Annotated in this window: 44 protein-coding genes and 1 pseudogene (2 of these 45 running past the window's edge); 13 read left to right on the forward strand and 32 right to left on the reverse strand. The window is 64.7% G+C overall.

Going from position 1 to position 57671, the window contains the following annotated elements; genetic code table 11:
* The 6 genes from ACLI1P_RS12000 to ACLI1P_RS12025 form a co-directional block, all read right to left on the reverse strand.
* Positions 1-684, reverse strand: the 5' portion of a protein-coding gene (locus tag ACLI1P_RS12000; RefSeq protein ID WP_250409129.1) for a surface anchored protein. It extends 201 nt beyond the left edge of the window; the window shows 684 of its 885 coding nt (coding positions 1-684); it begins with the start codon at positions 682-684; the stop codon falls past the left edge of the window.
* Positions 647-1552: a class C sortase gene (locus tag ACLI1P_RS12005; protein ID WP_250409128.1), complete on the reverse strand. Its 906-nt coding sequence runs from the start codon at positions 1550-1552 to the stop codon at positions 647-649. Before ACLI1P_RS12005 ends, ACLI1P_RS12000 begins: the two co-directional genes overlap by 38 nt.
* A gap of 195 nt (positions 1553-1747) precedes the next feature.
* The gene (locus tag ACLI1P_RS12010) at positions 1748-3223 is read right to left on the reverse strand and encodes a SpaH/EbpB family LPXTG-anchored major pilin (protein WP_411708983.1); all 1476 of its coding nucleotides are present in this window, start codon (positions 3221-3223) and stop codon (positions 1748-1750) included.
* Positions 3224-3862: 639 nt separating this feature from the next.
* Positions 3863-5644 carry an ABC transporter ATP-binding protein gene (locus ACLI1P_RS12015; RefSeq protein ID WP_411708984.1) on the reverse strand — a complete coding sequence of 594 codons (1782 nt, stop codon included), beginning with the start codon at positions 5642-5644 and terminating at the stop codon, positions 3863-3865.
* 3 nt (positions 5645-5647) lie between these two features.
* A complete protein-coding gene (locus ACLI1P_RS12020; RefSeq protein ID WP_411708985.1) occupies positions 5648-7351 on the reverse strand; it encodes a VanW family protein in 1704 nt (567 codons plus the stop codon).
* A 34-nt stretch (positions 7352-7385) separates the two neighbouring features.
* Entirely contained in the window at positions 7386-8516 is a 1131-nt protein-coding gene (locus ACLI1P_RS12025) for a glycoside hydrolase family 3 N-terminal domain-containing protein (protein WP_411708986.1), read from the reverse strand.
* Positions 8517-8574: 58 nt separating this feature from the next.
* On the opposite strand from ACLI1P_RS12025, the gene ACLI1P_RS12030 reads away from it, so the two are divergent.
* The 3 genes from ACLI1P_RS12030 to ACLI1P_RS12040 are packed head-to-tail and all read left to right on the forward strand — an operon-like array spanning position 8575 to position 12430.
* A complete protein-coding gene (locus ACLI1P_RS12030; RefSeq protein WP_411708987.1) occupies positions 8575-9063 on the forward strand; it encodes a universal stress protein in 489 nt (162 codons plus the stop codon).
* Between the two features lie 36 nt (positions 9064-9099).
* The gene (locus ACLI1P_RS12035; RefSeq protein WP_408929697.1) at positions 9100-9297 is read left to right on the forward strand and encodes a DUF2613 domain-containing protein; all 198 of its coding nucleotides are present in this window, start codon (positions 9100-9102) and stop codon (positions 9295-9297) included.
* A 1-nt stretch (position 9298) separates the two neighbouring features.
* Positions 9299-12430 (forward strand): alpha-(1->3)-arabinofuranosyltransferase family protein, encoded by a 3132-nt coding sequence (locus ACLI1P_RS12040; RefSeq protein WP_411708988.1) that lies wholly within the window; start codon positions 9299-9301, stop codon positions 12428-12430.
* A 117-nt stretch (positions 12431-12547) separates the two neighbouring features.
* Here the strand turns inward: ACLI1P_RS12040 and ACLI1P_RS12045 are convergent, their stop codons facing one another.
* On the reverse strand, positions 12548-13624 hold the full coding sequence (locus tag ACLI1P_RS12045; RefSeq protein WP_411708989.1) for an acyltransferase family protein: 1077 nt from the start codon (positions 13622-13624) through the stop codon (positions 12548-12550).
* A 57-nt stretch (positions 13625-13681) separates the two neighbouring features.
* Here ACLI1P_RS12045 and ACLI1P_RS12050 point away from each other — a divergent pair, with 57 nt between their 5' ends.
* Positions 13682-14656 (forward strand): porin PorA family protein, encoded by a 975-nt coding sequence (locus tag ACLI1P_RS12050; RefSeq protein ID WP_411708990.1) that lies wholly within the window; start codon positions 13682-13684, stop codon positions 14654-14656.
* 13 nt (positions 14657-14669) lie between these two features.
* Complete coding sequence (locus ACLI1P_RS12055; protein ID WP_411708991.1) at positions 14670-16151, forward strand: hypothetical protein; 1482 nt, start codon at positions 14670-14672, stop codon at positions 16149-16151.
* Here ACLI1P_RS12055 and ACLI1P_RS12060 read toward each other — a convergent pair.
* Positions 16075-17166: a glycosyltransferase family 4 protein gene (locus ACLI1P_RS12060; protein WP_411708992.1), complete on the reverse strand. Its 1092-nt coding sequence runs from the start codon at positions 17164-17166 to the stop codon at positions 16075-16077. The genes ACLI1P_RS12055 and ACLI1P_RS12060 overlap by 77 nt on opposite strands.
* Before the next feature lie 24 nt (positions 17167-17190).
* Here ACLI1P_RS12060 and ACLI1P_RS12065 point away from each other — a divergent pair, with 24 nt between their 5' ends.
* On the forward strand, positions 17191-17949 hold the full coding sequence (locus ACLI1P_RS12065) for a class I SAM-dependent methyltransferase (protein ID WP_411708993.1): 759 nt from the start codon (positions 17191-17193) through the stop codon (positions 17947-17949).
* A 55-nt stretch (positions 17950-18004) separates the two neighbouring features.
* On the opposite strand, the gene ACLI1P_RS12070 is transcribed toward ACLI1P_RS12065, so the two are convergent.
* Entirely contained in the window at positions 18005-19825 is a 1821-nt protein-coding gene (locus ACLI1P_RS12070) for a phosphoenolpyruvate carboxykinase (GTP) (RefSeq protein ID WP_411708994.1), read from the reverse strand.
* A 387-nt stretch (positions 19826-20212) separates the two neighbouring features.
* Here ACLI1P_RS12070 and trmB point away from each other — a divergent pair, with 387 nt between their 5' ends.
* The 5 genes from trmB to ACLI1P_RS12095 are packed head-to-tail and all read left to right on the forward strand — an operon-like array spanning position 20213 to position 25194.
* Positions 20213-20989, forward strand: a complete 777-nt coding sequence (trmB, locus tag ACLI1P_RS12075) for a tRNA (guanosine(46)-N7)-methyltransferase TrmB (protein WP_411708995.1) — start codon at positions 20213-20215, stop codon at positions 20987-20989.
* Positions 20989-21615, forward strand: a complete 627-nt coding sequence (locus ACLI1P_RS12080; protein ID WP_411708996.1) for an NYN domain-containing protein — start codon at positions 20989-20991, stop codon at positions 21613-21615. The genes trmB and ACLI1P_RS12080 overlap by 1 nt, the downstream gene beginning before the upstream one ends.
* A gap of 7 nt (positions 21616-21622) precedes the next feature.
* A complete protein-coding gene (locus ACLI1P_RS12085; RefSeq protein WP_411708997.1) occupies positions 21623-23842 on the forward strand; it encodes an MMPL family transporter in 2220 nt (739 codons plus the stop codon).
* Positions 23839-24849, forward strand: coding sequence for a lysylphosphatidylglycerol synthase transmembrane domain-containing protein (locus tag ACLI1P_RS12090; protein ID WP_411708998.1), 1011 nt, complete (start codon positions 23839-23841; stop codon positions 24847-24849). The genes ACLI1P_RS12085 and ACLI1P_RS12090 overlap by 4 nt, the downstream gene beginning before the upstream one ends.
* Entirely contained in the window at positions 24850-25194 is a 345-nt protein-coding gene (locus tag ACLI1P_RS12095) for a DUF3054 domain-containing protein (protein ID WP_408929708.1), read from the forward strand.
* Here the strand turns inward: ACLI1P_RS12095 and ACLI1P_RS12100 are convergent.
* From ACLI1P_RS12100 to ACLI1P_RS12185, 18 genes and pseudogenes are all read right to left on the reverse strand, one after another.
* The gene (locus ACLI1P_RS12100; RefSeq protein ID WP_411709723.1) at positions 25191-26276 is read right to left on the reverse strand and encodes an ATP-grasp domain-containing protein; all 1086 of its coding nucleotides are present in this window, start codon (positions 26274-26276) and stop codon (positions 25191-25193) included. The two genes, ACLI1P_RS12095 and ACLI1P_RS12100, sit on opposite strands and share 4 nt — an antisense overlap.
* A 34-nt stretch (positions 26277-26310) precedes the next feature.
* Complete coding sequence (locus ACLI1P_RS12105) at positions 26311-27138, reverse strand: ATP-grasp domain-containing protein (RefSeq protein WP_411708999.1); 828 nt, start codon at positions 27136-27138, stop codon at positions 26311-26313.
* A gap of 46 nt (positions 27139-27184) precedes the next feature.
* Positions 27185-28401, reverse strand: a protein-coding gene (locus ACLI1P_RS12110; protein ID WP_411709000.1) for an IS3 family transposase whose coding sequence is annotated in 2 segments (ribosomal slippage) — positions 27185-28140 and positions 28140-28401 — 1218 coding nt in all. Because the reading frame shifts where the segments join, the coding sequence is not laid out codon by codon here.
* On the reverse strand, positions 28349-29992 hold the full coding sequence (locus ACLI1P_RS12115; RefSeq protein ID WP_411709001.1) for an ATP-grasp domain-containing protein: 1644 nt from the start codon (positions 29990-29992) through the stop codon (positions 28349-28351). The genes ACLI1P_RS12110 and ACLI1P_RS12115 overlap by 53 nt, the downstream gene beginning before the upstream one ends.
* A 64-nt stretch (positions 29993-30056) precedes the next feature.
* Positions 30057-31247 (reverse strand): MFS transporter, encoded by a 1191-nt coding sequence (locus ACLI1P_RS12120; RefSeq protein ID WP_411709002.1) that lies wholly within the window; start codon positions 31245-31247, stop codon positions 30057-30059.
* Between the two features lie 613 nt (positions 31248-31860).
* Positions 31861-33408 carry an acyl-CoA carboxylase subunit beta gene (locus ACLI1P_RS12125; RefSeq protein ID WP_042532625.1) on the reverse strand — a complete coding sequence of 516 codons (1548 nt, stop codon included), beginning with the start codon at positions 33406-33408 and terminating at the stop codon, positions 31861-31863.
* A complete protein-coding gene (locus ACLI1P_RS12130) occupies positions 33405-38216 on the reverse strand; it encodes a beta-ketoacyl synthase N-terminal-like domain-containing protein (RefSeq protein WP_411709003.1) in 4812 nt (1603 codons plus the stop codon). The genes ACLI1P_RS12125 and ACLI1P_RS12130 overlap by 4 nt, the downstream gene beginning before the upstream one ends.
* Before the next feature lie 215 nt (positions 38217-38431).
* Positions 38432-40291: a FadD32-like long-chain-fatty-acid--AMP ligase gene (locus ACLI1P_RS12135; protein WP_411709004.1), complete on the reverse strand. Its 1860-nt coding sequence runs from the start codon at positions 40289-40291 to the stop codon at positions 38432-38434.
* Positions 40292-40413: 122 nt separating this feature from the next.
* Positions 40414-41367: a cutinase family protein gene (locus ACLI1P_RS12140; RefSeq protein ID WP_408932390.1), complete on the reverse strand. Its 954-nt coding sequence runs from the start codon at positions 41365-41367 to the stop codon at positions 40414-40416.
* A gap of 54 nt (positions 41368-41421) precedes the next feature.
* Positions 41422-41922 (reverse strand): hypothetical protein, encoded by a 501-nt coding sequence (locus tag ACLI1P_RS12145; RefSeq protein WP_411709005.1) that lies wholly within the window; start codon positions 41920-41922, stop codon positions 41422-41424.
* Positions 41923-41925: 3 nt separating this feature from the next.
* Complete coding sequence (locus ACLI1P_RS12150) at positions 41926-43908, reverse strand: alpha/beta hydrolase-fold protein (protein ID WP_411709006.1); 1983 nt, start codon at positions 43906-43908, stop codon at positions 41926-41928.
* Between the two features lie 264 nt (positions 43909-44172).
* Complete coding sequence (locus tag ACLI1P_RS12155; protein WP_296134397.1) at positions 44173-45231, reverse strand: alpha/beta hydrolase; 1059 nt, start codon at positions 45229-45231, stop codon at positions 44173-44175.
* A gap of 133 nt (positions 45232-45364) precedes the next feature.
* Positions 45365-47143, reverse strand: a complete 1779-nt coding sequence (locus tag ACLI1P_RS12160) for a hypothetical protein (protein ID WP_411709007.1) — start codon at positions 47141-47143, stop codon at positions 45365-45367.
* Between the two features lie 36 nt (positions 47144-47179).
* On the reverse strand, positions 47180-48181 hold the full coding sequence (locus tag ACLI1P_RS12165; RefSeq protein ID WP_411709008.1) for a decaprenyl-phosphate phosphoribosyltransferase: 1002 nt from the start codon (positions 48179-48181) through the stop codon (positions 47180-47182).
* Positions 48178-48705, reverse strand: a complete 528-nt coding sequence (locus tag ACLI1P_RS12170) for a phosphatase PAP2 family protein (RefSeq protein ID WP_408932385.1) — start codon at positions 48703-48705, stop codon at positions 48178-48180. The genes ACLI1P_RS12165 and ACLI1P_RS12170 overlap by 4 nt, the downstream gene beginning before the upstream one ends.
* Positions 48695-50656, reverse strand: a complete 1962-nt coding sequence (locus ACLI1P_RS12175; protein WP_411709009.1) for a glycosyltransferase — start codon at positions 50654-50656, stop codon at positions 48695-48697. The genes ACLI1P_RS12170 and ACLI1P_RS12175 overlap by 11 nt, the downstream gene beginning before the upstream one ends.
* A gap of 94 nt (positions 50657-50750) precedes the next feature.
* A pseudogene (locus ACLI1P_RS12180) lies at positions 50751-50907 on the reverse strand (protein tyrosine phosphatase); the annotation flags it as partial.
* A 474-nt stretch (positions 50908-51381) separates the two neighbouring features.
* Positions 51382-51735 carry a hypothetical protein gene (locus tag ACLI1P_RS12185; RefSeq protein ID WP_408932383.1) on the reverse strand — a complete coding sequence of 118 codons (354 nt, stop codon included), beginning with the start codon at positions 51733-51735 and terminating at the stop codon, positions 51382-51384.
* A gap of 291 nt (positions 51736-52026) precedes the next feature.
* Between ACLI1P_RS12185 and ACLI1P_RS12190 the strand changes: the two genes are divergently transcribed.
* On the forward strand, positions 52027-52236 hold the full coding sequence (locus tag ACLI1P_RS12190; protein ID WP_408932382.1) for a hypothetical protein: 210 nt from the start codon (positions 52027-52029) through the stop codon (positions 52234-52236).
* Between the two features lie 9 nt (positions 52237-52245).
* A complete protein-coding gene (locus ACLI1P_RS12195; RefSeq protein ID WP_408932381.1) occupies positions 52246-52413 on the forward strand; it encodes a hypothetical protein in 168 nt (55 codons plus the stop codon).
* A 17-nt stretch (positions 52414-52430) separates the two neighbouring features.
* Here the strand turns inward: ACLI1P_RS12195 and ACLI1P_RS12200 are convergent, their stop codons facing one another.
* The 5 genes from ACLI1P_RS12200 to ACLI1P_RS12220 all read right to left on the reverse strand — a co-directional run.
* Positions 52431-54164, reverse strand: coding sequence for an ABC transporter ATP-binding protein (locus ACLI1P_RS12200; RefSeq protein ID WP_411709010.1), 1734 nt, complete (start codon positions 54162-54164; stop codon positions 52431-52433).
* On the reverse strand, positions 54161-55939 hold the full coding sequence (locus ACLI1P_RS12205) for an ABC transporter ATP-binding protein (protein WP_239180850.1): 1779 nt from the start codon (positions 55937-55939) through the stop codon (positions 54161-54163). The genes ACLI1P_RS12200 and ACLI1P_RS12205 overlap by 4 nt, the downstream gene beginning before the upstream one ends.
* Positions 55936-56619, reverse strand: coding sequence for a class I SAM-dependent methyltransferase (locus ACLI1P_RS12210; RefSeq protein WP_411709011.1), 684 nt, complete (start codon positions 56617-56619; stop codon positions 55936-55938). Before ACLI1P_RS12210 ends, ACLI1P_RS12205 begins: the two co-directional genes overlap by 4 nt.
* 73 nt (positions 56620-56692) lie before the next feature.
* Positions 56693-57430, reverse strand: a complete 738-nt coding sequence (locus tag ACLI1P_RS12215; RefSeq protein ID WP_095534860.1) for an ABC transporter permease — start codon at positions 57428-57430, stop codon at positions 56693-56695.
* Positions 57427-57671, reverse strand: the final stretch of a protein-coding gene (locus ACLI1P_RS12220; protein WP_095279056.1) for an ABC transporter permease. Its footprint extends 508 nt past the window's final position; the window shows 245 of its 753 coding nt (coding positions 509-753); its start codon lies beyond the right edge, outside the window; its stop codon occupies positions 57427-57429. The genes ACLI1P_RS12215 and ACLI1P_RS12220 overlap by 4 nt, the downstream gene beginning before the upstream one ends.

The raw sequence follows: 57671 nt of genomic DNA on the forward strand, positions 1-57671 counted from the left end.
GTGTGGCGGATTCCCAGGCTTAGTCGGTGGATAGTTTGGAGTTGTTTGCGGCGTATTCGGATGCGACGGCGGAGTAGTCGGCGTCGTGGGCGGCGTTGGTGTTTCACCCGGTTTGTGAGTCTTGGCCACAATTACTCCTGGCACTGGTTTCGGATTGTCCGCCACAGTGTGGAATGGAACCGCTACCACAAATGGGTTGATCTCCCGGTAGGAGTTATCTGGCGCCGACGACGTCACTACGTAGAAGCCATCCGCTAGACCGTCAAAGGTCACTTCTCCATTGGCATCGGTGACCTGGTCCACGTGCACGTCGGTACGCCATTCACGAACCTCGGCCAGACCCGCGTCTTGCACGCGTGCTACATCGTCAGCGTTGTTTGGATCTAGGCCGGCGAGCCGGGCCAGATGTATCGTGACTCCCTGAATCTTTCCCGAAGGTGCCTGCCCATCGTCGTCGGGATTGCCCTGCGTAAGCCGAACAGTCACCGTATCCGTATCTACGGTGCGTTCCGCACCAGTAGTCTGTTGCCCGGCAACCTGCACCGCTTCCGCAGCAACCATGCCCGGCCCCGCGAACGCGATTGCACACGCTACTCCGACGGCAACCATTCGGGCCGACCATGTATTTGTCAACCTCTTCATCGCCTTACTCCCGCACGCTACTTTTCTCATTAATAACTTCATGTGCTCCGGCCGCCTTCTGCCGTCGCAGCCACCACACCAGCCAGCAACCAATGACAATCACCGCAGCCAACAGTGCGTACATCCACCATTGCCAACCCGGGCCGTGGGAGCCTTCAAATACCGACTCCTCCCCCGGCTCCATAGGAACCTGATGGCCACGTACCAACAAGCGATGTGTGTTGATCCCGTACGGGGTGCAGGTAATCAGCGTGACGTAATCCTGATCGGCGACTGGCCGTAGACCATCAACTTCACTCGGCAGAACCACTTGAATGCTGTCGACGACGTACTTCAATTTGTGGCCAGCAACCTGGATGTAGAACACGTCTCCCTCGGTGGCAGAGTCGAGGTGATCAAACATCGTCGAATTTGCCAGACCCGTATGCCCCGTAATGACGGAGTGGGTTCCTGATCCGCCTACCGGCAAATCAGAACCATATAAATGTCCCAGTCCACGCTGCAGTGTCTTATCCGCGGTGCCGTGAAACACCGGTAAATCAACGTCCACCGCTGGGAACACGAGTCGAGCCATCGCTTCGTTCTCGCCCAACTGCTTCAGATAAGCCTCATAGTCGGGATTGTCTACCCCGATACGGTTCAGCCACGGATCCAGAATCGGACCCGACGTATGCTCCTCGTTGTATGCATGCGCAGCATCCCAAACCGAATCCTGAACCTGCGCCGGTGTCGCTTTATCCAGTCGCGCATATTCCTGCGCCACCCTCGAGGCGTTCCAATTGTTCCATGCGGTCGAGACCACTGGGTACAGCATCACCAACAACCCGACGACAACGACTACCGCCGGAAGGACTAGGCCTCCACGGCGCCTGTGCCGTCGGCCTGCATTTTGGCCTACCACCGTAGTCAACGACCCGCACCACCCAAAAGAATGTCCCACGCGCTAGCGCAGCGCGACCGGGATTACAACGAAAGAAAAAGAATGGGGACCGGAATCTATACCTAGCCCAGTCCCCTCATTGGGCCGGACAGCCATTTTGGCTACCCGGCTCGCAGCGCAGACCATCAGCTGGACGGTCTGCGCCACCGGAACTACGCCCGGCTATTAATTACGCGCGGTACGGCGGGCGAACCAAGCACCAGCAGCAACAATCGCTGCACCAATAGCAGCCAGGATGCCAACACCGGCGCCACCGGTCATCGGCAGGTTCGGAGTGTCCTGCTTAATGTTGTCGATCTCGGAGACGAGGGTGACCTTATCGTCACCGTTCAGTTCACCAGTCTTCGCGATGTTGTCGCGGGTGAAGTCAATCGCAGTAACATTTTTCTCCGGCAGCGCGTAACCAGCAGGAGCCTTGGTCTCCTTCAGACAGAACTTCTTGCTTGCCGGAACAACCTCCTTGCCATCCTCGAAGTCGGTGACGTGCAGGCCATCGATGGTGAAGGTACCGTCGGCGCCGGTGGTCCACTTTTTCGCGCCGTTTACCGTCAGCGGGTTCTCGAGCTTATCCTGCGCGGAGGCACATCGGTAGAGCTCGAACTCAGCGCCTTCCAGGACCTTGCCGGCCTCCTTGCCGTCCTTCTTAACAACCTTGAGCTTGCCGTGGTAGGTCACGACCTCGTTGGTCTGGTTCTTGACTTCCTTGCCGGTGTTCGGGTTATTGAAGATGACATCAGCCTGGTTCTTCAGCTCAGTGGTGTCGCCAACCGCCTTGCGCTTAACCTCGAAGGTCAGGGACATCTTGGCACCGGACTTGACCTTGGCAAGGCCCTGCTCGGTAAGGGTTACGACAAGCTTGTTGCCGTTGGCCTTCGGGTCATTGACCGTGTAGTCACCCGCAGTGAGAACCGTATCGCCAGCCTTTACTTCAGTGACCTTCTGGAAGTCCAGGCGCTGATCCAGCCGATCCTCGAAGCGGAAAGCAGTCAGGTTCTTGCCTGCTCCCCAAGTCGGAGCATCCGCATTGATGGTGTAGGAGTACGCGTCCTGGATGTTCTTATCTGCATCCTTGACAGTCTTCTCGGTCTTGGTCTCCGTGTTCTTTGGGTATGCAATGACGTCGTAGTTCCAGGCATCGGAAGCCTCGTTGACCATCGGGACCGACACGATGAACGGAGCACCAGCAACGATGCCGGCCGGAGCGTTAGTTTCCTCTACCAAGTAGATACCCAATGGCAGATCAGTGAAAGCTGCCTTGCCATCAGTGCCGGTGGTTGCTTCCTTGGTTTCCGCAGTCTTCTTGTCGTCCTTGACGTCAGCAGCGGTCTTCGGGAACGTTGCCCAATCACCGTTCTGCAGATCGTAATCGAGCTTGGTGATCTTGTAGGTCACGCCAGACAGAGCCTCACCCGGGACGCCCGTCATTTCCTTACCAGTGGCCGGATTAGTGGTCTCGGCACCCTTCTTCTTGAAGAGGGTGATGGAGCCCTTCTTAGTGAAATCGATGTTTGCTTTGTTCACGGCCCCTTGCTCAGCGCCAGGATTCTCCTGGGCCAGTGCACCCGGAGCGGAAACACCCAAAGCGAGTCCGGCGATAGCAGCGAAGGCAACTGAACGAGCGGTACGAGAGATCTTGTTCACGGAAACTGGTCCTTTACACGAGTTCTGAAATGAGACACCGCGCCTCATTGGCTGTGTGCAATCCATTCCCCACGGTTCACGCACCATGATCTGACTCGTTGCTAAGAATCTTTCGCCTGCCGAGAGTAGTTTTCAGGCGGAAACGTCTACGCAGGCCCCAACCTTAACTAACGATAGCCTGTGGATTACATAACTAGATTCTACCCCCAGCGTGTTGGGCAAAGTCCCCGACTAAAGCTCCTCCCCCGCAAATCCGGCTAAACCTCTCAAGAATCCGCACGGTCCACCCAAACGTGAAGACTCCTTCTGCAGTTCAACTAATGTTTTCGAGACGTCATCTAGTTTCGTGTGAAATTGAACACATTGCCCATTTAAGGGGTAGGCCTGTTCGATTTTACACCCGTTACATAGAATGCAAGCTTCACGCAGGAGAATAGCTTCCCAGAGAGCACCTTCCAACGACGGCGAAACGAACCATATATGCTGCCAATACCACCAGGTAGAACATCCCCTTTGATGACCCATAAAAGGAAGCGTCACCAAGGGCGCTCAAGGTACCCTGAACTCATTTAGATTCTCAGCCTTCAACAGCCCACGTACCAAAGAGTTAATAGCGTTAAGATTCCTGACAAGAGCTCTCTACGTACTCTGAGCCTCGTCGGCGGCACGAAGGAGCGCGGCGTAGGCGCCGTTGCGCGCGAGGAGTTCGGCGTGGGTGCCGCGTTCGGCGATGCGGCCGTGGTCGAGGACGACGATCTGGTCGGCGTCGTAAATCGTGGACAGGCGGTGCGCAATGACCAGGCGGGTGGCGTGTGCGCCGAAGACGGCCTGCTGGATGGCGCGCTCGGTTTCGTTGTCCAGGGCGGAGGTGGCCTCATCGAGGATGAGCACCTGCGGGCGGCGCAGCAGTGTGCGCGCCAGGGAGAGGCGCTGCTGCTCACCGCCGGAGAAGCGGTAGCCGCGCGAGCCCACGAGGGTCTCGAGGCCGTCGGGAAGGTCGCGAACAACGTCGGCCACGTTGGCGGCGGTGAGGGCGGACCACATCTGATCCTCGGTGGCGTCCGGCTGGGCAAAGAGGAGGTTCTCGCGCACCGTGCCGTGGATGAGGTAGGTCTCCTGAGAGACCACGCCGATAACACCTGAGCGCTGCTCGGCGGGCACCTCGCGCAGGTCCACCCCGCCTAGGAGCACGGAGCCTTCGGTGGGATCGGCTAGGCGCGCCATGAGCGCGGCGATGGTGGATTTGCCGGAGCCGGTATGGCCCACCAGGGCGGTGGTGGTGTGGGCGGGGATGGACAGGGAGACCTCGGAAAGCGCGTCGGTGTCGGTGCCGGGGTAGCGGTAGGAAACGTGCTGGAGGGTGAGGGAGGCGTCGGCAAGCTGCGCGGGCTCGGTGACCTCATGAAGCTCGGGTTTTAAGTCCAGGTACTCAAAGATGCGGCTAAACAGCGCCATCGACGCCACCCACTGCGCGCCCACATTGAGCAGGCCGGTAATCGGGCGGAAGATTTGGGTCTGCAGCGTGGAAAAGGCAATCAGCGTGCCAATCGTAATCCCCGGGCGCAGGCCAGCCACCAGGTAAATCAGCGCCGGCATCACGCCGAAAATGATCTGGGTCAGCGCCATGCGCCAACGCCCGGCCAGCTGTGATTCCAGCTCCAAGCGGATGAGTGAACGTGAGGTTGTCTCAAACGTGTCATACACGCGCCCCTGCGCGCCCAATGTGGCCGCCAGGCGCATGCCGGAAACAGAGAGATTCTCCGAAATGGTCTGCTGCAATGTTGCCTGCGCGCGAGAGTTTTTCTCCATGAGGCTGCGGCGCAGGATGGCCGCGCGGCGCGTCAGCCACACCGCGGGCGGCAGGACAATCAGGGAAAGCAGGGACAGCGTGGGCGATAGAGCCACCATGGCCACCAGGGTGGCCACGGTCATGGTGAGGTTGCTCGCCACGGAGGTTGCGGTGGTGGTGACCATGCCTCGCATGGCCGCGATGTCGTTAGTGAGGCGGGACTGGATCTCCCCGCCCCGGTTGTTGGTGAAGAACTGCAGGGACTGGCGCTGCAGGTTAGCAAAGACCTGCGTGCGCAGCTCGTGCATGATGGTGTGCCCCACGCGCGCGGAGAGAAAGGACTGGACCACGCCGATGGCCTGGGAGACCACGGTAACGGCGAGCATGCCGCCGACCAGCCACAACAGCAGAGTGGTGTCGTGGTTGGGGATGGCGTCATCGACAGTGCGGCGCACCAGGAAGGGCTGCACCACGGTCAGCCCCGAGGTGGCCACGATGAGCGCGGTCACCAGCAACAGGGTGCCGCGGTGGGCCGAGAACAGCCGGGCCACGCGGCGGAACTTCACCGGATGCTGGGCTAGCTGATCGACGTCCGCGGGGTCCTTCACCGCGGTGTGCATCGGCCGCGTCATGGCTTAACCGCAGGTGACAATCGGCTGCGGGTCATAGACCGTGGTGGTGGTCTCCCGGGAGAGCTCCTTGCCGGAGAGGTCCTTAATCACGCGCGTGTCCGAGGTGGTAAAGCCCGGCGCGCCGCCCGACGGCGAGCAGTCCTCCTTCACCGTCATGCGCTGCGGATCCGTCTTGGCCCAGCGGCCGTTGTTGATGGATTGCACGTCCACGGTCTTCACGCCCTTGAAGCGCACGGTGATGTCCTTGCCATAGCTGGTCTCAATGCGCACCGGGTGATCCGAGGTGTTGGTGAACTGCAGGTCAATCGCGCCCTCGTAGACGGTGGCCTCGCGGCCGGCCGGGTAGCGCGAGATGTAGTAGGAGTGCGGCGTGTGGGCGGTGTCCTCCATGCCCGCGAAGTAGGCGGCGTTGTACAGCGTGGTGGCGAACTGGGAAATGCCGCCGCCCACCGCGGTGCCTGCGTGGCCGTCGATGATGATGCCGGATTCCACGTAGCCCTGCGCGGTGCCGCGGGGGCCGGTGTAGCCGTTGAGGGAGAAGGTCTCCCCCGGGTTAACCACAGCGCCGTTGACCTCTTGGGCCACCAGGCGGATGTTGGTGCCGGAAGCACCGGAGAAGCCGCCGGTGGAGAACTCCGAGATGGTGTCGTCGAAGGTGGCCTTCTCCGCCATCTCGGTGGTGAACTTGGCCGGGTCCGGCTTGTAGTCGGCGTCCCACTCGCGGTCATCGTCGGAGGAAACGCGCTCCTCAAACTTCTCCAAGGTCTTGTCCCAGTCGATGATGGAGCCGTCGACAGAAGGAGTGACCTGCTTCTTGGTGCCGCTAAAGGAGATCTTGGCGTTGGTGCCGGGGACCTCGGAGCCCTGCATGCGCTCCGCAAAAAGCTCCTGGGCGCGGTCCTTGTCCACCTTGAGGCGCAGCTGACCGTCCTCAGCGGCGATGGTGACGAACTGGGAAATCTCCGGCTTGCGCAGGGTGCCGGTGGTGTTGTTCTCACCCTTCAGGGTCAGCGGGTTATCCAGGGCGCGGGCGGCGTCGCCCGTGCGCATGGCCTCGATGGCCTCATCATTAATGCGCGGCTCCACCACCATGGGCGTCACGTCCACGCCTTCCGGATCCAGCCAGTGGTCCACCACCGCGTTGTGCAAGGTGCCCTGGTCAACGGCCTGGCCCAGCTCCGGGGCGGTTTCCTTGAGCGAGCCGTTGATGAGCTCCAGGTTGCCGTCCTTGGGCTCGATGCTCAAGTCCTTGCCCACGCGCTCGAGCTCGCCGCCTAGGGCCTGCTCGTCCACGTCCACTGCCACCGGGATTTCCTCGGTGGGCTTGATAAAGCTGTAGAGGCGTGCGAAGGGGTTGAGGGAGGCATCCGGGATGCCGTCCACGGCCTTCTGGTAGTTCAGCGCGAGGCCGGAGTCCTGCGGGATGAGCTGGGTGCTCTTCTCGCCGGAGCGCACCTCCACCGGCTGGAAGGCAACATCCCCCAGCTCGTCTTCGAGCTTGCGCACGGCAGCGGTGCGCTCCATGCGGGATATGTCGACGCCGCCTACCGACGTCGCCCGCGGCACCTTGTGCTGGTTAGCCAGAACGTCCCAGGCGTAGGCGATGCCCGCGATGAGCACGAGGCCCACGAGCACGCCGAGGGTGACCTGCAGCCCCCTGCGGCTGCGCTCGCGGCGGTGCTGGCTGTGTCCGATTGACTTTTTCACGAATATGACACTATCGCCCAAGCGCGGGTTTTTACTAGTCGGAGCCCATCTGACGCACGGCGTCATCGAAGCGCGCGCGGTCGATGGAACCGTCCTCCACGGCCTGCACGACGGCGTCGATCACCGCCTCGACGTCATCATCCGTAGACCACAGCGGCATGTCCGCGCCGGCGGCGATGGCGGCAGCGACGGCGTCGGGCACGCCCAGGGTGTCGGAGATGGACGCCATTCCTCCCAGGTCATCGGTGTAGATGAGTCCCTTAAATCCCAGCTCCTCCCGCGCTAACTGGTAGGCCTGCGGGTTGATGGAGGTGGGCTGGTCCCCCAGCCCCGGCACCACGAGGTGGCCCATCATGAGCGCGGCGTTCGGCGCGGCCGGAATGGCCTGCTGGAAGGGGAGAAACTCGTGGCCGGCCAGCTCCTCCAACGGCGGGGTGACGGCCTGGCCTAAGTGCGTGTCCCCGGAGGCGCGGCCGTGGCCCGGGAAGTGCTTGAACACGGCCTTCACCCCGGCGGAGTCGAGCCCGCGGGCAAACGCCGCGCCGTACACGCCGGCCTGGGCTGGATCGGTGGAAAAGGCGCGGTCCCCCACCACCTCGAGGTCGCCGCCGTCCACGTCCAGGACCGGGGCGAAGTCCACCGTCAGGCCGTGGGCTCGCAGGCTCTGGCCAATCTCGCGGGCCAGGGCCTCGACCTCCTCCGGGCTCTTCTCCGCGGCCATGGCCTGCGGGGAGGGATAATCCCCCAGCACCTCGGAGAAGCGCTGCACCCGGCCGCCCTCGAAGTCGATGGAGGCCTCGAAATCGCGACCTATCTCCTCCCGCAGGGCGTTGAGGCCGCGGGGGCCGTCGCCCAGCAGCTCCGGGTCGGCCCAGCTGGGGATGAACAGCCCGCCGACGCCCGCCTCGAGTTTCGCCTTCGCATCGTCGTAGTTGAGCGCCGGCGGCATGAGCAGGGAGGCGGCCTGGGCGCGCACGTCCTGCTGCTCGGGCGCGGGGCTGGCCGGGGCCGCGCTGCTCGGTGTGCTTGGTGTCTCTGCGGACGCCGCGCTTTCCGACGTCACCGGGGCCGCCGACGAGCCTCCTTCACGCGCCGGTACCTGGCCCTCGCATGCGGTAAGCGCGCAGGCCGCGGCGAGGACTGGGACGAAGCTGGCTTTAGTCATACCCACCAGTGTGCCTGAAGCGCCCGCGGCGGCGACACCCGGTTGTTAGGATGGTCACATGAGTAACGGAGAGACCATGCTGATCGCATACGACGGCTCCGCCCGCGCCGACCGTGCCTTGGACTACGCCGCACACCTGCTGCGCCCCACCCACGTGGAGATCCTCACCGCGTGGGAACCCGCCGCCCGCCAGGCCGCCCGCGCGGTCAGCCGCAGCGGACTCAACCAGGCGCCGAACCCCGAAAACGTGGAGGATGACCCCGCCTACGCGGAGGCCCTCGAGGTCTGCCGCCGCGGCATCGCCAAGGCGGAGTCTCTGGGATTGAGCGGCCACGCCCAGCTGGTGGAATCCGTCTCCACCATCCAAAGCGCCATCGTGGACGCCGCCCAGGAGCTCGATGTGGACGTTATCGTCACCGGCACCCGCGCGCTCACCGGCTTCCGCTCGCTGTGGAACAACTCCACCGCCGAATACATCGTCCGCAACGCGGGCCTTCCGGTCTTCATCGTGCCCCCGGAAATTACGGACGACGCCGACGAGGCCTAACTACTTTCGGCCACCTGCCTGCTATGATCTGCGGTCATGGCCTTCGATTCCGATTCCCTGAACAAGCGCACCCTCGGCCCCGCCCTGGGCAGCGCCGTCGTCGGCGTAGCGCTGGGAGTCGTCACCATCCTGGGCATCGCCCAGTTCTCACAGGCAGACGCCGTGCCGGGCGATAGCTCCGTCTCCGCCTCCGACGCCGTGATGGGCGGACCCGAGTACGGCTCCCGCGACTAAGGTGCGCGCCCGCCACGCGCACGCCGGGGGCTTAATCCTTGTCGCCCTCGTGGTGCTGGCGCAGCCCTGGGGGCTGACCGCCGCCGACACCAAACACGATCTGGCGGCCAACCCGGCTGGCTTCTTGGCCGGCGCCCTGCATGCCTATACCGATACTTTTACCCTGGGCCAGCTGCAGAATCAGGCCTACGGCTACCTCTTCCCGCAGGGCCTGTTCTTTCTCATCACGGACCCGCTGCCGGACTGGATAGCGCAGCGCCTCTGGTGGTTCCTCGTGCTGGCGGTGGGGTTCGGGGGATTCTTCCGGCTGGTCCGCGCGGTGCTGCCCGCCGCCCCCGCGCGCGCCGCCATGGCGGGCGGGCTGCTCTTCGCGCTCTCCCCGCGCACGCTGACGACGCTGGGCGCGATTTCCTCGGAGACCTGGCCGGTCATGCTCGCGCCCTGGGTGCTCCTGCCCTTCCTGCGGCCGGGCCGGCTGACGTGGCGGGACGCCGCGCCCGCCGTGGTGGCGGTGGCGTGCATGGGCGCGGTCAACGCCACGGCCACGCTAGCGGCCTGCCTACCCGCGGGCTTAATCCTGCTGTGGCGCCGGGCGGGGCGGACCGGCCTGGCCTGGCTGGCCGGGTGCGCCGCGGTGTCCGCGTGGTGGATTGTTCCGCTGCTCATCTTGGGCCGCTTCGCCCCGCCGTTTACTGAGTTCATCGAGTCCGCCCGGGTGACCACGCGGTGGCTCAACCTGCCGGAAATCCTGCGCGGTACGACCAGCTGGGCACCGTTCGTGGACACCGAGCGCGTGGCCGGCAACGCCCTTGCCACTGAGCCGGTCTTTGTGCTCTTCACGGTCGGGGTCGCCGCCCTGGGCCTGGTGGGCCTGGCGCGCCTGCCGCGCGTGTGGGCATTCATGCTGCTCGTCGGCGTGGCCCTGCTGGGCACGCACGCCGCCTGGTACCTCGACGCGCTGGACGGGCCGCTGGCCGCCCTGCGCAACATGCACAAGTTGGACCCGGTGGTGCGCATCCCGCTGCTGCTCGGCGTGGCGTGCGTGGTGGCGCGGGTGGGGCTGCCGCGCAGCCTGCATCCCACCCGGCGCCAAGCCGCGGGCCTGCTGGTGTGCCTGGTTGCCGCCGGCGCCACTGCCCCGGCATGGACGGGCCGGCTGCTGCCCAAGGGCGCGTACGAGGAGGTTCCGGCTTATTGGCAGGAGGCGGCCGACTTCATGAATACGCTAGATACCCGCGTGCTCCTCTACCCGCCGGCCTCCTTTGCCCGCCAGGACTGGGGCTGGACGCGCGACGAGCCCGCGCAGCCACTACTCACCGTTCCCTGGGCGGTCCGGGACGCCGTGCCGCTCGTCCCATCCGAATCCATCCGCGGGCTCGACGGCGCGATGGCGCAGATTGCGCGCGACCCAGACTCCGCGCCGGCGGTCCTGCAGCGCCTGGGCATCGGCGCGGTGGCGGTGCGCCACGACCTCCTCTCCGCGCCCTCCGCCCACATCCCGGGCGAGGTCCACCGCTTCGGGGAGGTCGACGTCGTGGTCTTCGATCCAGAGCTGTCCATGAACCTGGCACCGGCCGACCCGCCGCGGGTGGCCGGCGGCGGGGAGTCGCTCGCGCTGCTTCATGGCCCGCACGAGCTCGTCTCCGCCGACGCCGACATCGTCACCGACACGCCCGCCGTGCGCGACCGCAACTACGGCACGCTCTCCGGCCCGGCGTCCGCACCGCTGGCCCCCTCCGATCCTTCCACGGTGCGCAATCGCCTGCGTGACTACCCTTCTGTCGGCCCGCTGACCCAGGTGGTAGAGCACGATGGCCGCGTGACGGCGTCCTCGTCTGCTGCGGATGCTTCTTCCTTCGGCGGGGCGGACCCGGCGCGCTCTGTCACCGCGGCGGTGGACGGCGAGAACTCCACCGCGTGGTGGCCAGCCCCCGGTGATTCCGGCTGGTTGGAGCTGCATGCAGAGTCCACCTGGTCCTCGCCCACGCTGCGGTTGATGACCACCGGCACGACCGAGGTCACCATCTACAACGGCGAGTCCAAGGTCACCGTCACCCTGGAGGCCTACCGCGCGCGCACCATCCGCGTGCCCGGCGCGCACGCCTCCACCATCCGCATCGTGCCGCAGCGCCGCACGGGGATTGCGGAGGCCGCCATCGTGGGCCAGCCCTCCCCGCGCCGCCTGGTCACCGTCCCCGATACTTCCCCGAACGCGCAGCAGTTCCTGTTCCAGCAGGACCATGAAGGCGTTCTGATCCGCTCGTTTACCGCGCCGCGCGCGATGACGGTGCGCGTGTCCGGTGAGAAGCCTGTGCTTATCGACGATCACCGCCACGCCCCCGGCGCCACCCTCACCCTTCCGGCCGGCCCGCACATCGTTCGCACCACCGGCGACTGGGCCGCGTTGACCGATACGTCCTCCTGTCTGCCGGATCCCCTGCCCGCGTCCGAGACCTCCGCCGCCGAATCCCGCGGCTATACCCGGCTGGCCGCCGGCCAGTCCATCGAGCCCGCCGACCACGACCGGCTCCTTATCACCGGCCGCGCCTTCAACGCTGGCCTGCGCGGCGAGCTTGCCTCCCCCGGGGCCGATCCGCTCTCCCTCGAGGCACGATCCATCGACGCCGACACGCAGGCCTTCCTCATCCCCGCCGGTGCCGGCGGCAACTTCCGCATGTCCTTTGCCGCGGACCGCGCCTACCGCGCGGGCCTGGGCTTTGGCGGCGCGCTCGCTGCGCTCACCACCGCTTTCTGCCTGCTAGTCATCTCACGCCGGCCGCGCCGCCAGCCGGCACCGCACGATGCCGCATTGCCCGCCGCGGCCCGCATCCTCCTCGCTGTTGTCACCGCCGCGACCGCGACCCTGGTGGCGGGCCTTCCCGGCCTGGCCACCGCCGCGGCGGCGTGGGCCATCGCGCGCTGGACCACGCTGCGCGCCGACTACCTGGCCGGCGCGCTCACCCTGGCCGCCGGCGCGATGCTCGCCCGCGCGCCCTGGCCCGCCGACGGCTACGCCGGCGACTCGCTCCTTGTCCAACTTCTCTGCGTCGCGGCCATCACCTGCGCCTGCCTCCCGCCCCGCCGCACAACAATCCCTAGCTCGCCATACATGGTTGCCCTCACAAGGCACTAGCCAAAAGGCGTCTTTGGGGGCAAAGAAACCCTATACCGCGGCATAAAAGGTTTGTTTGGGGGCAAGGAAACCTTTTGACTAATGCCTTTTAGAAAATGCCATGTGCGAGCCCGCCGTTTACGAGCCCGCCGAGCCCGCCGGACCGCGAGTAGCGGCCAGGGAGCGGATGAGGTCGCGCCCGGGGGCCTCGACAAGCACGTAGGTCGCGGCCGACAGCGCGCAGCTGACCACTACGGTAAAGGCGGCCACCACCGCGAAGTCCCCGGCTGAGCCGGAAAACGGGTCCACGCCCAGCAGCGGGAACGCGATGGCCAGCACCGCCACGTGCCACATGAAAACGCCGTAGGACCAGCGGCCCAGCGCGCGCATGAGGGGCGCGGACAGCCAGCTTTCACGGGGAGAAAGCGCCACCGGCACCACCACGCAGGCCCCGCACACCGCGCCTACGGCAATACGCCGCGCGAACTCGTCCGGAGCGGGGTGCACCAGGCCCTGCGGGCCGAACCACTCGCGGCTAGCCAGCCACACGCAGCCCGCGGCCACCGCCCAGCACACCGGGCGCACCACACCCCCAGCACGCAGCCTTACCTGCGCGGCCTCCGCCTCCGCGGCCAGCATGCCCACCGCGAACCACGCGAAGTACGCCGGCGGCCAGATCTGCGTGTTGACCTGGCCAGACTCAAACCCCGCCACAAAAGGAAGGAAACCCCAGCCCAGGCTCAGCACACCCGCGCCGGCGATGAGCAGCACCCGCCCCCGCGCGGAACACCGATCCAAGGCCCACGCCAGCAGCGGCAGCACCGCGTAGAAGGCGAACTCCACGCACAAGGACCACAGCTGGGTCAGTCCGGGTACTAGCCCGTCGGCGATGTAGAGCTGCGTGCCGGTGAGGTTGGTGAGAAGTTGGGGGAGGGTGAGCGGGGAGGCGTCGGGAAGCAGGGCGAGTACTGCCACCACGCACACCACGTAGAGCGGGGCCAGGCGGGCCACGCGGGAGAGCGCGTACTGGCCCACGGTGTGCGCGTGCCGCCGGCGCCACAGCAGGAAGCCGCTGAGCACGAAGAAGACCGCCACGCCGTAGTCCAGGCGCTCGGCCCAGGCCCAGCCGGTGGCCGTCTGGAAGGACACGTGCGTGACCACAACCGCCAGTGCAGCCAGCGCACGCACACCTTCGAGCTCGGGGAGAAAGCGCATGACCTACTACGATACTATTTCTGCAGTAAATCCCCCTCTCGACCGATCGGAGCTGACGTGTTCCTTCGCTCCCGCATAGCGCAGGTGACGATTGCCGCCGCGGTCTTCCTTATCCTCGGGTCCACCCTGCCGCCGCTCTACAACAACCAGGCGCGGCCGCTAGCCACGGACCTGAATCTCGAAGTCCGCGCGGTGCAGGACGGCACCACCTACACCCGCCACACCACCACCTCCCCGGCGGAGAAGGATTCGGTGGCGCGCGCGACATCCACCGTGGAGCTGGCCCAGGACGGGAAAACCATCGTGCGTATTAGCGAAGATTCCCTGCTCAACCGCGAGTCCACGTACCCGGTGGCCGGGACCAACACCACGCAGAGCATTACCATCCCGGAGCTGGGCGTGGACACCGCGGACCAGGAGAGCGAGCGCAATGGCATGAGCTACTTCTTCCCCTCCGGCGCGGAGCAGCGCTCCTACCCCTTCTTCGATCCGCTCACGCAAGATTCGGCGCCGATTGACTTCCTGCGGGATGAGAAACTGGACGGCATCCCCACCTATGTCTTCCACCAGGAGCTTCAGCCGGCCGCGCTGGCGGATGTCTTGGGCACCGACCAGCACCGTTCCGGCCCGGCGAGTGACTTCTACTCGCCGGAGTCTCTGCAGCGCTTCGATCTCAAGGCGAACTCGCACGTCATCCTGGAGCCCTTCTATGCGGTAAGCCGCACGGTGTGGGTGGAGCCCACCACCGGCACGATTGTCAACGAGGAGGAGCACCCGCGCATCTTCTGGGCTACCGACGCCGCGCAGGCCGAGGCCATGGTCGCCGCCGATGACACGCAGGAGCGCGCGCTTGTCGACGCCCCCCTGGCCTGGTCCACCGAGACCCGCACCGAGCGCCTCGACGCCGTGCGCCAGGTCATCACCACGGTGAAGATGCTGAGCATCGTGGGCTGGCTGGGCAAGACCGTGGGCGTGGTGCTACTGGCGGTAGCGGCCGCGATGTACATGCGCCGTCGCTCCCAGGACGCTTAAGGGACCGGTGTCCGTGTCCTCCCGCGCAGTGCGCTGGGCTTTAAGGCTCTGGGGTGTCGTACTCGTCGCCGCGGTGTGCTGGCCCTTCCTGCTGCCGGGCGAATTCCTCTGGCGCGACATGGTGCTGCTGAACCACCCGGCGTTGAGCGCCTCCGCCTTCGGCGCCGGCGACGTACCGGCGCGCAATGCGCCGCAAGATGGCGTGCTCGCGCTCGTGGGCGGGGCGTGGCTCGCCAGGGTTTTTATCCTCGGCGCGGCGAGCGCGTCCGCGTGGGCGGCCTGCTGCTGGTCGCGCAGCAGGGCCCAGTCGAGCCCGTGGGCGGCAGCCGCCGCGATGGCGTGTGCTGTGGCCAATCCCTTCGTCGTCGAGCGCCTCCTGCAGGGCCAGTGGTCGCTGGCGGTGGCAGCGTGGCTGGCACCGGTGATCGCGTGGGGGTGTTTGAGCGGACGTCCGCGCCGGGCGTGGCTGGCGCTGTGGGCGGCGTCCTTGACGCCCACCGGTGGGCTCTTCGGTGGACTCATTGCGGTGGCCTGTGAGCGCGACGGGCGCCGGCGGTGGCTCTTCGCCGGCGGCGCGGTGCTGCTGTGGCTGCCGTGGCTGGTTCCTAGCCTCCTCGGCGGTTCCCCCAGCGCCCCCGGGGATCCCGCCGCCCAGGCCGCGGCCTTCGCCCCGCGCGCGGAGGCCTACGTAGGAACGGTCGGCTCGCTGCTCGGCTTCGGGGGCATCTGGAACGCCGAGGCGGTGCCGGCCTCCCGCGAGCACGGCTTCGCGCTGGCCGGGCTGGCCGTCGCGGCCCTGGCTATCATCGGCGCGGCCCGGCTTCCCCGCCGGGAGCTGCGCCCGCTCGCCGTCCTGGCGGCACTAGGCATGGGCCTGGCCCTCCTCGGCGGGCTTGTTCCCGGGGCCACCGCTGTCGCACTGGAGCACATTCCCGGCGCGGGCCTTCTTCGTGATTCCTCCAAGCTCACCCTGCTGGCCCTGCCGCTGGCAGTGGCGGGCATCGGCGCGCTGCGCCAGCTTCCGGCGACGGTGGCCCTCTGCGCGTGCCTGCTCCAGGCCCCGGATGCGCCGCGGGAGCTCGCCGTGTTGCAGCCGCGCGACACGGGCATCGACCGCCAACTGGTGGCAGACCTCGACGGGCGCCTGACCTTCTTCGCCGACCGCCCCGCCATGGTGGAAGTCGACGGCGGCATTGCCCTCGACCCCTACTCCAAGGCGGCGAACAAGCTGGATTCGGGCGCGCTCACCGTGGACGGCAGGGTGGTGGATGAGCCATCTCCGCGCTACGTGGCGACGGCAGGAGCCTGGGATGAGCGCGACGTCGAGAAGCTAGAGGAGTTCGGCGTCGGCGCGGTGGTCGAGGACGGCCGCATCGTTGCCACCACCGCCGCCGCACCCGAGCCCGCGCCGTGGGGGCTTAGCGCCGCCTGGTGCGCGCTTCCGCTTGGAGCAGCTCTTCGAAGCGGGCGCCGGTGGCCTCCCAGGAAAAGGTAGCGGCCAGCGCGCGGGCGGCGTCGCCAAGCTGGGCGCGCAGGGCGGGGTCCTCAACCAGCGCCCGCACCGCCTGCGTGAACTCCGCCTCGCGCTGGACCAGCAGGCCGGTCTCGCCATCAATCACGCTGTCTTGCAGGCCAAACACGTATCCCACTGTGGGCACCCCATGTTGGGCCGCCTCCATGACTGCCAGCCCCCAGCCTTCCTTGCGGGAGGGCATGAGGTGGACGTCGGCGCGCGCGAGCAGGGCATGCTTGTAGTCCTCGGTCACCTGGCCCCGGAAGCGCACGCGGTCCTCCACGCCGTGGGCGCGGGCGTACTCGCGCAGGTGCGACTCCCACCAGCCGGAACCGATGACGTCGAGAAGCGCGCCCGGAATCCTCGCCACGGTGTCCATGGCGTGCTCAATCTGCTTGTGCGGCACCAGGCGCGACAGTGTCACCAGGTGGATATCGGCCTCCCGCTCCAGGGTGGGCACGTGCTCCGGTAGGGGATCCACGCCGTTTTCAATGATGTGCGCTCCGTGAATCCCCAGCTTCTCCAGGTCGCGCTTCGAGGCTTCCGAGACCGTCACCCACGTGTTCTCGCGGTAGAGCGCCGGCACCACGCGGGATTCCAGGAACCAGCCCAGCCGCGCCAGCACGGGCCCGGCCACCGGCCACTGCTCGCGGTGGCAGTGATGCGTGAGCACCACGACGGGCGCGCGGGTAGCCAGGCGGGCGAAGAAGGGGATGCCGTTGTGGGTATCCACCACGACGTCGACGCCGCGCATATCGCGCCCGCCGAGCAGCAGCGCCAGCAGCGCGCGCGGATAGACGCTGAACTTGGCACCGGCGCGCGAATAGAGCACGCCGTTGCGGCGCTCGCGCTTGGCGGCATTCATGTGGCGTGCGGTGCGAAAGACCACCTCGTGGCCGTGGGCGGCGAGGTACTTGCCCACGCGCTCCAGGTAGCGCTCGGAGCCACCGCCTTGCGGGTGGGTGGAATCGCGCCAGCACAAAAGAAGGATTTTCATGTCGAGGAACTAGCCTAGTGGGTTATGAAACACACCCGGGCTTTCGCCACCCTGCGCCGCTCCTGGCGGCTGTTGCGCTCCTTCCGCTTCGAGCAGACCCAGCCCGCGGTGTTCTATGGCGGTCTGGCGGAGGATACCGCCGCGCTTGTCGACGCCCTCGCGAAAGACCACTCCCTCTCCCTCACCGGCGCGCGCGTGCTCGACGTCGGCGGCGGGCCCGGCTATTTCGCCTCCGCCTTTGCCCGGCGCGGGGCTAGCTATGTCGGGCTGGAGCCGGACGTGGGCGAGATGGCCGCCGCCGGTATCTCAGTGGCCCAGGCTGTGCGCGGCGACGGCACCCGCCTGCCCTTTGCGGATGGCACCTTTGACATCACGTACTCCTCCAACGTGGCCGAGCACATCCCCAACCCCTGGGCCATGGGTGAGGAGATGCTGCGCGTGACCAAGCCCGGCGGGCTGGTCATCCTCAGCTACACGGTGTGGCTGGGACCTTTCGGTGGGCACGAGACCGGCCTGTGGGAGCACTACGTGGGCGGCGAATTCGCCCGCGACCGCTATACCCGCCGCCACGGCCACCCGCCGAAAAACGTCTTCGGCACCTCGCTCTTTGCGCTCTCCGCGCGCGAGGGCCTGGACTGGGCGCACAGCGCCACCGAGCGCGGTCCACACACGCTACTGGCTACCTTCCCGCGCTACCACCCAGCCTGGGCCTGGTGGGTAACGAAGGTGCCGGTGCTGCGCGAGTTCCTCGCCTCCAACCTGGTCCTCGTCCTGCGCGCCTAAAACGGCGAAAGCTCCCCGCCGTTGAAGCGGGGAGCTTATAGCTGCGTGAGGCTAATTAGCTCGCAGACTCAACGCGCTCCTTAAGCGCCTTGAACTGATCCCACACCTCGGACGGGACGCGGGAGCCCAGGAAGTGCAGGTACTCGCTGTTGTCCTCCATGTCGCCGGCCCAGTCGGCCGGGTTGACGGCCAGGGCCTCGCGGACGTCCTCGATGTCGAAGTCCAGGCCGGTGAGGTCGATGTCCTCCGGGCGGGCGGTGTGGCCCACGACGGTCTCCACGGCCTCGACCTTGCCCTCGATGCGGTCCACAATCCACTTGAGCACGCGGGAGTTCTCGCCGAAGCCCGGCCACAGGAAGCGGCCGTCCTCGCCGCGGCGGAACCAGTTGACCAGGAAGATCTCCGGCATGCGCTCGCCGCCCTTAACACCCATGTCCACCCAGTGCTGCAGGTAGTCACCGGCGTTGTAGCCCATGAAGGGCAGCATGGCCATCGGGTCGTGGCGCAGGGCGCCCACCTTGCCCTCGGCGGCCGCGGTCTGGCCGGAGGAGAGCAGGGCGCCGATCATGGTGCCGTGGTTCCAGTCAAAGGCCTGGGTGACCAGCGGGACGGTGTCCGCGCGGCGGCCGCCGAAGAGGATGGCGTCGATCTTGACGCCCTTCCAGTCGTCGTACTCCGGGGCGGCCGTCGGGCACTGGGAAATCGGCACGCAGTAGCGGGAGTTCGGGTGCGCAGCCTTGGTGGTCGAAGCCGGGGTCCAGTCGTTGCCGTGCCAGTCGATGAGATGCTCCGGGGCCTCGCCCATTTCCTCCCACCAGACGTCGCCGTCATCAGTCAGCGCCACGTTGGTGAACAGGGTGTTGCCCGGCTCCATGGTCTTCATGGCAATCGGGTTGGAGTCGTAGTTGGTGCCCGGCGCCACGCCGAAGAAGCCGTTCTCCGGGTTGACGGCGTAGAGGCCGTCCTCGCGCAGGTGCATCCACGCGATATCGTCGCCAACAACCTCGGCGGACCAGCCCGGAATCGTCGGGGTAATCATGGCCAGGTTGGTCTTACCGCAGGCGGACGGGAAGGCGGCCGCCACGTGGTACTTCTTGCCCTCCGGGTTGGTGAGCTTGAGGATGAGCATGTGCTCTGCCATCCAGCCCTCTTCCTTCGCCATGACGGAGGCGATGCGCAGCGCGTAGCACTTCTTGGCCAGGATGGCGTTGCCGCCGTAGCCGGAACCGTAGGACCAGATCTCCTTGGTCTCCGGGAACTGGGTGATGTACTTGGTGTCGTTGCACGGCCAGGCCACGTCCTCCTGGCCCGGCTCCAGCGGAGCACCGACGGAGTGCAGGGCGTGGACAAAGTCGCCGTTGTCCCCGATCTTGTCCAGGGCCTGCTTGCCCATGCGGGTCATGATGCGCATGGACAGGACCACGTAGGCGGAGTCCGTCAGCTGCACGCCCAGCTTCGGGTCTGGGTCGTTGATGGGGCCCATGCAGAACGGCACCACGTACATGGTGCGGCCCTTCATGGAACCACTGAAGGCCTCCGTCATCTCTTCCTTCATCGCCGCCGGCGGGGCCCAGTTGTTGGTGGGGCCTGCACCCTCAGCGGTCTCGGTACAGATGAAAGTGCGGGACTCCACGCGGGCGACGTCCGAGGGGTTGGAGCGGGCCAGGTAGGAGTTCGGGCGCTTTTCCTCGTTGAGCTTGATCAGCGTGCCCTTCTCTACGAGCTCACCAGCGAGGCGGTCTGCTTCTTCCTGGGAGCCGTCAACGAATACAACCTCTTCCGGCTGGAAGAGCTCGACACTCTCACTGATCCACGAAATGAGCTTCTCATTCTTCGTGGGCAGTTCACCTACAAGGCCTTTGATTGTTGCGGTCATCTCTCATTCTCCTGAGGTCGGTGTGGCCGGGTGCTCACTCGCGCCAACAAGGTGGTCTCCCTCATCGGCGTGTCACCATCCAGAGTATCGCCACTGGTCCTATCAGATGGTGTAATACGGGCCACGGTGGTTATATCCACCCTGGTCGCACCGCCTTCACCAAGCGCACGGGCCTGTGAGATATGGCACGAGGCGGATTTTATCACCCCTCAACGGGGGCATAAATCGATCATTTCTCCACGCCCGGTTTGTCGCGTTCTCACCCCTACATCCTTCATTCGGGCACCGTTCCCACCCCGCCGGCCGCACCCGCTGCGTACTCGCCCGCCCGGGCACCCGGCGCGGCACGTTGCTCCCCACCCCTGCTTAGGGGAACAATGTATCCCGATGAATAGCGCAGACTCTTCCCCCACCCCGCCGGCCGCCGAGATGCCGCACGGCCGCGGCCTCCAGACCGACTTCAACGCGGAGTTCAACAACGACTTGGACTACCCGCGCCTGGGCAATGTCACCTTCCGCCGCGGCACCCTCACCGATAACCAGAACGCACTCTTTGAGGAGCACTGGCCCGAGCTGGGGCGCATGCTTGCCGACGAACCCCTGGACATCCCCGCCTGGTTCGGCCGCGACGGTGCGAAGACCATCGTGGAGATCGGATCCGGCACCGGCACCTCCACCGCCGCCATGGCGCCGCTGGAGCAGGACACCAACATCATCGCCGTGGAGCTCTACAAGCCGGGCCTGGCCAAGCTGCTCGGCTCCATCGTGCGCAATGACATTGACAACATCCGCATGGTGCGCGGCGATGGCATCGAGGTGCTCATGCGCATGTTCGCGCCGGAATCCCTCGACGGCCTCCGCATCTTCTTCCCGGATCCCTGGCCCAAGGCCCGCCACCACAAGCGCCGCATCATCCAGTCCGGCACGCTCAACCTGTTCGCCTCCCGCCTGAAACCCGGCGGCGTGCTCCACGTGGCCACCGACCACGCCGGCTATGCCGAGTGGATCGACGAACTCGTGGAGGTCGAGCCCTCCCTGGACTACAAGGGCTGGCCGTGGCCGGAGTGCCCCATCCTCACCGACCGCCAGGTCATCACCAAGTTCGAGGGCAAGGGCCTGGACAAGGAACACGTCATCACTGAGTACCTGTGGGAGAAGAAGTAATGGCCGGAACTTATCTCCTGGTGTGGGACGCGCCAAACATGGACATGGGGCTCGGCGCCATCCTGGGCGGGCGGCCTACCGCCGCCTACCGCCCGCGCTTTGACGCCATCGGCCGCTGGCTGGTGGAGCTGGCCATGGACAACGACGCCACCCCGGAGGCCGCCGTCTTCACCAACGTCAGCCCGGGCGGCGCGGACGTCATCCGCCCGTGGGTCGAAGCCATCCGCAACGTCGGCTTCGCCGTCTTTGCCAAGCCCAAGCTGCACGAGGACGACGACGTCGACCCCGACATGATCGAGCACATCAAGGCCCACCGTGAGGACCTCTCCGGGGTCATCGTGGCTTCTGCCGACGGTCAGAACTTCCAGCACCTGCTGGAGCAACTCACTGCCTCCGGCCTGCCCACCTGCGTGCTGGGCTTCCACGAGCACGCCTCCTGGGCGGTGACCCACCCGGACATCGAGTTCGTCGATCTCGAGGACATCGAGGGTGTCTTCCGCGAGCCGCTACCGCGTGTCAACCTGGACAACCTGCCCCCGGGCGGCGCGTGGCTGCAGCCCTTCCGCCCGCTGTCCGCGCTCGTGTCCTCGGCCTCCCAGCGCCACCACGCCCCCGAGAACCGTTAGGAGAAGCATGTTTTACTCGTGGGGCCGTTTTTCCTATGCCCACCGCAAGGCCATCCCGCTGGTCATCGTCGGCATCATCCTGCTGCTCTTCCTCGGGTTCGGCAACCGCCTGGGAGACCGGATGAGCCAGGAGGGGTGGGAGGACCCGGGTGCGGCGTCGACAAGCGCGGCGCAGATCGAGCTCGACACGTTCGGCCGGGACAACTCCGGCGACGTCATCCTGCTCTTCGACGACCCCGACGCCCACGCCGCCGAAGCAAAGGCCTTCCTGGACCAGCTCAAGGCCGAGCACCCGGAGCAGATTGACTCCGTCACCAGCTACTTCGACAAACGCAACCCCAACCTCATCACGCGGGATCACTCCACGGCCTTTGCCGCCATCGGGCTGAAGGGCGACGGCGAGCAGACCCTCAAGGACTTCCGCGCCATCGAGGACTCGCTACACACGGCGGACGTACCCGTGCAGGTCGCCGGCGCCACCGCCGTGGCCGATGCGCTGGATGAGGGCATGTCCAAGGATATTTCGCGCGCCGAAAAGGCCGCACTGCCGCTCGTGGGTCTGCTGCTGCTCGTTGTCTTCGGCTCCGTCGTCGCGGCGTTCATGCCGCTGTTGGTGGGCGGGCTATCCATCCTGGGCTCCCTCGGAATCCTTTCCATCCTGGCGGGATTCTTGCAGGTCAACGTGTTCGCCCAAGCCGTCGTCACGCTGCTGGGCCTGGGCCTGGCCATCGACTACGGCCTGTTTATGGTCTCGCGCTTCCGCGAGGAACTGGACAAGGGCCGCAGCACCGAAGAGGCTGTGGCCATCACCACCGCCACCGCGGGCCAGACGGTGGTCTTCTCCGCCGCCATGGTGGCCGTATCCCTCTCCGGGCTTTTCCTCTTCCCGCAGGCCTTCCTCAAGTCCGTGGCCTACGGCTCCATCTCCGCCGTCGGTCTCGCCGCCTTGCTCTCCGTGATGGTGCTGCCGTCGCTGTTCGGCATGCTGGGCCACAACATCGACAAGTGGACCGTGCGCAAGACCTCCCGGCGCGGGCGCCGCATCGAGGACTCCTGGTGGTACAAGCTGCCAAGTTGGGCCATGCGCCGCGCAGGGCTGATGACGGCCGCCATCTGCGCCCTACTCATCGCGCTCACCCTGCCGGTGCTGGGCGTGAAGTTCGGCGGCATCAACGAGTCCTACCTGCCGCCGGACCAGGAGGTCCGCGTGGCCCAGGACCAGTTCAACGATAAGTTCCCGGCCTTCCGCACCGAGCCGGTCAAGCTCGTGGTGAAAAACGCGACGAACCAGCAGCTTGTCGACGTCCTCATGCAGGCCCGCTCCATCCAGGGCTTCACCGAGCCGATGGGCCCGAAGTCCAAGACCGTGGACGGCACCACCGTCCTGGGCGCGGGCATCCAGGACCGCGAGGATTACGGGCGCATCGTCCACGAGCTGGAGAACATCGAGGCACCCGAGGGCGTGGAGCTCTACGTCGGTGGTACGCCGGCCATGGAGGTCGAGTCCCTCGACGCGCTCTTTGACACCCTGCCGTGGATGGCCCTCTACGTCGTGCTGGCCACATTCATCCTCATGGCGCTGGTCTTCGGCTCATTTATCTTGCCGCTCAAGGCCATCTTCATGACGCTGCTCTCCCTGGGCGCCACACTAGGCATCCTGACGCTCATGTTCGTCGACGGCCTGGGCTCCGGGGCACTCAACTACACCGCCGGCCCACTCATGAGCCCGATTCTGGTGCTCATCATCGCCATCGTCTTTGGTCTCTCCACGGACTACGAGGTCTTCTTGGTCTCGCGCATGGTAGAAGCCCGTCGCCGGGGCGCTTCCACAGACGAGGCCATCGCTGCGGGCACCGCGCACACCGGCGGCATCATCACGGCGGCCGCGCTCATCATGATTGTGGTGGCGGGGGCCTTCGGCTTCTCCGACATCGTGATGATGAAGTACATCGCCTTCGGCATGATTTTTGCACTGCTGATCGACGCCACCATCGTCCGCATGCTCCTCGTCCCGGCCGTCATGCACCTGCTGCGCGAGGACAACTGGTGGGCACCGCGCTTCCTGACGCGGATGGCGTCGGGGCTGGGCGGGGAGGCGTCGTCAAGCGCGGCACCCGCAACCGACACCGACGCCCCCGCCCGGGGCGCGCGCAGCGTCGACACCGACGACGAGCTCATCCCCTTCACCGAGCTTGCCCGCCGCCTCAACTCCGCGGATAAACGATGAACAAGAAATGGCTCACCTGGGGAATCTCGCTGGTCATCCTGGCCGCGCTGGCGTGGTTCTTCCGCGACCAGCTGGACTTCATCACCGAGGGCCTGCGCCGCCTGCGCCACGCCGAGCCACTGCCGGTAGTGCTGGTCGTGCTCTTCGCGCTCGGCTCCATCGCCGGGATGGCGGAGGTGATGAAAAGGCTCATCGGCGCCGGCGGCGTCAGGGTCCCGCTGCGTGAGACCTACGCCATCACGCTGGCCTCCAACGCGTGGTCCACCACCCTGCCGGCTGGACCGGCCTTCTCCGCGGTGCTCACCTTCCAGGTGCAGCGCCGCTGGGGCGCGTCGGTGGCGCTGTGCAGCTACTTTCTGTTCCTGTCCTCCATCGTCAGCTCGCTTTTCCTCGCCCTCATCGGACTGGGCGGGGTGTTCTTCCTCAACGCGGATATGGCTCTAGGCTCGCTGATTACCACGGTTGTGCTCATGCTCGCCGCACTCGGTGGCATCTTCTGGCTGACCTCCCACCCAGTGACCCTGGAGCGCTGGCTGCGCACGCTGCGGCCCGGGCCTAAGCGGGATCGCGCGATCCAAGAGGTGCGCAACCTCGGCGAGGTCCACCTTTCGCGCGGCTCCTTTGCCGTGGTTGCCGGGGCGTCGCTGGTGCACCGCCTGGCCGATATGGCCGCCTTGTGGGCCTCGGTGTGGGCGGTGACCGGGGAGATTCCGTGGCTGCGTGCTGGTGCGGACGACACCACAATTGCCGGTGTGGCCCTGGCTTTCCTCGCCGCGAAGCTGGCTGGGTCCGCGCAGGTCACCCCCGGTGGGCTGGGCACGGTGGAGGCCGCGCTCATCGCCCCGCTGGTGGCCACCGGCCTCACGGTCGTGCACGCCACCTCCGCGGCCATCATCTACCGGCTTATCTCCTTTGCGCTCATCACTATCATTGGGTGGGTCATCTACTTCGCCCACTACGCCCGCGATGGCTTTTCCTACGCGGCGTTGAACCGGAAGGAATCCTAAATGCGCGTTGCCCCGCTTATCGACGTCCTCGCTCTCGCCCTCTTCGCCATCCTCGCCCGCCTGGCGCACGGTGGTCTGAGCTTTAGCTCGTGGGTGGATGCCTTCTGGCCGTGGACCGTGGGCGCGCTCGTGGGCTGGGTCATCATCATGGCCACGAAGCTGAGCGGCCTGTGGAAAGAAGGTGTCGTCGTGTGGCTCAGCGCCATCGTTGGCGGTATGGCTTTGTGGATGCTGGTCAACGGCCGCCTGCCGCACTGGTCCTTCCTCATCGTGGCCACCGTGATGTCCGCGCTGTTCTTCTTTGGCTGGCGCGCCATTGCAGCCTTTGCGTCCCAGCGTTCCTAATCGCTCACGGTAATCCGCATCTTACCCATTGCGCGATCCAGAAGATCTTCCGGGTCTTCTCCGCTACAGGCATGCGCTACGAGGCAACCAAGTCGCTCTGTTGAAGAGCTCGCACTCCCCACCCTTACACCAGGTTCTGCTGCGCAATAGCCGGCGAGGATTCCTGGCTCCGATAGCGCTTCTTCGACCCCACTAACGGCTGTGATGGTGCCGGAAGGGACTTGGATATAGCGGACAGCGCTACTGTGGCCATCGCGCCGTTGAGGAAAGACAAATCCATCGTTAAGAGCGTTTTTTCTACCGTGCTGGCGCAAAGCATCTGCAATGAGAGGATCAAAAATGTTTGCACCGTGCACAGAACTGACAAGTAGGTGAATGAAGTCGCCGCCTGGGCGCACATGCCCTTCACCTAAGACCACCCCCTGGCCGTCCACCCACCAGCCCTCGACATGAAAGAGCCCCGCACTTAATCCCCATGCATTAAGGGCAGAAGTGACGGATGCGGCTATCTCTTCTTCATGATCCGCAAGAAGGACGCTAGGGTAACGGTGTCCGATTTCCACCACGCCCTCAAGCCGCTTATCAGTGATACCGACTACGACAGGTTCGGAGGCGTAGAAGTATCCCTCCGCTGAAAACTCAGTTCCTTGGACGAATGTTTCGACGAAGCCGTCCGACAGTGTTCGGAGCGCCTCCCTCGCACTCTCAGGTTCGGTGTGAACACTCACTCCAGCACTACCTGATCCGCTGCGGGGCTTCACGACCCAAGGACCTGGTATGTCTCTCGGATCCTCTGCCGTCGCTGGTTGTTCGAAGCCAGCATCGCGCAAGCATTGACGAGCCTCATCCTTCCGCTTCAATCTAGCTACGCACTCTGGAGCGTTACCAGAATCGTCGAGAAGAGCGGTCTGATATGTGTAGTCTTCGCGGAAGCATACGTAGCCTTCACAGTCACTGTATCCAGTTGATTCCTTCCGAGCGAGCGCTTCGTCGAGGTTCTTCCCGTCTAATTCAATGAGCTCTACGCCTTGGCGAGCAGCGGCATCTCGAAGCATGCCTAGCTGATGATGACCGTGCGACATCCGAGGAAATGCCCCAACCAAGCCGATTCGCTGCTTATTCAACGACTACCTCCACGTCCCGAAGTCTCGATTCAAAAGCTTCTATCTCTCTTCGGGACGACGCCACCACTACAACTTCCGCAAGGATTGAACTCAATGTGTCGGCAGGGGGTTGCGTAATCACATCGCCGACGTGCACGTGTTGTTGGGATTCTACGACGATAGGAGCTGTAGGAAGCTGACCCATAGATTTAAGTATTCCCTCTTTTTCAGTATGTAGCTTGAGTGTTGCCGCCACATAGCCATCGCGAGGCACCGCAAATGAAGGTCTTTGCCCCGTTGCAATGCGTACCAAATCGCGAGCGAAGGATACACCAGTTACCTGCGGTACCAAGTGGGAGGCAATGTAGTCTCCACCTGGTCGAGCAGCAATCTCGACCAACTTAACTGTTGATGTTCTAGCGTCAAAGAAGAATTCCATGTGGAACGCACAATTATTGATTCCGAGGGCTTTGATTGTCGCTTGCAGAAGCGGCTTCACCGCATCCTGAATTCCCTCTACGGCCGATGGAAAAACCTGTCCAATCTCCAATCGAAACTTAGCTGTAGTCGTTTTATCTGTCACGCCTATGAGATGAACGTCCCCTTCGTACACATATCCCTCAGCGCTGTGTTCACTTCCGGTCAGTAACTCCTCCACTACCATCGGGCCGCCCCATCGGGACACCGCAGCCGTGACTTCCTCCGCCGTATGACACAATGAAAACCCTCGAGACCCAGACGCATCCACTGGCTTGACCACACACGGGACCGTGATTCCTGCACTCTCCATAACCGTTAGTGCATTATCGCCCGGCTCAATCAACGAAAACGAAGGAACCATTGGGGTTGCCCGCAAATCGTGGACACGTAGTGGAGCTACCTAGTGGTTAGGCAGCTATTTCTTTTCTACTGGTGGTTAGACCAATGTGGTTTTCGAAGTCGACGGGGCTGACCATCCCGAGTGCAGAGTGCCGGCGTCGGCGGTTGTAGACGACTTCAATCCAGTAGGCAACGGCCTTGCGTGCAGCATCACGGGTCGCCCAGCGCTGCCGGTCATAGAATTCAGTCTTTAGCGTCGACCAGAACGACTCAGCCATCGCGTTATCGAAGCACACACCAGTACGCCCCACAGACTGGGCAATGCCCAGGTTGCGGCAGACCTCCCAGAGCTTCTCACTGGTAAATTGCGTTCCGCGGTCAGCGTGAAACACCAGCCCATCAGGAACATCACCGCGTAGCGTATGCGCCATCCGCAGGGCCCGTTCAACCAGGTGTGTGTCTTGAACGCTATCCATAGCCCAGCCCAGTACCCTGCGGGAATGACCATCGCGGACCGCGCACAAGTACAACCAGCCCTCACCGGTGCGCAGGTAGGTAATATCTGACATCCACACTCGGTTGAGCTGACCAGTATCAAACATGCGCTTGACCAGGTCAGGAAGAGTTGACTTACGCTTGGCTTGAATCGTTGTCACCGGGACAAAGGCACGCGGTGAAATCCCTTCAATGCCCATCATGCGCATCCGTTTAGCCACAGTCTTGCGATTCAAGGTGATCTGGTAGCGCTCGGCAAGCTCTGCGGTGATCCGCGGAGCACCATAAACCTCATCGGAGTCTTTCCAAATCTGATGAATCTTTCGGTCAACATCATCGTAAAATGCTGCCCGATCATCTTCGCCGGATAGTCGTTTCTGCTGCGCATGGGCCCATTTGTAGTATCCAGACCGAGATACTTTTAATAGTCGTGCCATGCGCTTGATGCTGTAGTTCGCCTTCTCCTGCTGCATTAGTTCGAACTTTTCTGCTCGCGTTGCTTCGCGGCGAAGAAGGCTGTCGCTTTTGACAAAAACTCGTTATCCATCTTGGCTTCTGCCAGCTCCCGGCGCAGACGAGCATTCTCAGCTCGGAGGTCAGCCTCGCTCATCCCATCGGAGGATCCTCGGCGTTCACGTTCGAGTTTGACCCACCGGCCCAAAAGCCCGGCGGAAACACCGATTTCCTTAGCCACATGAGCGATCGGTCGCTCTGACTCGATTACCAGGTTCGCGGCTTCACGCCGGTACTCCGACGTGTACTTCTTGCGCTGTTGACTCACAATGAACATCCTCTCTTACGGACACAAGATCCGTACAAATAGGGTGTCCACTAAACGAGGGTAACCTCACCATCTGCGGTGCGATACTTTGCACGGCCTTTCGCATCTCAAATTTGTTCCGTGCCTTCAGAGCAGCGGCCTGCGATGGTGCAGGAAGGCCGAGTTTATCGGCAAGCAAGGACACCGTTTCGACATCACGATCGCTGAAAGTGACAACTCCACGGATGTCGTAGCGAGATGACAACTCATCCACTGCTGCAGTGACAGCATCTTGGTCATTGGTATCAAGCTGCACTGTCTCTACGATGCCGGCAGGTCGAACTTCCTTGTCAGTGAGAAGCACCGCACCATCAGATGCTTCGAATGCTGGTGTCCATTCCGCGGCAGTCCTCCGGTGATTGAGGTAGAGGACTACATCGTTGGCCATGTTGAAACGAACCTGCGATGCGCGGCGAACTGCGTCCGCACGCGTATCAGCTTCCACGAAACCTACTCTGTCCCACGAGCATGCTAGTTCGGAGACCCAGGTATTCGGTTCGACTGTGATAACGCACTGTCCCGTTGGATCTTCAATGCTCCGTACCAAACCCCGCGGTGCATGAATGAAGCGAATAGCTGCTGAAGAACTAGGTTGTTGTGGCACTGAGACCGCATATTGGCACAGTGCACGTGCCCACTGCTCATAGAGATTTACTCCCCACGCCCGATCAATGAGAAGCATGATTCGGTCGCCTGGTGGGCGGCCTGCACATTCAATGGGTGTGGTGCCCTTGAATTCGGCATGAAGTAGAGCGGTCTGTACCCCCAACTTCGACACCAGATCCCGCATGGCCTCCTCCACCCCAGGATTGTGCTGTCCTACTTCGTGTCCTAATTCCACGGCACCGCTAGTCTCTTTGCTCGTAATGTTCAGGAACACCACATCACCATCGACTACGAGGCATTCGGCCGACGTCTCATCTCCCTCTATCAAGCTCTCGCAAATGTAGCGAGTATCCCATGGTCGGCCCGCTTCCTGGCGAGGTTCGCGTGCGGTCGACGTATGAGTCCACGCCTTCGAAACGTCTTCAGATGAACGAATGATTGAGACACCAAGTGAGGCTTGACGGTTCGCTGGCTTAATCACACAGGGCGGCTCGAAGATGTCGCTTTCGCTCTTGACCTCAGTCCATTGAACTCCGCCCACACAACGGCGGAACGCAATTTTATCTCGCAAGGGAGCATCTTCCCCTGCATGCGGCAGGCCCACGGCGCGAGCTGCAGCATTAGCGGCGCCCACGGCATACTCCAAGCCCGGCACGATGCCATCGACATGCGTATCCTTTAGAATCTCACGGATACACTCGATGGCTGCAGGAGAATTGTTCTGGTATTCGCACCATTCCCACCGTGAAAGAACAGATCGAATTCGAGGATCAGTAGATCGCTTTTCGAGTCCCTTCTTTTCATACAGTGAACGCTCCTCCACCACGATGACGCAGAATTCTGTGTTTGCCTTGGCAACAGCGCAAAGGGCCTCGTGATTATAGCCAAACATCACTAGCGTCAGCGTTCGAGGAGACCTGCCGGAACCATCTGCAAAGCGTTCGTTCAATTTCATATTCATCGCCTTCTCATTGATCTGTTTGTTGGTTTGTCAGTTCTCATTGTCAATAGCCGCGCTCTCAATGCTTAGCCGAGGATGGAACCTTGTCGCATTGTTTAGCGTCATGTTCTCCACTCATTAAGCGCACAACAAAGCAGCAGACAATAAGCACGGCAGCAGACAACGCAATCCATTGAGGAGCAACGATGACACCGAGCCCAAGACCGATTCCTTCCCCAGTGGCAACCACTAACTGTCGCGCCTGAACCGCTTCTAAAGAACCAGTCATTGGTAACGAAAGAAGCGCTGCATCCACTAGCGGAATAAAAAGAGTCTCCGCGAAAGAAAAAATAAAGATCCCAAGAAAAGGATTGATTTTGACCGCGACCAGGGCAATTACAAAAACTAAAGGAGAAACCAGCACCAACGTCTGATTCGATAGTCCGCTGTCTCGTGCTTTCTTAATCAATCGCGTGCCCAGAGGCTGAAGCAGCACCACCGAAAGGGCATTTACCGCAAATACCGCTCCTCGGATGACCGGCGACGTGTAATGCGCACTGACTGCTACCGCTATGGAAGAAAAGAGCTGACTATAAAGCATGTAGCCAACCACCACGCCGAGAACAACCCATCGCACAGTTGCCTTGCCTAGGGGCTGAATTACCCTACGAGCAAAGGAACCCCGAACATCAGCTTTCCGAGGTCTTAGCTTGTATGACAACGTCAACGCCGGTACAACTGCAGCGGCCAAGTAGCACGCAGCGGCATAAAAAAAGATCACATTCGACGTCGCTGAGAACAAGACATTGCCGATGACTGGCCCGACCGCTGCCGAGACGTTCACCGCAATATTGATCGATCCAAAAATCTCTAACTTAGTCGTCTCAGATGCTTCGGATTCAACAAGGTAGTGCCGAATACTCGATCCATTCATGTTTATTCCTGCTCCAGCCAAGAGCAAGGCAACGATGAGTATCGCCACATTAGGCTGCAATCCGATAACAAAGAAAGAAACTGCCGCAGCAACTAGACCAATCTGCATGGCCGCAGCGAAGGGGAGCAGCCGTAGGATTCTCCCCATCACCAAGGTTGATGCTCTTACCGAAATGCCGAAGGCAGCCATCGCACAACCAGCGATGAACGGAGAAACCTTATCGGGAAGCCAGAGCGCCAGAATCGGCATCACAGCGAAGTAGCCGAGATGCGACAGAAAATAGTCAAACACAAAACTGTACCGCGCCAGCCGCGTCACGCGTGCGTCAACAACCATTTGCTATCCCATCGCCCAGGGATTCAGGTAGCCGACAGCTATCAGCGGAGAGCCCAGCCACAGATGACTGCTCCAACAGCGCGCTGACTTTTAATGCTAACGCCATAGGGCGATCTCCCTGTCTCTCCCAACAAAATCCTGATAGTGAGCCACCTTACATCGAGCTTCGTATAGTGTCTTCTACTACGCGAGATTTTCTTTATTTACTTTGAGCAAGCCATCGATTGAGATCGTCCAAAAGACCAAACAGTGGCACCTCCGAATTGTCTTGAGTTCGCCCTACACAAACCCGATGCCGTCGTGTTCACCAGAAACCGCCCATTTAGCGCAATAACGAAGCACCCCTCCGCAGGGCCCTAAGGAGCCGTGCGGAGGGGTGCTATTAGCGTGGGACTTACTTCGAGCTCAGGGAGGAGCCGGAAACGGTAACGCCAGCCCGATTGAGCAGCATGATGACGAGGTTGATGATGTCGCCACCGAGGTCAATAACGCTAGAGAGCATGATATTTCTCCTTTATTCGATTACCTAGACTTTATGTCTATCGTGCGAGGATGCCCTCGACGTTACGCCCCTGCAAGAAAACCGGCATACAGTCGGGGAGCACAACCGGCGCTAGAGCGGGGAGATGGTGTGCTTCTTCGGCAAGTCCTTCTCCTGCTTATCAGCCAATTGGCGCAGCGCACGGCGCAGGGCTAGGCGCGACTCAGAGGGCTTAATCATGCCATCGAGGTAGCCGCGCTCCGCAGCAACATAGGGAGCGGTCATGGTCTCGTCGTAGAAGTCCATGAACATCTTCTTCGTCATCGCGCGCTGCTCCGGGGTCTCGGCGGCCTCGAGCTGCTTGCCGGCAATCATGACCACGGCGGCGGCCGAGCCCATCACGGCAATCTGGGCCGTCGGCCACGCCAGGTTGATATCACCGGTCAAGTTCTTCGAGCCCATCACGGCGTACGCGCCGCCATAGGCCTTTCGCACGATGAGCGATACCTTCGGCACGGTGGCCTCCACCACCGCAAACGCGAACTTCGCGCCGCGGTGAATCAGACCGGCCTTCTCCTGGTCCACGCCCGGCAGGTAACCCGGCGTATCCACCACGAAGACCAGCGGGATGTTGTAAGCATCGCAGATGCGGATAAAACGCCCGCCTTTATCGGCAGCGTCCGCATCGATACAACCCGCCGAATGCATCGGGTTATTCGCCACAAAGCCGACGGCCTTGCCATCAATGCGGCCAAAAGCAGTGATGACGTTGGGGGCGTAGTTTTCCTGGATTTCGATGAGCTCGTCATCGTCGCCAAGCTGCGTCAGCAGGTCCATCATGTCGTAGCCGGCGTTCGTGTCATCCGGCATGAAGGAATCCAGCTCAGTATCCTGGGCCACCTCCTCGTCAGACGGCGCGTCGAAGACAGGCGCCTCATCGAAGCAGGTCAGCGGAAGGTGGTCCAGCAAATCGCGCACGAGATCGAAAGCATCATCCTCCGAGGGCACCACGACGGAGACGTTGCCGTTAAGCTCCTGCTGGCGCGCGGAGCCCAAGTCGTGGGAAGAAATCTCCTCGCCCGTGACCTCCTTGATCACGTTCGGGCCCGTCACGTACATCTCCGCCTCACCGTCGACGGCGATGATGAAGTCCGTGGTCACCGGCGCATACACCGCACCACCGGCGGACTTGCCCATCATGATGGAGATCTGCGGGCTGCGGCCACTAAGCGGCAGCTGGCGGCGGGCAATCTCGGAGTACATGGCCAGTGACGTCACCGCATCCTGGATACGCGCGCCGCCAGAATCCTGGATACCGATGACCGGGCAGCCAATCTTGATGGCCAGGTCCATGATGTCGGTGACCTTCTTACCAAAGGTCACGCCCACGGAGCCGCCGTACACAGTTTTATCGTGCGCGTAGATGCACACCGGGCGGCCGTTGATGCGACCGTGGCCGGTGACCACGCCGTCGGAGTAAATCGCGTCCGGGTCGCCGGGGGTCTTGCCCAGGGCGCCGGTTTCGACGAAAGAGCCTTCGTCGAGCAGCGCGGCGATGCGTTGGCGCGGCGTCGAGCGGCCGGCCTCGTCGCGGCGGGCACGGGAGCGCTCGCTACCGGGGTCCTGGGCGCGCTCGAGGCGCTCGCGCAGGTCCGCTAGCTTGTCAGCGGTGCTAGTCACTTGCGAATCTTCTCCTCGATCCAATCCTCCATGTGCTTGCCCACGATACCGATTGCCGGCTCATCGGGAACCGCCAGGTGATCGCCGGGCAGCTGCACAATCTCCAGATCCTTCACGATAACGCCCCAGCCGCCGTCCGGGTTAATCTCCGCATACGCCGGCTCAAGCTCGATGGCGCCGTCATGCATGCGCTCGGAGCGGAAAAGCAGCACCGGCACGCTTACCGACGCCCACCTTTCCATATCCAGCTTCCCCAGAATCTGGTTGTCCACGAAGGACGCGCGCTGGTGCTCGAGTACGCCGGCGGACAGGCCGTGCTCGGAGGCGTCGGTGGAGGTGAGGAACTCGGCGAGCATGGCCATGAGCGCATCTTCGCCGACGGTTTCCAGCATCTCGTAGGGCGGCTCGAAGTCGAGGCCGTAGGTCTTCTTGGCAAAGGCCGCGTAGCGGCCCCAGCGCGCCTTGGTTTCCTCGAGGGTATCGGGCGCCGGGTGCGCGGGCTGGGTGGTATCCAGCAGCGCGATGAAGGCTACCTCGGCGGAGTCCTCACCGCGCGAGCTACGTTCTTGCAGCTGGTAGGCCACCTCGTAGGCTAGCGCACCGCCGAAGGACCAGCCGCCGAGCACGACCTTGCGGCCGCGAGCGTAGCGCAGGATGTCCTCGATGTAGGCCGCGGCGCGATCCTCCAGGCTGCCCTCGACGCGCTCGACGCCATAGACTGCGACGTCGGCAGGCAGGCGGCGGGTCAGCGGCTGGTAGACCACCGTGGTGCCGCCAGCCGGGTGGAACATGAAGACGGCGGGGCCGTCAGCCTCCCGCAGGACGCGGATGTTGCCCTCGACGTCGGTCTCAAGACCGCGGCGGACCATGTCTGCCAGCGGCTCCAGGGTCTCGGCGCCGCGCACGTCCGCGGTGGTGACCTCGACCCCGGCGCGCTCGGTGAGTCGCTGGGCAATCTGCTGGGCCACGTCCTCGGACACTTCTGGCAGCGCGGAGGTCACGCCGGCCGCGGCCTTACCGGTGAAGGTGGCCCAGGTGCCGAAGACCATGCGCTCGGAGGCATCGCGCGGGGCCACACCCACGCCCTCGCCTTCGCGCTCACCGTTGTCGGCCTCGTCCGCAACGCCCTTCGCGCTCACCGTGGCGGCTTCTGCGGCGGAGTCCTCGCCCTCGGTGAGCGCGGAGGGCGCGGCGTGTGCGGTAGCGGCGTGAGCGTCAGCGGCGTCGGCCGGCGCGCCGGAGACGGCGGTCTCGACCATGGTGATGACGTCGGCCAGGGAGGCGTCGCGAAGCGCCTGCACCTGCAGCGGCGGAATCTGGAAGTCATTCTCCACGCGGTTCTTGATGCGCATGCCCATGAGCGAATCCAGGCCCAGGTCAATGAGCGGCAGCTCGCGCGGCAGGTCGGAGACGTCGTAGCCCATGGACTCGGAGACGATGAGGGAGAGGCGCTCCTCCACGGTCTCCTTCTCCGGGTCCCAGCGCACGGCGTCGACGCCCACCTCGGGGTCGGCGAACTTCGGCGCGGTCACGGCCTGCTGCAGGCTCGGCTCGGGATCGGCGGCAGGCGCCGCGAGGTTGAGCGTGGAGGCAAAACCCTCCGCGATGAGCTTGGTCGTCGCACCATCCACGAAGTGCACCGCCACGGACAGCCCGCCCAAGGTGCGGCGAATAACGGTGGTGACCTCGCCCTTCGCGGGCAGGTCCGTGTGCTCCTCGCTGGCGGCGATCTGCGCGCCCGGGTTCACGGCCTCCGCCGCGGCCTCCAGGATGGCCAGGGCACTCGGCGCCTGGTCCGCGTTGGTGGAGAAGGCCACGGTGCCGTCCGGGAGGGTAACGCGCGCGCCCGGCAGGCCGGAGACACCGGCTGAGGGGCGGGCGTTGGTCCAGAAGCGCTGGCGGCGGAACTGGGTGTGCGGAACGGCGACCTGCGCACCGGAGCCGAAGACCTTGGTGTAGTCCACTGGGGCACCCGCGGCGTAGAGCTTGGACAGCAGGTCCAGCAGGGACTCGGTGGGGTCCACCTTGCGCTTGAGGCTGTAGAGCAGCTGCGCATCCGCCTTGCCCACGGCGAAGGCGGTGGACATCAGGCCCATGAGCGCAATCGGGTTCGGGGAGATCTCCACAATCTGCGTGTGGCCGGCGTCGAAGGCGGACTCGGTGGCGTCCTGCAGGTAGACCGCGTGGCGGGTCATGCGGATCCAGTAGTCCTCGTCGTGCACCACGGCACCCGGGCGGTAGGCCTTGCCACGGTCGACGGAGGAGAACAGCGTGGTGTGCAGCGGGCGGGCCTCCACACCGGCGATTTCGGCGTAGAGCTCACCCAGCAGCGGGTCCACGGCGGAGGTGTGGCCGGCGGCCTTGACGTTGAGCGCGCGGGCGAACTTGCCCTCGCCGTCGAGCTTCTCCACCAGCGCGAGGACCTCCTCGCGCGGGCCGCCGACGGTGGTCATGCCGGGGCCGGTGTAGACGGCGGGCTCGATGTTTCCCGGTAGAGCGTCGATGTCGTCCGCGGAAAGTTCGACGACGGCCATGGCGCCCTGTTGGTCGTCGGAAAGCGAGGCCTCGCCCTCCCCCATGAGGCGCGCGCGGTGGCAGGCGATGAGCATGGCATCCTCGGCGGAGATACCGCCGGAGGCGTAAGCCGCGCCGATTTCACCCATGGACATGCCGATGACACCGGCCGGGCGGACGCCGAAGCTGGCGAGCAGGTCCGTCAGCGCAATCTGGATGGCGGTAATCGCCACCTGCGCGGTCTCGGTGCTATAGTTCTGGGAATCATCGTGGACGAGTTCCAGAATGGACCAACCGGACTCATAGGCCACGATGGCGTCGAGCTCCTCCAGGCGCTGCGTGAACAGCGGGGAAATCTCGATCATGTCCTTGGCCATCTTGCGGTGCTGCGAGCCAAAGCCGGAGTACATGAAGACGGGGCCGTGGACGGAGGGCGAATCCGCGGCGGCGATGCCGACGGACACGGTGCCCTCCGCTACCTGGCGCAGGCGCTTGACGGCTTCCGCGCTTGACGACGCCATCACGACCGCCCGAGAGCGGCCATGGTTGCGGTGGGACAGGGTACGGGCTACGGAGAGGAGGTTGGGGTCCTCGGCCTCGATGTAGTCCGCCAGCGCGGCTGCGGCGGCCGCGCGGCGCGAGGGCAGCAGGCCGGAGACCGGCAGGGCCACCGGCTGGCCCTCGCCGACGGCAACCTGCGGGGCATCGGTGTGGGTCAGCCCGCGGTAATCGGTGAGGACCACGTGGGCGTTGGTGCCGCCGAAGCCGAAGCCGGAGACACCGGCAACCTTCTGGCCGGAGTACTCGGGCCACTCGCGCGGGTCCTCGACCACTTCGAGGTGCTCGGCGTCGAAGTCAATGTAGCGGTTGGGGCCGGCGTAGTTGATGCTGGGCGGGATGACGCCGTGGCGCATACCCTCGATGACCTTGATGAGGCCGACCACACCGGCGGCGGACTCGGAGTGGCCGATGTTGGTCTTAGCGGAGCCCAGAAGAGTCGGGGTGGCGGCCTGGCGGCCGGGGCCGAGCACGCGGCCCAGCGCGGTGGCCTCGATGGGGTCACCCAGGATGGTGCCGGTGCCGTGGGCCTCGACGTAGTCCACGTCCTGCGGGCGGATGCCGGCGTCGGCGTACGCGCGCTCGAGGACGTCGACCTGTGCCTCCGGGTTCGGGGCGGTCAGGCCGTTGGAGTGGCCGTCGGAGTTGACGGCGGAGCCCTTGATGACGGCGGCGATGGTGTCGCCGTCGCGCTCGGCATCGGCCAGGCGCTTGAGCACGAGCACGCCCGCGGCATCCGCGCGGACGATGCCGTCGGCGTCGTCGGAGAAGGCGTGGATAGCGCTCGTGGGCGAGGTAACGCCCAGCTCGCTAAATCCAATGGAGGCGTGCGGGGCGGCCAAAATATTGACGCCGCCGGCCAGGGCCACGTCGGCCGCGCCCACGCGCAGGTCCTTGACCGCCTGGTTGACCGCCACGAGGGAGGCCGAGCAGGCGGTGTCCACGTTGATGGAAGGACCGCGCAGGTCGAAGGCGTAGGACAGGCGGTTGGCGATGATGGCAGAGGACGTACCGGTCATGGCGTAGGGGTGCATCTCTGCCGGGTCGGCGGTGATGAGCATGCCGTAGTCGTTGTTGGTGGAGCCCATGTAGACGCCGGTGGCGGTGCCGCGCAGCTGGTTGGCGGGCACGCCGGCGTCCTCGAGAGCCTCCCAGGCCACCTCGAGGAGGATGCGCTGCTGCGGGTCCATGTTGGCCGCCTCCAGCGGGGACAGGCCAAAGAATTCGGCGTCGAAGCTAGCGATGTCCTCGAGGTAGCCGCCGTCGGTGTTCTGCTGCTCCATCTTCTCGCTAGTAACCGGGTCGGCGGAGTACTCCGACCAGCGGCCGACGGGCAGCGGGCCGGTGCCGGGGCGGCCTTCGGCGAGCATGTCCCAGAACTCGGCGACGTTGTTGGCGCCCGGGAAGCGGCCGGCGTAGCCGATAACGGCGATGTCGCCGCCTTCGATAAGCGGCTTAGCCGGTGCGGTCTCTCCGGCGCCAGCCTGGGAAGCGCCCGCGGCCGCGCCGTTGACTAGGCGGTCCGCCAGCTGCGCGATGGTGGGGTACTCGTAGGCCACGGTGGGCTCGAGCTTAATGCCCAGAAGGTTTTCTAATTCGCCGGAAAGAACCACGGCGTCGCGCGAGGACAGGCCGAAGTTCTCCAGCGGCTTGGTGTCCGTGATTTCCTCTGCGGAGAGGCCGGTGGTCTGCGCTACCCAGGTGCGCAGCCAGCCACGAAGCTCTTCAACGGTCATAAATCTCTAGCTTTCTAACGCGGACAAAGTGCAAGGTTGTCGATTTTACGCAGCACGAAGGCGCGTGTGACGACACGTATATACGGGTTATCGAATGATTATCCCACTTTGTTAACTTCTGCTTCATAACCGACATACCGTTAAACTCCCCGACCTGCGAAAACCTCCGTCCGGAGGAGGACGGAGGTCGGCGCGTGAACGGAGGTCTTAAGAGGCTACGAGGCCAAGTACTCCTTCTTGGCCACGCGGCGGGCGATCTTGCCCGAGGAGGTGCGCTTAATCTCGTTGGCGTTGAACCACTGAATGGCCGCCGGGGTCACACCGTGGTGCGTGGACACGGCAGAGCGGATGGCCTCGGAGGCGGCGTCGTCCTCGGCGGGGCTGGCACCATCGGCGCGCTCGATGAGCAGCACCAGCTCCTCGGTGTTGCTGCCCTCGACGGAGAAGGCCGCGATGGAATCAGCGCGCACGTGCGCGGAGGCCTCCTGCACGGTGCCCTCGATATCCTGCGGGTAGTGGTTGCGGCCAGCCACGACGATGAGATCCTTGAGGCGACCGGTGATGTAGAGCTGGTTGTCCACAATCGCCCCCAGGTCACCGGTGGCCAGCCAGTTGCTGTCCGCCGGGGCGTCCGGCACGCGGGTGCCCTCCGCCAGGCGCGTGCCCAGCGAGTTGTGGAAGGTAGCGGCCGTTTCTTCCGCGCGGTCTAAGTAGCCGGCGGCGCGGTTGTCGCCGTGGAGCCAGATTTCACCCACTTTTCCGTCGGCAAGCTCGGCGCCCGTCTCCGAGTCCACGATGGTGAGATACTGGGCCACCACGGTCTGCCCGCACGAGGCGTAGGCCACGGAGTCCGCGGACTTGTCTACGATGACCGCCTCCCCCTGCGCCAGGCGCTCGCGGTCGAAGTGCGAGATGAGCGGGCGCTCCGGGGTCTGCGGGGTGGAGACGATGAGGGAGGCCTCCGCCATGCCATACGACGGGCGCAGGACCTCGCGGCGAAGGCCGTATTCCTCCTTGCCGAAGGTCTCCCAGAAGGAATTCACCGCGGACTCCGTCACCGGCTCCGAGCCGATGATGATGCCGTCGACGTTGCTAAAGTCCAGCTCCTCGCCGGCCGCGGGCGCGCCATAGCGAGCCGCGAGCTCGAGGGCGAAGTTGGGGACCACGGCGTAGGTGCCCTTGAGATGAGAATCAATAGGCTGGCGCTTGATCTGGTCGATCCACCGCTTGGGCTGCTGCACAAAGTCACGCGGGGTCATGATCTCCAGGTTGAGCCCCAGGATGCTGGCGAAGACCGCCAGGATGATGCCCATATCGTGGTGCATGGGCAGCCAGGAGACCACGCGTGCCGGCAGCTCAATCTTCACCGAGGTGAAAATCTGCAGCACGTTGGTCATGATGTTGCGGTTGGTGAGCAGCACGCCCGCCGGGGTACGGGTGGAACCGGAGGTGTACTGCAGAAAGGCCGGGTGATCCACCGGGTCGGTCTCGAGGGCGGCCACGGCCGCCTTGCCCTCCTCCGTCTCCAGCGGATTGACCCAGCTAGCAGCCAGGGTGTCCGGCAGGGAATCAATCGAGATGATGCGCGGGCGCTCGGCAGCCGGGCGGTCCGCAAAGTAGGCGCGGTTGGCTGCCGCCGAAACGTTGTTGGTGAGCACGATGGGCGGGTTGGCGTCCCCGAAGACAGCCCGCAGGTGGTCGGTGTGGCCCGGCTCGTTCGGGTCATAGAGCGGAATCGGCGTCATACCGGCGTACAGGGCGCCGAGGAAGCCAAAAACGTACTCCGGGGAGTTGCCCGCCAGGATGGCCACGCGGTCCCCCATACGTCCCACCTGCTGCAGGCGCGCGGCCACCACCTTAATGCGGGTGTTGACCTGGGAGCGGGTGACATCGCGCGGGGTGCCCTCCGGATTGTCGCTGTACACCCACTGGCGCATGACCGGCCGGTCCGGCACGCCCGCCTGCTGCTCCATGCCGTAGATGTGCTCCGCCAGGCCTGCCAGCGTGAGGTGCGGCGGGAGGGCGATAGCACCCTGGTCATCGAAGAACTGGCCAATCAGGGCTTTGAGATCCATAGCGAGGAGACTCCTTCGTTGTTAGCGGGTGTAGATAGCTCGCGTACTTTTGACACTGAAAATATCAGATGCGAGTGCCAGATTGTTACAGGGCGCGTTAAAAAATTGTCGGCGCCGGTGCGCTACTGGGCGTCGATGACGTCCTTCGCCCACTGCGTGACCCACTGGTTGGCCGTCGTGCCCTCGATGACGTTGGGGTTGGAGGCGTACATGGCGTGCACCCCGTTGGCGTCGATGAGGTCCTTGGCGCGGCCCAGTCCGTTGCCGGCGTCATGCGGGGCGTCACAGATGGAATCGTTCGGCGCGCAGATCTGGAACGTACGCTCCGCCAGGGAACCAAAGCCGTTGGGACGCGCGCCGCGCATGGTAGCACCCGGCACGATGCCCTGGATGAGCGTGGACACCGGCTGCAGCGCAATCTCCGCGCCCACGCCGCCGACCTGCACGCCCGGGTTCACACCCACGCCGTCTTCCCGGCGACCGTCCGCCACCAGCGCCACGCCCGCCACGGCATCCGCCGGAATGGGGCCGTTGTCACCGCCGATGCGGTCCGCCACGTCGCCCACGATGACCGCGCCCTGGGAGAAGCCGCTGAGCAGGAACTTCGTGTTCGGGCAGACCTCGTGCATGTGGGTCAGCTCGCCCTCGAGGCGCGAGGTGCCCTCATCGCGGGACTCGTCGTAGCTCATCTCCTGCTGGGCGTTGATGTTCTTGAACTGCGCGGTGTACGGCAGCGTCCACACCTTGACGTCGCCCGGCGCGTAGGCCTCCTTGAGCGGGTTGGTGATGGAGAGCATGAAGGAGTTCGGGTTCGCGGTGGGGTTGATGGGGTCGTCGTCCGGCGCGGACTCCCACGTGCCCGGCGCGGAGATGAACTCGACGCGCGGGCAGGCATCGTCCTGCGGCGGCTCCGGGTTATCCTCACCGCCCGGCACCTCGCCGCCGGGGGCTTGCTCGGTGGGCGTCGGGTCCGCGATGACGTCCGCCGCGTCGCGGTTCTGCAGGAAGTGGACCGCTCCCCCGCCGATGATGGCGAGAACAACGACGACGGCTAGGACGGTAAGTGTTTTACGCATAGGGGAATGTGTACCTTAAAAAGGTGCGGGATCCCCTGAGGGATCCCTGGAAAACTACTGGGCGCAGAGCGCACGGCCGCGCTCGGTGATGAGCTGAATCAGCTGTTCGTGGCTGAGCTCGCTGCGGCCCTGTTCGATGAGCTGGCCGGCCACCGCGGGGACGGTAACGCTGTCGCCCTGGCAGGCGGCCTGCGCGGCGCCAACGAGCTGGTCCTCGACTCCCTCGGTGTTGACGCCGCCCTTCGTCACGGCGTCGAGGAACTCTTGGTTCGGGCCGCCGGACGAGGAGGGCGAGGGGATTTCGGAGATCTCGCGGGCGCCGCGGTCCTCTGGCTCGTCGCTTGGCGCCGCGCTGGATGATGCCCCCTCGGAGGAGCGTCCGGCGGACGACTCCTCTGAGGCAGTGCTTGCCGACGCCGCCGTGGATCGCTCCAGCGGTGCCACCGACGTATCGGTAGCGGTGGAATCATCCACGGTGGCGGAACCACCGCAGCCGGTGAGCAGCGCGCCGGCGGCGAGCAGTGCCGCGGCCGCGGGAAGAAGGCGGGTGTGCATGGCTTACTTCTTGTCCGCCTGGACGTTGCCCATGACCTTGCGGATGACGCCGTGCTGGAAGGTCTGGGTCAGACCGCCGGCGGCGATCTCCGTGTAGTCCTCGGTGGGCCAGCCAAACTCGCCCTGCTCATAACCGCGCTTGCCCCACTCGTCAAAGATATCGCCCTTGAGGATGTAGTGCGCGCCGGAGTCCATGGACCAGTAGATGTTGCCGTGTTCGAACTCCTGGAAGAAGCCGCCGTTGACGGCCTTTTCCTCGCCCACCGGGTAGCCCAGCGGGGACTCGGCGGCGTTGAGCTCCTTGTACTTGGCACCGATAGCACCGTGTACCACGTGGAAGGAGCCGTCCGGGTTGTGGGTGAGCACGCCCTCCTGGAACTCCTGCACGACGCCGTCGCCCACCTTGCGGACGTCGGACGTCGGGTACTTGAGGTCACCCATCTCGAAGCCGTTGTTACCCCAGGCGTCGTAGAGGTCCTGCGGGATGGGCCAGGCGCCGGTCTCCGGGGTCCAGTAGATGGAGCCGTGCTCAAAGCGCACGAAGCGGCCGTTGCCGTCGAGGGTCTTCTCCTCGCCGGAGGTGGGGAAGCCCAGCCAGGAAGTCGGGCCGCCGATCTCGGAGTAGCGGGCGCCGATGCGGCCGACCACCGCGTGCGCGCCGGTCTCCGGGGACCAGTAGGCGGTACCGGCCTGGAAGTCCTGAGCCTTGCCGCGCTCAGCCACGTCGTACTCGTTGTTGACGCACTTTCCGATAATGCCGGACTTGGTGGCTTCCGCGATGGCACCGACAGGCGTGCAGTCCGCGCCGCGGTCGCTCTCGTCCAGACCCAGGGCGTCGGCGATGTACGGCCAGGCCTCGGTCATCTCGAACTGCCAGTACTCCCAGCTGTGGACGCCGGACGGGCGGAACTTCACCACCGGCTCCACGCCGGCGCGCTTGGCGTAGTCCACGAAGGTCTGGGTGGACATGCGGGAGATGGCCTCCAGGCCCACGCCGGCCATGTTGGCCTGGCCCTTGGCCACGGAGCCGATTTGGCCGTAGTCGTCCTTGCCGTTGCCGGCGGAGACGTAGACCTTCATGTCCTTGAGGTTTTCAATGCCCAGCTTCGGATCGTGGTCGATCCAGTCCTGGGAGTAGGGCTCGCCCCACATGTTGGAGGAGGTGTATCCGCCGGCGTCGGCCTGCGCGGCGGTAATGGCCTCCGGCATGCCGGTCGTGGTGGTGTCCAGGTAGCCGGAGAAGGAGCCAACGAACTTGAAGGCCCACGGGTTGCGCTCCGCCAGGTTGATGGCGGCGGTACCGCCCATGGAAATACCGGTCACGGCGCGCTCGCCGTTGGAGCGGAAGGCCTTCTCCATCACCGGGATGAGCTCGCGGGTCAGGAAGGTCTCCCACATGTAGTGCTTGCCGTTGTCTTCCTTCTGCCAGTCGGAGTAGAAGGAGGACTCGCCGCCCACCGGCATGATGAGGTTGACGTTACGGTCAGCGTACTGGGACAGGATGTTGGTCTCGATGGTCCAACCGGACTCGTCGTCGCGGGCACGCAGGCCGTCGAGCGCCCACACCTCCGGGAACTTCTTATCCGGCTGGGAGTACCAGTCGCGGGCGAGCTGGATCTGGACTACCTGCTCCTTGTCCGGCATGGCGGCGGACTTGATGTAGACCTTGAGGAGGCGGTTGGTCAGGTACTCCACGCGGGAGACCTCCACGCCGTCCGGCAGGCCCTCGATGTCCGGGTAGTCGGTATCGATGGGGGTGCGCTGCGGCGGATCCGCCGGTGCGAAGGAATCGGAGAAGTTGGAGCTGCCCAGCATGTCGGTCAGCCCCTGGCTCGAGCCATCCGAAGACTGCGCGTTAGCCATAGGCAGCAGCGCCAGGCCAACGGCGACGGCGGTGGGCAGTGCGGCGATGGTCAGGCCCTTGCGGGCGGCAGACGGGGAACGCAGGCCGGCCTTAGTGGACCGGGAAGACGCAGTTTTCGGCATTGAACATTCCTTGCGAGGTGTCGAGTAGGGGGCGCGCTGCATCGAGCGGGCTCCGCAGGTTCCCCTCTTGCGGAACTCGCTGCACTGCAGACGCGGTGAGCGGTCTATCGTGAACTCAAGTTTAAGTTGAACTTGAGACTTTTTCTAGAGGGACACGCCCAGACTATTTTCCCTACACACAACAAAAAAGCCGGCCCCCTCCCTTCCTTCCGGGTGGGAAGGAAGGCAGTGGGGCCGGCCGGTGCTCTGCAGGCGCAGAAGCTTTTACCAGGCGTTCATCACGTTAAGAACCTGCGGCTTGGTCATCTCCAGCTGGTAGCCAAACTGCTCCCAGTTGTGCAGACCCTGCGGCGGGTAGCTGGTCTGCAGGCGCACTCCCGACGCACGGGCGCGCATCTCCCAGATGCGGGTGGAGGCGTTGGAGAAGAACTCCAGCGCCGAGCCGGCGGCGATGTGCTCCGGCTTGTAGCGAGCGTTATCGATCGGGCCCGGCACACCCGACGCCGCGGAGACAAACACGTCGGTGCCGTTGGCGGCCAGCTCGGGGATCAGGTTGAACGGGTCGTTGCTGAAGCGCTTCGGGCTAATCAGGGAACCGTACATAGCGTTGATGTTGAAGCCGCCAGCATCGAGCAGCGCGAGGCGCATGAAGGTCTGCGCGCCCGGCAGCGTGGTGGTGAGGAAGCCGGAGTAGGACATCACCTGACGGAACTGCTCCGGGTGCTTGCCGGCCAGGGTGATGGCCGCGGTGCCGCCCATGGACAGGCCCGCGAGGGAGTTGTTGTTGCGGGCCACACCGAAGTTGGACTCCAGGTAGGCCGGCAGCTCCTGGGTTAAGAACGTCTCCCACTTGTAGTTGACCGGCTCCACCAGGTCGTAGGTGGCCGGGGCGTTCCAGTCGGCGTAGAAGGACGCCGCGCCGCCCACCGGCATCACCAGGGTGATGTTGTGGTCCACGTAGGTGTTCGCCGCGTTGACGTCGTTGACCCAGGCGTTCGTGATGTCGGTGGCACGCAGGCCGTCCAGCAGGTAGAGGCCGGCGTTGCCGCCGTTCTTAGCCGGCTGAATCTGCACCGGGATGTTGCGGCCCATGGCCGGGGACCAGACATCACACCGCTGGACCCAGTAGCCCACACGGTCCCACTCGCAGGCGCCGGTGGAATCCCCACGCAGCCAGTCGCGGTTCGCCGCGGAGGCCTCCTGGGTTCCGGCGGTAACGGCGAGGCCCATCGCCACGGCGATGGCAACGAGGACGCTCACGACGCGCCCGCGGAAGGCAGAGCTAGCTGCGCCCGCTGGGCCTACTGTGCTTACTGCGCTCATTTTTCTCCTTAACGTATGTACTGACACTTCCATATCGCCAACACGCCAGCGATTGTTACAGTTCAATAACTAGAATCCTGGTTAGCGTATCCCATCGGCGCGCGTTTTGTCTCCTCCGCGGGGACAAGGCCCCCTACCCCACGTAGTGCGCGGGGTCCGAATCGAAGGTCAGGGTGCGGCCCTTCGTCAGGGAGAACTTCAGGTTATCCACAAACCTTTCCCAGGTCAGTGGGGCGCTGTAGGAATCGCGCAGTTCCTTAAAGTCTTCGGTCTGCAGCGCCTCGCGCGCCGTGCGGACTTGCTCCTTGTCGAACCACGGGGGCAGATATTCCACATCCGAGCCGGTTTGGGCCGCCTGCCATTCCAAGCCCAGGGACTTGTCGTGGCCGATGCGCCCGTTCTCCTCGCGCGGCATGCGCGCCGACAGCGGCGTGGCTAGGCCGACGCTGTCGTAAACCCGGACGTCGAGAGGCGCGTTCATCGAGGTCATGCCCAAGTTGATGAGGTAGAGCGTGGGCGGCTCCGTGCGGCCCTCCGCGCGCGGCACGGTGAGCCAGTTGAGGATGTCGCGCTCTTGATCCTCGACGTAGATGGTGGCGAAGGCGTCGCCGGCGGAGAGCTTCTGCGCGGCGTCGGTGTAGCCGTGCATAAACTTCATGTTGAGGTAATCGTGCGCGGAACGCGGCGGGTGGCCGGGCTCGCGGCGGGTGGCGTAGGTCCAGAAGTCACGCTCGTCCACGATGTTGAGCGGCTGCTCGTAGGCAGTCCAGTCCGTCGGGTGCCCGCGCAGGATGATGACCAGCGCCCACACCGCGCAGGCGGCCGCAGCCAGCCACGTGACCAGTCCCTTAAGCGGCAGAACGAACACCGGCAGCAGCGCGGCGAAGAGCGGCAGGAGCAGCATGCGGCCGTGCATGAAGTCACCGCCCACGCGCAGCACGTAGACGGTGTGCACCGCGGCGGCACCGAGCATCAAGTACGTCACGGCCGCCGGCGTGCGCAGCCCGGCCGGGCGCAGGTGCTCCCGGAACGCCCATACCCCGGCGCCGAGGAGGACCAGCACGGGGAGGTACAGGGCGTAGGGTCCCACGAAATCGGCGAGGTAGTTAAAGCCGCTACCCCACGCGCTTGACGACGCCGACTTGGCCACCGCCGTGTGCGGCGTCACCAGGCCGTAGTAGCCCATCCGGAAAATCTGGTACGCCAGCGGGATGGGCAGCGCCACCGCCAGGATTCCCAGCCAGGCCTTCCAGGAGCGGTGCGCCGCCAGCAAGAGCAGCCCGGCCAGTCCGCCGTAGAGGGCGAATTCCGGGCGCACCAGCCAGGACAGGCCGGCCCACAGCGCCAACCAGTAGGTGATCTGACCGCTGGTGCCCTCGGCCCAGCGCTGCAGCAACACCCACAGCACAGCCAGGTAGAAGATGGCTAGGCCCCACTCCAGGCCGGAAGTGAAGAAGTCCCGCGCCGGCGGCAGTGCAAGGTAGACCAGCGCGCCGGCCGGCGCCACCAGCGGCATGGTAGTCGCGGCGTGGCGCGAGGTGTACTCCCCCGCGTCCGCCTGGGAGGTGCGGAAGAGCGAGCGTGCGGTGCCCCAGGCGCCCAGCATCATCGCCGCAATAGACAGCAGCAGGCCCAGGTTGACCGCAATGGCCTCCAGCGGGGCGTTCGTTATCCAGCTCACAAGCAGGATAAGGTACTGCCACAGCGTGGAAGTATTGGCTTCCACGCGCTCGCCCACGTTGAAGACCGGACCGTTGCCGGCTTCGAGGTTGCGCACGGTGCGCAGAACGATGAGCCCGTCGTCAGAGATCCAACGGCGGACGAACCCGCCCCACAACGAGAAAACCCCGATCACGAGGACCGAAGCGAGCGCGCTGAACGCTGCCAAAGTACGTGAATCGGGTTTTCGCATGGGGAGTGAGTCTAGCACTGCGGGTGCGATTCTTAATTATCCGGCAATCACCGGGATCACGTAGACCGCCATGGCGATACAGGCCAGCCACAGCAGGGCCAGGATCTGCAGGACGCGATCCTCCAGCGCAATCTCATCCGGGGCGCCGCCGTTGCCGCGGTCGACGTCCGCAGCGTAGCGCAGGATGGCGATGGTGAACGGAACCATGGAGACCTGGTACCACACGCCGGCCGGGCCGTCGGAGTCGCTGGAGAGCTGGAAGCCCCACAGGGAGTAGGACATGACCACCGCGGTGGCGGCCAGGGTCCACACGAAGCGCAGGTAGGTCGGCGTATAGCCCTCGAGGGACTTGCGGATCTTCGCGCCCGTGCGCTCCGCCAAGAGGATCTCGGAGTAGCGCTTACCGGAGGCCATGAACAGCGAGCCGAAGGCCGCGACCAGCAGGAACCACTGCGATAGCTCGATGTCCGCCGCCACGCCACCAGCCATGGTGCGCAGCATGAAGCCGGAGGACACCAGGGCGATATCGATCACCGGCATGTGCTTCCAGCCAAAGCAGTAGCCCAGCTGCAGGCCGATGTAGATGGCCATGACCACCGCCAGATGCGGGCCCGCGGTGGCCAGGAAGGACAGGCCAATCGAGCCGACGATGAGCACCGCAGCCATGGCGTAGGCCAGGCCCACCGGCAGCACGCCCGCCGCAATAGGGCGGAAGCGCTTGGTCGGGTGCGCGCGGTCTGCCTCCACGTCGCGGGCGTCGTTGATGAGGTAGATCGACGACGCGCCCATGCAGAAGACGATGAAGGCCAGCAGGACGTCGAGCAGCACGCGCGAGTGGAACAGGGACTCCGCGCCGGCGGCCGCGGGGGCAGCCAAGACCAGGACGTTTTTGACCCACTGCTTCGGGCGCAGGGCCTTGACCATGCCGTCTGCCAGGTTTTTCGGCGGCTTGCGCTTGCGTCCGGTATCGATGCCGGAGGTGTGCGGCTCGGAGTGGAAGACTTTCTGCTCGCCGTCGTCAGTGCGTGAAGTGCTCATCGGGTCTTCCTTTCATAACGGTGGAATGCCTCGGCGGTGGCCGCACCCAGCAGGGCGCCGAGTGCCGTGTCGGACGGGTAGTGCACGCCGAGCACCATACGCGAGGCCATCATCACCGGCACGCCCAGCAGCGGCGCCGGCGTGCCCAACACGTGAGCGGCCCCGACGAGGAACGCGCTTGTCGACGTCGCGTGGGAGGACGGAAACGACAGCTTAGACGGGGTTTTCACGCCGACCTTCACGTAGTCGTAGTCCGGGCGCTGGCGGCGCACAATGCGCTTGATCACAACGCTGGCCGCGTGGGCGCTGAATGCGCCCACACCGACATAAGCCCACTGGCGGCGGGCGGCGGGCTTCGCGTAGTTCACGCCTGCTCCTAGCGCGGACAGTGCCATCCAGCCCAGGGCGTGCTCGCCGATGTGGCTAAGGCCCCGGGCGGTGGGCAAGACGCCGGGAGCGTCGAAAGCCACGTCCTGGATCTTTTCCAGAATGTGGGATTCGGCGACGGAAAGCTTACTGGGCATCGAAGACCTTTCGCCAGGACTCGCGGGAGGTCAGCTCCGGCAGGGCCGCGCGGTACTCGGCGCGCAGGTCGTCGAAGTTGTCCTCGATCTCGTTGAGCAGCTCGCGGGTGGAGGTGACTAGTTCCTTGGCCAGCTCGCGGTCGCGCTTGCGGAAGGCCACGCCGGTGCCGCCCGCGGTGGAGACGGTGGCGGAATCCACACGGGAGAGCGTGAACCAGCGGGCCTCCTCCGGGGTGAGGTTGAGCTGCGGGGCCTCGTGGTGGACGCGGTCCTCCTTGCTCACCAGGTGCTTGGCGGACTTGATGAGCCACGGGATCTTCTTGATCTTGCCCAGGCGGCCGCCGATGTTGCGCGTCGGCACGCCCGGTGCGCCAGTGGCCGGGGGCAGCTGGTCGGCGGACTCGATGATGACCGCGTCGGAGTAGCCCTTGCGGATCTCCGCGATGCGCGGCAGGGAGGACTCCAGGATGTCGAAGAGCTGATCCGGGCCGGCCAGGAAGTCCTTCATGGCTTCCAGCTGGATGGCCATGGTGGAGTATTCCATGCACATGGTGTGCTTGAGCGTGGACTTGAAGATGGACTTCGTAATCCCGCGCGCATTCCCCTCGTGGTAGAGCGCGGCCACGATGAGCCGGTTGCGCAGGTGGAAGTAGGCCTGCCAGTCGATGGCATCGTCCTTATCTGCCCACGCCATGTGCCAGATGGCCGCGCCCGGCCACGTCACCGTGGGGAAGCCGTGGGCGGCGGCACGCAGGGAGTACTCCGTGTCATCCCACTTGATAAACAGCGGCAGCGGCTGTCCATTGGTCTCCGCCACGACACGCGGGAAGAGGCACATCCACCAGCCGTTGTATTCCACGTCCACGCGGCGGTGCAGCGCGCGGGAGTCGTACTTCTTCGGGTCCAGGTGGGATTCGCGGGTGCCGATGGCGCGCAGCGGGTACTTGGCAAAGTCGTGGTCGTAGACGGCGTGCTCGGCCGCGCCCCACATGAAGTCGGCGCGGTTGACGCGCTCGCCGGTGGTGCGCAGCTGGGAGCGCTCCTGCAGGTTGAGCATCTCGCCGCCCACGATGAAGGGCTTGGCGGCGTAGCGCGCTACCTGCACCGCGCGCAGGATGGAGTCCGGCTCGATGGCGATGTCATCGTCCATGTAGAGGATGTAGGGCGAGTCGGTGTTCTCCAGCGCTTCAAACATGATGCGGGAGTAGCCACCCGAGCCGCCCAGGTTGCCCTGGCGGAACTCGCGGAAGCGCTCGCCAAAGTGCGCCACGGCCTCGTCGTAGCCCGGCTCATCCGCCGGGTGCTGGTTGCCCTGGTCCGGCATGAGGACGTAGTCGATGATGCCGTCCACCACCGGGTCCTCCGCCAGCGCCTGCAGCGCCGCGACGGCATCCGTCGGGCGGTTGAAGGTGGGAATGCCCACGGCCACGCGCTTATCCCGCGCCGGGTACTCGCTGCCGTCCGGGAGGATCTGCGGCTGCGGGGCGTGGGGGGCGGCCCAGGAGGCGTCGGCAAGCACGGTGTCTTGCACCGCCGCGACGTCGAACCACAGCAGGCCGCCGTCCTCGAAGTTCTTCAGCGGCAGCTCGAACTCGTGGTGGCCGGTGGTCACCACGTGGTTGGCCACCGCAATGCGCTGGCCGTCCTGCTTGGAACGGTAGAGGGAAATATTGGCCTCGCCCTCGACGTCCATGACCAGCACGATGGACTTCAGCTGGGACCAGCGGCGCCAGTAGGCGGCCGGGAAGGCGTTGAAGTAGGTCTCGAAGGAGGCTTCCTCACCAGCCGGGATGGTCACGGAGGTGCGCCCGCTCCAGCTTAGGCGCTCGCGGTTGCGCTCCGACTCGATCAGGTAGAGCATCTGGACGTCGCTCGGCTCGCCGCGCTTGGGCAGCAGGATGCGCTGGACGGGTTCTAGTGCTTCGCGCGCAGCAGAATTGTTGGCAGTCACGATATCTTCGGTTCTCCACACGGTTTTCGACAGTATTCAGAAACCCAGAATAGTGGTTTGTCGGGACAGCACTGAGATCCCACGCGGCGGAAAGCTAAGCCGTGACGGCGGCATGCTCCTCGATGGGCTCGATGCCCAGGCGGTTGAGCATGTAAAGCACGCGGGCGCCGAGGTCTCTCAGCCAGCTCGCGGGTCTCCTCTACGGTTTCTACCGTAGCGATATCCCAAATCTTGATGTCCTTGCCGACTTCGTGCGGCGCCAAAAGGAAATCGACCTCGATGGTTACGAACTCATGGCCGCAATTGTCAGAGGCTCAAGAGAGTGTCGAATCGGAGGGAGATTGAGAAAGTAGAGAACAATACTGACTAATTTTTCGCTAACTGACAACTATTAACTCTGTACAATAAGAAGGATACTCCTCATAGCAACACATGATCAGAGTGTCTTTCTTCCTATTTCAGTCAGCTCAAAGAGTCGACTTTAGCGAACCTCTTCCCAACTGCTCCCCAAGTGAGATAAACGCCGGTACAAACAAGAAATGCTGCAAAAAGAACGCCAGCAAGGGAAAACGAAACCTTCAGAGAAATCCCCGCCATCACATGCCCCAATGAGGAACCAAGGATAGCCAGATGCAATGTAGAACTCAGCACAGCGAAAACTACCGACAAGGCCATTGACAAAGTCAAGTAGCAAAAAGGCAAGCCGATGAACCGTGCGACATTGATCATCGGAGTTGCAACACCAATTCGCGCGAGCCGCTCAGTGGTGACTTTAATCTGGTCCACCCCCGCGAAAAAAGAAAAACAGATAGCAATCCAACGAATAGCAAGGGAAGACCAAAGATGATAAGAAAATCCCAGTCTTGAATGCCCTGGCCAAACTGCTCTAATACCAGCACCTCTGTCTGGGAAACCGACAACACAATAGCGGGAATGCCAAGCACGTAGCACAACGGGAGAACTATCGCCTTTGTCGCTGAATGAAGCTCGGCCGAAAGAGCACCAACTATTGAAACACCCGCAGCAATCTTCGAAAAAGACGCCAATAACCTTTCAAGAGAGACAACTACAAAAAGCACTGTTCGACTGCCCACCCGCGGAGTTGACAACCTATATAGGAACACCCCCGACGAGGTGACGAGAATCCCCTCGTCGCTGTCGGACGGCGGTTTCCCGACCGGTGGCCCGGCCGCCGGCAAACCTCACCCGCGGCCGCCCGAGCCCTGTCCATGGCCAAGCCCGGTCTGGTGCCCCCGGCGCCAACGACTTCCGGTGCCGCCCCGGGACGGTGAATTGCCCGTCATCCTCATTCCCGGGACCGGGTCGTCGAACAGCTCATCGGTACCGGTGCCTCGAACCACGGGCCCCGGGTGCACAGCGCAGCCGATCGCTTTGACGTCCACCCCGAGATGCGCCACGGATACTCCCGAAACGCCGGCAAAACGAACGCGCTTGCCTGGGAACAGCAGATCTCCGGTTCCATGCTGCTGAATGAGCTGACCATCGGCGACATCACTCGACCGGGCGTGCGGTACACCTTCCTGGGCACGCGGCACGACAATGCCGTGCTCCCCCACTAAAACTCCTTCGTGCGGGAACCCGGCGTCACCAACATCACCGCCCAAGACGTGTGCCCCGCCCACCGCACCGAGCACTACGGCTTCAATTACGCCCCTGTCGCCCAGGGCATCGTCGAGGACCCGCTGACCGGGACGGCGTGGCGGGACCACTGCACCGGTACCGGACCGGAGCGATAGTCCTCGACGGACGAGGATCAGGCGCCCGGGGAGCCTCCCGTCCGGCACGTCCACGACTCGGCGTAGCGGCCGCCCTTCGCCAGCAATTCATCGTGCGTGCCCCGTTCTGCGACCGTCCCGTCCTCCGAAAGCACGACGATGAGGTCGGCATCGCGGACGGTGTGCAGGCGATGGGCGACGACGATCACGGTGTGATCGCCGCGCAACGCTTCCATCGTGCCGACAATCGCCCGCTCAGTGGCCGCATCCAGCGAGGACGTCGGCTCGTCGAAAAGCACCACCGGGGAATCCTTCAGAAGCGCCCGGGCGATGGCGACGCGCTGCCGCTCGCCTCCCGACAGCAGCGTCCCCTCCTCCCCCACCGGGTTATCCCACCCGGAAGGCAGCAGCTCCACGATGCGGTCCACCCCGGAACGCCGGACGGCCTCGCGCAAGCGGTCCCCGTCACCGGGCCTGGAACCGAATCCGGGGTCGGCGAAGACCACGTTGTCCCGCACGGACGCGTCGAAAAGGAATGTCTCCTGGAACACCGGGGTCACCAGCGAGTTCACACCGTCGGTGCCGATCCGAGGCAAGGGCACCCCGCCAATGAGGATCTCCCCCGAGTCCGGATCATGAAACCGCGACAGCAGCCGCATGACCGTCGTCTTGCCCGCCCCCGACGGTCCCACTACGGCAACCAGTGCTCCCTGAGGTGCACGGAAGCTGACGCCGTCGAGAACCTTCTTATCCCCGTACCCGAAGCTCACGTCGCGGAACTCCACGTCATGCCCGTCGGGCAGCTCCGGTGCGGCAGGTTCGGGAAGGACGGGGATTGCCCGCAGGTCACGCAACGCAGCCAACGTGTTGCGGCCCGCACCGAACCCGCCGGACAACGCTCCCGCCGTGGTGATCGGTCCGGTGAACTGGACGAGCACGATGAGCATCGGCGCCAAATGCGTCGGCGCCATCCCACCCGTCGCGGCGACTGCCACGGCGACGATCACCGCCGCTGTGAACACCGCATGGACGACCGAACCCAACCGTCCGATGGCCGCCCCCTGCGTCGACGTCGCCTTCGCGAACGCATCGTGTTGGGCCCGGATCGCCTCATCCACCATCGCATCCGCCGCCGAACCGTCGCCCGCGGCGCGAATCGCCTGCTGGCCGCGGGTGAACTCGATCAGCCTGCCGGAGACGGCAGCGACGGCATCAGCATGCGCTTCGTCCGACTCCCCGCCGACTCGGCCAATGGCCCGGTAGGCGAAGAAGAGCACCGGCGCCGACGCGACGAGAACCAACCCGACGCGCCAATCCACCGCCAGAATTCCGAGAGCGATGACGGTCGGCGCAACCACAGCAGCGATGACGGGCCGCAGGATCACGTGCGGCACGGACGCCGCGAACGCTATGCCCGAAGACGCCATCTCCGAAAAGCGGCCGGCCGTGGACTTGGTGACGTACCCGAGTGGCAACGTCAGCACGCGTTCGCCCAGGGAACGCAGCAGGGACGACAGCACCGCTGCGGAATTCGCCCTGCCGACCGTCCCCGCGGCGAGGGACAGCACCGCATGGGCGGCCGCGAGGCCGGCGATGACGCCGGTGAAACGCCACGCCGTCGCATCATCTCCCACGGCCAGAGCCGACAGCAGCGGCAGCAGCGCGACGAACGCCGCTCCCTGTGCCAGCGCGGCAAGCGCGGCCAACGCAATGAGCCACGCCAGCGTCATCTTCGAGCGCCGATCCGTCATCGACCACAAGTCCCGGATCATCGGTTCCCTGCCTTTTCATCGTCTGCTTCAGTGCCCCGCGGGGCGGATGGTTCGTCGTCGAGCGCGAACGCGCGCCACAGATCCCGGTAGCGGCCACCGCGCGCAAGCAACTCGTCGTGGGTGCCCGCCTCCGCGACCGCTCCCCCATCGAGAACGAGGATGCGGTCGGCGTTGCGGATCGTGCTCAATCTGTGCGCAATCACGATCACCGTCCGCGAACGAGCCAAACGCTCGATTGCGGACTGAATGAGGGCCTCGGAAGCCGGATCCGCGTAAGCGGTTGCCTCGTCGAAGATGAGCACCGGCGCGTCCGTGACAATCGACCTCGCGATGGCCACGCGCTGCGCCTCACCACCGGAAAAGGTCACGTCGACGTTGACCACCGAATCCAGGCCCTTCGGCAGCGCCGCGATGACCGTATCGAGGTTCGCGAGCTTCGCGGCCGCCATGATTTCGCCGTCGGTGGCGTCTCTCCTGGCCAGCCGGATGTTCTCCCGCAAGGGCAGGGTGAGCAACTGCGGATCCTGGAACACCACCGACACCGAACGGTGCACGTCGCGCACGGCGATGTCGCGAAGATCGTCGCCGCCCAGCAGCACCGAGCCTTCGACAGGGTCGTGGAAACGCGCCAACAGCCGGGCGACGGTGGACTTTCCGGAACCGGAGGACCCCACCAGCGCCGTGAGGGTCCCCGGTTCGAACGTCGCGGACATCCCGTCGAGGACCCGCGGCCCATCCCCGTAGGAGAAGACCAGGTTCCGAACCTCGAGCGCGCCTCCGTGCACGGGCACCGGCTCGGCGGACTCGGTGATCGGCGGCGTGCCCAGCACCTCCGCGATGGACTTCAGGGCGGTGATCCCCGCGATGATGGGTTCGGAGTTCATAGCCACCCTCACGATCGCCGCGGAGAGTCCAAGGCCGAGAACCAGCCCGGCGACGAGCCCCTCCGGTTTGCCGCCCGCGGTGTCCCTCAAAGCGAGGCCGGCGCCGCACACCACTGCGAGGACCGTGATCGGGGACGTCACCACGTCGATGAGCCCGAGATAGATGTTCGACTGCCGGGACCAGGCGGACCACGCGCGGACGAACGACGACGCCGCGGCATCGTAGCGGCCCGCGCCCTGGCTGGCGCGTCCGAAGGACTTCATCACCGGGATGCCGCGCACCAACTCGATGACCGCAGCCGTCACTTTTTCAGAGGCTCGTTCGTAGTCGCGCTGAAGACCGGCTCCGCGCGAAATCATCACGCCCATCAGGGCGAAGGTGACCAGCACCGGGACGACCGCCACCGCCGCGATCCGCCAATCGACCGCGACGAGCGCAATGAGGGAAAGCAGGGGAACCAGCACCGCCACCACGGTCTCGCCGACGGTGTGGCCCATGAGCTGGTGGACGGCCGCGACGTCCTTCTCAACCGACCCGATGATCCCCGACGAGCGCCGGGCGTCCAGCCAACCCAGCGGCAGCTTCCGGATATGGGCAACCAACCGGCGCCGGAGGTAGAGCTGCAGGTCGTTATCCGCCCGGTGCGAGAGCATGCCGGCGGCGCCGTCCGCAGCCATTCGCACCGTCGCGGCGACGACGATGACAACCACGGCCAACCACGTCCGATGCACCGGGGCCTCCGGGTACGTCATCGCGATGTCGATGATGCCGACCAGCGAAGCGACGGTAGCCACCGACGACAGGACGGACAACGCGACCACCGCACGCATCCGGGTCCGGATCGGGGCGAGCAGCGACCACGGGCCGACGGTCCCGTCCACGGCGCTCACTTCCCCGCCTCCCCGATCGCGCTTTTCTTCGCGAGAGTGCAGAAATACACCATGCCGGCGCGTGAGGCTCCGTCCAGCTTCAGCCCGTTGGCTTCGGCGAGGTCCTCGAGCTCGCTGCCCCGGAACACCCGGTGGCCCATCTTCGCCATGACGACCATGTCGACCCGCTCGTTCACGTCGGGATCCTCGACGAACGTCTGCACGTAAGCGATGCCGCCGTCGGCGAGCAGCCCGGAGACCCTGCCGAGCGCGGCTCCCGCATCCTTCATTTGGTGGAGCGCGCCACACACCCAGCTTTCACAGGCCCCGCCGGGCTCTCCCGCGAGCGGCGTGAGGATGTCGGCAACGTGGAATTCCGTCCGGGCCCCGAGCCCGTCGGCGGCGGCGCGTTCGCGGGCGATGCGGATCGCATTGGGCGACAGGTCGTAGCCGACGATGTTCGCCCTGCGATAGCGAGACTCAGCGGCGAGCGTGCGGGCGAGCCACCCGGTTCCACAACCGAGGTCGAGGACCCGGGCCGGCGCATCCGGCCCGGGATCCAGCGCACGGAGCTTCCGGTACACGGCGGCGGCGTCCATCGGTTCGCGCGCATAGCGGCTTAGGAACCTCGGCTGGACCTTGTCCTCGTAGGCCGCGAGGAGCCTGCGGTTGTTCTGGACGATCTGGGCGATCGACTTCATCTGGTTCTGTCTCCGGGTGTGTGGGCCGCGTCCACGCGGCGGTTTCGGGTTAGATGCTCGGATTCGCGGGCCGTCATGCAGACTCCCCCGGCCTCGTTTTCACGGCGATGCCCCACGCCGCGAGCACAGCGATACCAAAGAACCAGGCCGCGCAGACCACCAGACCCGCAGCCCCGGTGCCGTTGACGGCCTCGCCGGCCGCGGATACGGGGGTGTGCCCGGCGATTCCGCGCAGGAGGGGACGGAAGTGGTCGGCGGGCATGAGCACCGTGTTGACGAACATCGCAACGATGATTAACGGGATGAGGGCCACGGATCCCTGGGGGCTGGTGATGGAGAACGCGATGTACGTGCCGGTGCATGCGGCCGCCGCGGCAACCATCGCGCCGGTCACCGTGATCCTCCACCACCAGGACACCTCAGGGGGGCTGTCGGAAAGCAAGGCGGCCACCGCCGCGACGACGACCGTCATCGCCATGATCCGGATAAACTCGGCGATGATCCGTGCGGTCGGCACGGCCGCGTACGGTGCCGGCATGGTGATCAACCGCTCGTGGAGGCCATTGCTGCGTTCAACGAACACAGTGGACGATCCCGTGATGGCCAAGATGAACGCCCACGTCGTCACGACCAGGATGACCGCGTTCGGGAGTTCGAACTCTCCGGTGAGCTGCCTGACCAGGCCACCGAACATGCGGTTGACGATGAACAGGTACACGAGCGGAGCAATGAACGTCATGAACCAGAAGTCAGGGCGCCGCAGCCAAGTGTGGACGATGCGCCGCAGATGCACGAAAATGGCGTCGATCATGATTCGCTCCTCAAGGTGAACCGGCGGATGAACAAGACGATTCCGGCGACCGCCGCGACACCGAGCCACAGGGCGGCCTCTTCCCCGGCACTATCCGGGAAGGCATCCGGGGACGCCGCCCTGATCACCTCGATGATCGGCGAAAACGGCATGTGACGTACGACGTCGCGCAGGGAGCCGTCCAAAGCGGTCGCCGGAATGAACGCGGTGGAGAACATGAGCAGCAGCATTTCCAGCGCCT

This window comes from Corynebacterium tardum (assembly GCF_046717785.1).
GTDB lineage: Bacteria > Actinomycetota > Actinomycetes > Mycobacteriales > Mycobacteriaceae > Corynebacterium.

Coding starts and splice junctions, on each gene's coding strand:
- ACLI1P_RS12015 (WP_411708984.1), bottom strand. CDS start 5,644: ATGACGCGGCCGATGCACACCGCGGTGAAGGACCCCGCGGACGTCGAT.
- ACLI1P_RS12025 (WP_411708986.1), bottom strand. CDS start 8,516: ATGACTAAAGCCAGCTTCGTCCCAGTCCTCGCCGCGGCCTGCGCGCTT.
- ACLI1P_RS12030 (WP_411708987.1), top strand. CDS start 8,575: ATGAGTAACGGAGAGACCATGCTGATCGCATACGACGGCTCCGCCCGC.
- ACLI1P_RS12035 (WP_408929697.1), top strand. CDS start 9,100: ATGGCCTTCGATTCCGATTCCCTGAACAAGCGCACCCTCGGCCCCGCC.
- ACLI1P_RS12045 (WP_411708989.1), bottom strand. CDS start 13,624: ATGCGCTTTCTCCCCGAGCTCGAAGGTGTGCGTGCGCTGGCTGCACTG.
- ACLI1P_RS12060 (WP_411708992.1), bottom strand. CDS start 17,166: ATGAAAATCCTTCTTTTGTGCTGGCGCGATTCCACCCACCCGCAAGGC.
- ACLI1P_RS12065 (WP_411708993.1), top strand. CDS start 17,191: ATGAAACACACCCGGGCTTTCGCCACCCTGCGCCGCTCCTGGCGGCTG.
- ACLI1P_RS12070 (WP_411708994.1), bottom strand. CDS start 19,825: ATGACCGCAACAATCAAAGGCCTTGTAGGTGAACTGCCCACGAAGAAT.
- trmB (WP_411708995.1), top strand. CDS start 20,213: ATGAATAGCGCAGACTCTTCCCCCACCCCGCCGGCCGCCGAGATGCCG.
- ACLI1P_RS12080 (WP_411708996.1), top strand. CDS start 20,989: ATGGCCGGAACTTATCTCCTGGTGTGGGACGCGCCAAACATGGACATG.
- ACLI1P_RS12085 (WP_411708997.1), top strand. CDS start 21,623: ATGTTTTACTCGTGGGGCCGTTTTTCCTATGCCCACCGCAAGGCCATC.
- ACLI1P_RS12090 (WP_411708998.1), top strand. CDS start 23,839: ATGAACAAGAAATGGCTCACCTGGGGAATCTCGCTGGTCATCCTGGCC.
- ACLI1P_RS12095 (WP_408929708.1), top strand. CDS start 24,850: ATGCGCGTTGCCCCGCTTATCGACGTCCTCGCTCTCGCCCTCTTCGCC.
- ACLI1P_RS12100 (WP_411709723.1), bottom strand. CDS start 26,276: ATGTCGCACGGTCATCATCAGCTAGGCATGCTTCGAGATGCCGCTGCT.
- ACLI1P_RS12105 (WP_411708999.1), bottom strand. CDS start 27,138: ATGGTTCCTTCGTTTTCGTTGATTGAGCCGGGCGATAATGCACTAACG.
- ACLI1P_RS12115 (WP_411709001.1), bottom strand. CDS start 29,992: ATGAAATTGAACGAACGCTTTGCAGATGGTTCCGGCAGGTCTCCTCGA.
- ACLI1P_RS12120 (WP_411709002.1), bottom strand. CDS start 31,247: ATGGTTGTTGACGCACGCGTGACGCGGCTGGCGCGGTACAGTTTTGTG.
- ACLI1P_RS12130 (WP_411709003.1), bottom strand. CDS start 38,216: ATGACCGTTGAAGAGCTTCGTGGCTGGCTGCGCACCTGGGTAGCGCAG.
- ACLI1P_RS12135 (WP_411709004.1), bottom strand. CDS start 40,291: ATGGATCTCAAAGCCCTGATTGGCCAGTTCTTCGATGACCAGGGTGCT.
- ACLI1P_RS12140 (WP_408932390.1), bottom strand. CDS start 41,367: ATGCGTAAAACACTTACCGTCCTAGCCGTCGTCGTTGTTCTCGCCATC.
- ACLI1P_RS12145 (WP_411709005.1), bottom strand. CDS start 41,922: ATGCACACCCGCCTTCTTCCCGCGGCCGCGGCACTGCTCGCCGCCGGC.
- ACLI1P_RS12150 (WP_411709006.1), bottom strand. CDS start 43,908: ATGCCGAAAACTGCGTCTTCCCGGTCCACTAAGGCCGGCCTGCGTTCC.
- ACLI1P_RS12155 (WP_296134397.1), bottom strand. CDS start 45,231: ATGAGCGCAGTAAGCACAGTAGGCCCAGCGGGCGCAGCTAGCTCTGCC.
- ACLI1P_RS12160 (WP_411709007.1), bottom strand. CDS start 47,143: ATGCGAAAACCCGATTCACGTACTTTGGCAGCGTTCAGCGCGCTCGCT.
- ACLI1P_RS12165 (WP_411709008.1), bottom strand. CDS start 48,181: ATGAGCACTTCACGCACTGACGACGGCGAGCAGAAAGTCTTCCACTCC.
- ACLI1P_RS12170 (WP_408932385.1), bottom strand. CDS start 48,705: ATGCCCAGTAAGCTTTCCGTCGCCGAATCCCACATTCTGGAAAAGATC.
- ACLI1P_RS12200 (WP_411709010.1), bottom strand. CDS start 54,164: ATGATCCGGGACTTGTGGTCGATGACGGATCGGCGCTCGAAGATGACG.
- ACLI1P_RS12210 (WP_411709011.1), bottom strand. CDS start 56,619: ATGAAGTCGATCGCCCAGATCGTCCAGAACAACCGCAGGCTCCTCGCG.
- ACLI1P_RS12215 (WP_095534860.1), bottom strand. CDS start 57,430: ATGATCGACGCCATTTTCGTGCATCTGCGGCGCATCGTCCACACTTGG.